The 57,671-nt window shown below is 61.5% G+C and carries 45 protein-coding genes and 2 pseudogenes (1 of these 47 running past the window's edge); 31 read left to right on the plus strand and 16 right to left on the minus strand.

Annotated features, from left to right (window positions below; all coding sequences use genetic code 11):
- Positions 1-447, plus strand: a 447-nt coding sequence (locus BM004_RS35165; protein ID WP_143120475.1) for a DDE-type integrase/transposase/recombinase, incomplete at its 5' end; no start/stop codon positions are given.
- A gap of 164 nt (positions 448-611) precedes the next feature.
- Here the strand turns inward: BM004_RS35165 and BM004_RS41015 are convergent.
- The 3 genes from BM004_RS41015 to BM004_RS35175 all read right to left on the minus strand — a co-directional run bounded on the left by BM004_RS41015 (position 612) and on the right by BM004_RS35175 (position 2,915).
- Positions 612-1,067 carry a hypothetical protein gene (locus BM004_RS41015; RefSeq protein ID WP_143072605.1) on the minus strand — a complete coding sequence of 152 codons (456 nt, stop codon included), beginning with the start codon at positions 1,065-1,067 and terminating at the stop codon, positions 612-614.
- 806 nt (positions 1,068-1,873) lie between these two features.
- The gene (locus tag BM004_RS35170) at positions 1,874-2,146 is read right to left on the minus strand and encodes a DMP19 family protein (protein ID WP_177206710.1); all 273 of its coding nucleotides are present in this window, start codon (positions 2,144-2,146) and stop codon (positions 1,874-1,876) included.
- A 235-nt stretch (positions 2,147-2,381) separates the two neighbouring features.
- On the minus strand, positions 2,382-2,915 hold the full coding sequence (locus tag BM004_RS35175; protein ID WP_093220632.1) for an H-NS family nucleoid-associated regulatory protein: 534 nt from the start codon (positions 2,913-2,915) through the stop codon (positions 2,382-2,384).
- A gap of 294 nt (positions 2,916-3,209) precedes the next feature.
- Here BM004_RS35175 and BM004_RS35180 point away from each other — a divergent pair, with 294 nt between their 5' ends.
- The 6 genes and pseudogenes from BM004_RS35180 to BM004_RS35205 form a co-directional block, all read left to right on the plus strand.
- On the plus strand, positions 3,210-5,627 hold the full coding sequence (locus BM004_RS35180; protein WP_093220635.1) for a tellurite resistance TerB family protein: 2,418 nt from the start codon (positions 3,210-3,212) through the stop codon (positions 5,625-5,627).
- Positions 5,624-6,925, plus strand: coding sequence for an ATP-binding protein (locus BM004_RS35185; RefSeq protein WP_093220637.1), 1,302 nt, complete (start codon positions 5,624-5,626; stop codon positions 6,923-6,925). The genes BM004_RS35180 and BM004_RS35185 overlap by 4 nt, the downstream gene beginning before the upstream one ends.
- 31 nt (positions 6,926-6,956) lie before the next feature.
- Positions 6,957-9,188 (plus strand): DEAD/DEAH box helicase, encoded by a 2,232-nt coding sequence (locus tag BM004_RS35190; RefSeq protein WP_093220640.1) that lies wholly within the window; start codon positions 6,957-6,959, stop codon positions 9,186-9,188.
- Positions 9,189-9,283: 95 nt separating this feature from the next.
- Positions 9,284-10,543, plus strand: coding sequence for a metallophosphoesterase family protein (locus tag BM004_RS35195; RefSeq protein ID WP_093220642.1), 1,260 nt, complete (start codon positions 9,284-9,286; stop codon positions 10,541-10,543).
- Positions 10,543-14,031: an ATP-binding protein gene (locus tag BM004_RS35200; RefSeq protein WP_093220645.1), complete on the plus strand. Its 3,489-nt coding sequence runs from the start codon at positions 10,543-10,545 to the stop codon at positions 14,029-14,031. Before BM004_RS35195 ends, BM004_RS35200 begins: the two co-directional genes overlap by 1 nt.
- 123 nt (positions 14,032-14,154) lie before the next feature.
- Positions 14,155-14,379, plus strand: a pseudogene (locus tag BM004_RS35205) (class I SAM-dependent methyltransferase); the annotation flags it as partial.
- Positions 14,380-14,564: 185 nt separating this feature from the next.
- Here BM004_RS35205 and BM004_RS35210 read toward each other — a convergent pair.
- Entirely contained in the window at positions 14,565-15,083 is a 519-nt protein-coding gene (locus BM004_RS35210) for a gamma-glutamylcyclotransferase family protein (RefSeq protein WP_093220650.1), read from the minus strand.
- Between the two features lie 139 nt (positions 15,084-15,222).
- On the opposite strand from BM004_RS35210, the gene BM004_RS35215 reads away from it, so the two are divergent.
- The 3 genes from BM004_RS35215 to BM004_RS35225 all read left to right on the plus strand — a co-directional run bounded on the left by BM004_RS35215 (position 15,223) and on the right by BM004_RS35225 (position 17,414).
- Complete coding sequence (locus BM004_RS35215) at positions 15,223-15,732, plus strand: hypothetical protein (RefSeq protein WP_143072607.1); 510 nt, start codon at positions 15,223-15,225, stop codon at positions 15,730-15,732.
- 391 nt (positions 15,733-16,123) lie between these two features.
- The gene (locus BM004_RS35220; protein ID WP_177206711.1) at positions 16,124-16,504 is read left to right on the plus strand and encodes an H-NS family nucleoid-associated regulatory protein; all 381 of its coding nucleotides are present in this window, start codon (positions 16,124-16,126) and stop codon (positions 16,502-16,504) included.
- Positions 16,505-16,730: 226 nt separating this feature from the next.
- Positions 16,731-17,414, plus strand: coding sequence for an energy transducer TonB (locus tag BM004_RS35225; RefSeq protein WP_093220657.1), 684 nt, complete (start codon positions 16,731-16,733; stop codon positions 17,412-17,414).
- 98 nt (positions 17,415-17,512) lie between these two features.
- On the opposite strand, the gene BM004_RS35230 is transcribed toward BM004_RS35225, so the two are convergent.
- The gene (locus BM004_RS35230; RefSeq protein WP_093334576.1) at positions 17,513-18,820 is read right to left on the minus strand and encodes a radical SAM/SPASM domain-containing protein; all 1,308 of its coding nucleotides are present in this window, start codon (positions 18,818-18,820) and stop codon (positions 17,513-17,515) included.
- 12 nt (positions 18,821-18,832) lie between these two features.
- On the minus strand, positions 18,833-19,087 hold the full coding sequence (locus tag BM004_RS35235) for a hypothetical protein (RefSeq protein ID WP_093220662.1): 255 nt from the start codon (positions 19,085-19,087) through the stop codon (positions 18,833-18,835).
- Between the two features lie 86 nt (positions 19,088-19,173).
- On the opposite strand from BM004_RS35235, the gene BM004_RS35240 reads away from it, so the two are divergent.
- Positions 19,174-20,493: an alpha/beta hydrolase gene (locus BM004_RS35240; protein ID WP_093220665.1), complete on the plus strand. Its 1,320-nt coding sequence runs from the start codon at positions 19,174-19,176 to the stop codon at positions 20,491-20,493.
- 15 nt (positions 20,494-20,508) lie between these two features.
- A complete protein-coding gene (locus tag BM004_RS35245; RefSeq protein ID WP_143072608.1) occupies positions 20,509-24,069 on the plus strand; it encodes a CHAT domain-containing tetratricopeptide repeat protein in 3,561 nt (1,186 codons plus the stop codon).
- 405 nt (positions 24,070-24,474) lie between these two features.
- On the opposite strand, the gene BM004_RS42190 is transcribed toward BM004_RS35245, so the two are convergent.
- Together BM004_RS42190 and BM004_RS42195 are read right to left on the minus strand one after the other, a co-directional pair.
- Positions 24,475-28,293: an H-NS family nucleoid-associated regulatory protein gene (locus BM004_RS42190; RefSeq protein ID WP_143072609.1), complete on the minus strand. Its 3,819-nt coding sequence runs from the start codon at positions 28,291-28,293 to the stop codon at positions 24,475-24,477.
- Positions 28,294-28,656: 363 nt separating this feature from the next.
- Complete coding sequence (locus BM004_RS42195) at positions 28,657-29,190, minus strand: H-NS family nucleoid-associated regulatory protein (RefSeq protein WP_143072610.1); 534 nt, start codon at positions 29,188-29,190, stop codon at positions 28,657-28,659.
- A gap of 311 nt (positions 29,191-29,501) precedes the next feature.
- Here BM004_RS42195 and BM004_RS35265 point away from each other — a divergent pair, with 311 nt between their 5' ends.
- The 7 genes from BM004_RS35265 (at position 29,502) to BM004_RS41030 (ending at position 37,296) form a co-directional block, all read left to right on the plus strand.
- Positions 29,502-31,382, plus strand: coding sequence for a KAP family P-loop NTPase fold protein (locus BM004_RS35265; RefSeq protein ID WP_093220673.1), 1,881 nt, complete (start codon positions 29,502-29,504; stop codon positions 31,380-31,382).
- A gap of 3 nt (positions 31,383-31,385) precedes the next feature.
- Entirely contained in the window at positions 31,386-32,213 is an 828-nt protein-coding gene (qatB, locus tag BM004_RS42440; protein WP_093220761.1) for a Qat anti-phage system associated protein QatB, read from the plus strand.
- The gene (qatC, locus tag BM004_RS35275) at positions 32,210-33,496 is read left to right on the plus strand and encodes a Qat anti-phage system QueC-like protein QatC (protein WP_093220676.1); all 1,287 of its coding nucleotides are present in this window, start codon (positions 32,210-32,212) and stop codon (positions 33,494-33,496) included. The genes qatB and qatC overlap by 4 nt, the downstream gene beginning before the upstream one ends.
- Positions 33,493-34,227: a Qat anti-phage system TatD family nuclease QatD gene (gene qatD / locus BM004_RS35280; protein ID WP_093220679.1), complete on the plus strand. Its 735-nt coding sequence runs from the start codon at positions 33,493-33,495 to the stop codon at positions 34,225-34,227. The genes qatC and qatD overlap by 4 nt, the downstream gene beginning before the upstream one ends.
- A 309-nt stretch (positions 34,228-34,536) precedes the next feature.
- On the plus strand, positions 34,537-35,184 hold the full coding sequence (locus BM004_RS35285) for a hypothetical protein (protein WP_143072611.1): 648 nt from the start codon (positions 34,537-34,539) through the stop codon (positions 35,182-35,184).
- 83 nt (positions 35,185-35,267) lie between these two features.
- A complete protein-coding gene (locus BM004_RS35290) occupies positions 35,268-36,812 on the plus strand; it encodes a hypothetical protein (protein ID WP_093220685.1) in 1,545 nt (514 codons plus the stop codon).
- 145 nt (positions 36,813-36,957) lie between these two features.
- Positions 36,958-37,296, plus strand: coding sequence for a hypothetical protein (locus BM004_RS41030; RefSeq protein WP_143072612.1), 339 nt, complete (start codon positions 36,958-36,960; stop codon positions 37,294-37,296).
- Between the two features lie 563 nt (positions 37,297-37,859).
- On the opposite strand, the gene BM004_RS41035 is transcribed toward BM004_RS41030, so the two are convergent.
- The 8 genes from BM004_RS41035 to BM004_RS35320 form a co-directional block, all read right to left on the minus strand.
- Entirely contained in the window at positions 37,860-38,279 is a 420-nt protein-coding gene (locus tag BM004_RS41035) for a hypothetical protein (RefSeq protein ID WP_143072613.1), read from the minus strand.
- 150 nt (positions 38,280-38,429) lie between these two features.
- Positions 38,430-38,807: a hypothetical protein gene (locus BM004_RS35295; RefSeq protein ID WP_143072614.1), complete on the minus strand. Its 378-nt coding sequence runs from the start codon at positions 38,805-38,807 to the stop codon at positions 38,430-38,432.
- A gap of 350 nt (positions 38,808-39,157) precedes the next feature.
- Positions 39,158-39,853 (minus strand): Abi-alpha family protein, encoded by a 696-nt coding sequence (locus BM004_RS35300; RefSeq protein WP_093220690.1) that lies wholly within the window; start codon positions 39,851-39,853, stop codon positions 39,158-39,160.
- A 1,423-nt stretch (positions 39,854-41,276) separates the two neighbouring features.
- Complete coding sequence (locus BM004_RS41040) at positions 41,277-41,525, minus strand: hypothetical protein (protein WP_143072615.1); 249 nt, start codon at positions 41,523-41,525, stop codon at positions 41,277-41,279.
- Between the two features lie 1,270 nt (positions 41,526-42,795).
- The gene (locus BM004_RS35305) at positions 42,796-43,383 is read right to left on the minus strand and encodes an RNA 2'-phosphotransferase (protein WP_093220692.1); all 588 of its coding nucleotides are present in this window, start codon (positions 43,381-43,383) and stop codon (positions 42,796-42,798) included.
- The gene (locus tag BM004_RS35310; protein ID WP_093220694.1) at positions 43,373-43,918 is read right to left on the minus strand and encodes an HAD domain-containing protein; all 546 of its coding nucleotides are present in this window, start codon (positions 43,916-43,918) and stop codon (positions 43,373-43,375) included. Before BM004_RS35310 ends, BM004_RS35305 begins: the two co-directional genes overlap by 11 nt.
- Positions 43,915-44,127: a BPSL0761 family protein gene (locus BM004_RS42540; protein WP_093220696.1), complete on the minus strand. Its 213-nt coding sequence runs from the start codon at positions 44,125-44,127 to the stop codon at positions 43,915-43,917. Before BM004_RS42540 ends, BM004_RS35310 begins: the two co-directional genes overlap by 4 nt.
- Positions 44,124-44,738, minus strand: a complete 615-nt coding sequence (locus BM004_RS35320) for an HAD domain-containing protein (protein ID WP_093220699.1) — start codon at positions 44,736-44,738, stop codon at positions 44,124-44,126. The genes BM004_RS42540 and BM004_RS35320 overlap by 4 nt, the downstream gene beginning before the upstream one ends.
- Positions 44,739-45,106: 368 nt before the next feature.
- On the opposite strand from BM004_RS35320, the gene BM004_RS35325 reads away from it, so the two are divergent.
- From BM004_RS35325 to BM004_RS35380, 12 genes and pseudogenes are all read left to right on the plus strand, one after another.
- Entirely contained in the window at positions 45,107-45,358 is a 252-nt protein-coding gene (locus BM004_RS35325) for a helix-turn-helix domain-containing protein (RefSeq protein ID WP_093220701.1), read from the plus strand.
- A gap of 337 nt (positions 45,359-45,695) precedes the next feature.
- Positions 45,696-47,339, plus strand: a pseudogene (locus BM004_RS35330) (DNA internalization-related competence protein ComEC/Rec2); the annotation flags it as partial.
- A 156-nt stretch (positions 47,340-47,495) separates the two neighbouring features.
- Complete coding sequence (locus BM004_RS35335; RefSeq protein ID WP_256220196.1) at positions 47,496-48,386, plus strand: IclR family transcriptional regulator; 891 nt, start codon at positions 47,496-47,498, stop codon at positions 48,384-48,386.
- Positions 48,387-48,388: 2 nt separating this feature from the next.
- Positions 48,389-49,543 carry a thiolase family protein gene (locus BM004_RS35340; RefSeq protein ID WP_093220704.1) on the plus strand — a complete coding sequence of 385 codons (1,155 nt, stop codon included), beginning with the start codon at positions 48,389-48,391 and terminating at the stop codon, positions 49,541-49,543.
- A complete protein-coding gene (locus tag BM004_RS35345) occupies positions 49,540-49,920 on the plus strand; it encodes a Zn-ribbon domain-containing OB-fold protein (RefSeq protein ID WP_093135482.1) in 381 nt (126 codons plus the stop codon). Before BM004_RS35340 ends, BM004_RS35345 begins: the two co-directional genes overlap by 4 nt.
- Before the next feature lie 55 nt (positions 49,921-49,975).
- Positions 49,976-50,983, plus strand: a complete 1,008-nt coding sequence (locus tag BM004_RS35350) for a tripartite tricarboxylate transporter substrate binding protein (protein WP_093220707.1) — start codon at positions 49,976-49,978, stop codon at positions 50,981-50,983.
- A gap of 4 nt (positions 50,984-50,987) precedes the next feature.
- Positions 50,988-51,869 (plus strand): MaoC/PaaZ C-terminal domain-containing protein, encoded by an 882-nt coding sequence (locus BM004_RS35355; protein WP_093220709.1) that lies wholly within the window; start codon positions 50,988-50,990, stop codon positions 51,867-51,869.
- Positions 51,870-51,888: 19 nt separating this feature from the next.
- Positions 51,889-52,908, plus strand: coding sequence for a tripartite tricarboxylate transporter substrate binding protein (locus BM004_RS35360; RefSeq protein ID WP_093220713.1), 1,020 nt, complete (start codon positions 51,889-51,891; stop codon positions 52,906-52,908).
- Positions 52,909-52,910: 2 nt separating this feature from the next.
- Positions 52,911-53,717, plus strand: coding sequence for an oxepin-CoA hydrolase, alternative type (locus BM004_RS35365; protein ID WP_093220715.1), 807 nt, complete (start codon positions 52,911-52,913; stop codon positions 53,715-53,717).
- A gap of 23 nt (positions 53,718-53,740) precedes the next feature.
- A complete protein-coding gene (locus tag BM004_RS35370; protein WP_093220764.1) occupies positions 53,741-55,834 on the plus strand; it encodes an acetate--CoA ligase family protein in 2,094 nt (697 codons plus the stop codon).
- A gap of 236 nt (positions 55,835-56,070) precedes the next feature.
- Positions 56,071-56,952, plus strand: coding sequence for an oxepin-CoA hydrolase, alternative type (locus tag BM004_RS35375; RefSeq protein ID WP_093220718.1), 882 nt, complete (start codon positions 56,071-56,073; stop codon positions 56,950-56,952).
- 124 nt (positions 56,953-57,076) lie between these two features.
- Positions 57,077-57,671: the start of a circularly permuted type 2 ATP-grasp protein gene (locus BM004_RS35380; RefSeq protein ID WP_093135468.1), read on the plus strand. 905 nt of this gene lie beyond the right edge of the window; only the first 595 of its 1,500 coding nucleotides appear in the window; the start codon lies at positions 57,077-57,079; its stop codon lies off the right edge, out of view.

A 57,671-nucleotide genomic window follows, 5' to 3' on the forward strand; every position in this document is an offset into this window, starting at 1 on the left:
GTGTTCGCCCGGCGCATCGTGGGCTGGCGGGTCAGCAGCTCGATGCGCACGGACTTCGTGCTCGATGCTTTGGAGCAAGCGCTGTACGACCGTCAGCCCGAGCGTGACGGCAGCTTGATTTGTCACTCCGATCGCGGCTCGCAATACGTCAGCATCCGGTACACGGAACGACTGGGCGAGGCTGGCATTGAGCCATCAGTGGGCAGTAAAGGCGATTCCTACGACAACGCCCTGGCCGAAACGATCAACGGCCTCTACAAGGCCGAGCTGATCCATCGCCGGGCACCGTGGAAGACCAAGGAGGCGGTGGAGTTCGCCACGCTCGAATGGGTGTCCTGGTTCAACCACCAACGCCTGCTCGAACCCATCGGCTACATCCCGCCTGCAGAAGCTGAGGCAAACTATTACTGGCAACTCGCCAGTCAGACCGCCACGATGGCGGCATGACTTAAACCAACCGGCCTCCATGAAAGCCGGGGCGATTCAACCTTCTTGACGGAAGGTGATTGCCTGGGTCTGCGTAATGCCGGCCGACACCGCTCCACCGACAAGGCCAAAAAACCCCGCAAAAAAGAACAATGAGGTTCGCTTGATAGCTTTCATGGGTAACCCTAAGGTGACTTGAGACTTTTACAATCCGCAAATCTAATGGCTTGGTCTGCCAAGCGGGCCAGTCCCACATCACTCTTCAAAGGAAGAGGCAGGCTGTTCCACGCGCGACAAACTTCTGGTCGCCCTTTGAGCGATGCTTCGCTGTTCAGATAGATACCCAAGAGGTTGGCGTCGTCTGGAGTTAGAAGCCCTTCATCGATATTTTGAGCAGCCGCGTGCAGCGTTAAGAAAAGGCGTGGCGCGAGGTCTGGCTGGGCAACCACCGCTTGAGCGGCGGAAATAACATTTGCGAACGTCCTATCGCGATGGTCAGCCCTATTTACTTTCTGGGTGCCGAGTAGTGCGGCAAGAGCTACTCCGGCCGTACCCAGGGTCAAAAGCGCCGAGACGACCGTTGCGAGGCGTGCCGATTTTTCGTCTCTCAACGAGTTCCACAACGAAGAAAGCCAAGTCATTGAGCTCACCTCAACAATCGCTTGCGAAAGCGCATTGTGGTTCCGAAGTAGGTCTTAAGGCAACCTCTCGTCGTTTGGTGGCGTGTAGTCAGAGATGCCTTGGCCCGTCCGCTCGCACGACTGTGATTCAGTCGTCGGTATGGAGCTGGTTAGAACCGGCGGAGCTCTCACCTGCGACGGCTTGGGCCACGGGCTCTGCGCAAATAGCTCCGCTCAATAGCGCGCATCGAAATTTGCGAACCGCTGGGGGCGCGCTCGGTGGCACCATCGAAGCATGAAACTCCAAAAAGTCATTGGCCTTGCAATCAATGCCTCCGGCCTTGCCGTGCTTGTTGCCGGCGTCATCCAGTAGGCGAGCGCCATTGGCATGTGGTGCTTCCGAACCTGCCGTTCTACCGCTACGCCCAATGCTGTCATGCGCAAAGCCTGATGCTGATGGCCCACGTCAGCTCGTCTGGGCGGGCATCTGCAGCAGTGCGAGATTGAGTCGTTGGATGGGCGTAGCTCAGGTCGCCTCGTTCCTCGGCGGCCGCATAGCGCGTTTTTGCAGAGTTAAATCAATGAGACTAGCGCCAGCCGATGGGCTGGGTGACCGACTCGGGTCTTGCAAATACAAGTTTCGACGGCCCTCATGGAGGACGGACCGCCAGGTTGGGTAGCCCGTAGTACGCGAGGCCCAATGGTGCGAGCCGGTCTGGGTACTCCCAGAAAGCGTTGTCCAATTTTCCGAGCTCGTCGTTTTCCGCCTCTGTGAGCAGCCTCTAGATGTCCTCCATCGACTGCATCCGACGGTCATCCTGCAACCGTTAGACGATGTCACGCTGACGCTGCACGATAGCGAGCGCTTTATGGGCACCGATTTCCCGCAACGCATCCAGCGCAATCTGGCAGGTTGCCTCACCCCAATTCCCGGAGAGTTGGAGAAACCCACCGTTGTTCATGTCAGCTTCTAGCCGCCATAACGCGCATAGGTCTCGCTCGACATGCAAGAGGGCTTCCAGCTTCCAGTCAGATGCTTTGAGGCGCTCCGTCGCCGCGCTGTACGACGCCTCCCAGACCAGGTCGAGGGTGTTTATCATCCCGACCTCGTCGGCCGGCCACAGCGCTGGCCAGCACATACCGCACCCGCTGTCGACAAACACCCATTCCTGCCGCTGCTCGGGCGTCGCTTTCTCCAGCCGGATATGCCCGCGAAAGGGCTAAAGGAGGTAAGCGCCATTGGCGAGCGTCAACTGCAAAGCGTCTTCGTTGAGGTCAACATGCTCGACGCGCAGCGCCGCAACTACCTCGCTCAGTTCGACGGATGGCAAACCCTCACACCTCCGTTGCTGCCAACTCGTCCAAGGTCTTCCCTGCGGCCAACGCCTCTTTCAGCCAACGTGGCTTGGGGCCGAAACCAGACCACGTGTTCCCAGCCTCATCGCGATATGCCGTCGCGGTGCGTTTTTTCGCAGGCGCTGTCTTCGCCTTTTTTGGGGCTTTCTCTGCTTTCGGCGCCTTCGCTGCCTTTGCCAACGCCGACCCGTCTGACGAGGCAAAGTCCTCAAGTGACCTGCCAGCAGCCAGGGCTGCCTTTAACCATTGCGGCCGAGGGCCACGGCCGCCCCATGTGTTGCCAAGGCCGTCGGAGTACGCCGGAGCGCTTTTGCCGCCCGTCTTCAGCGTCTTGGCAGTCGACTTCTGCGACTTACCGCCGTATCCGAGTTGCTCTGCTGTCAGGCCGTAGTGTGCGATTGCTTCCCTGATGCGAGCAACGACGCCATCGACTTCTTGAGCTCGAAGTTCGTCTGCCTGGCGCTGAAGCGCTTCGATTTGCTTCTGGATTTGAGCGTAACTTTTTTGTGCCATTGCAATACCTAGTTTATGTGAGCAAGGCGGACTTTAATCCCATTCGGCGGGTCTCGTGAGTTGACTCTGAACGAATGACGGGCCTCTAATGTTCAGCACCCCCTTTTAGGGCATTTGTGCTGCTCAGGCTTGTTGTGCGCAATGCCTCTGCCTTACGATTGGTTGACAAGGGCCGCCATAGCCGTTCATCCCGGATGTGAGGATATGGACGAGTGCTATCGGGCTTATTGCGTCGCGCATAGTGCCCGGAACAATCAAAGAATGATTCGCCCTGAGGGGCCTGGAGCGGAATGAATGGCAAAGAAAAATAGCGGTAGCACGGCCGCCGCCGTCGGTATTGGGGCGCTCGTGCTCATCGCCGCTGTGCCCAGGGAAGCTTGGATTGTCATCGGCATCATCGTAGTTGTCTGCTTCATCCTCTATGCATTCATGAGGAGCCGCCAGTCAAAAGCCAAAGATGTCCCCGCGTTCAAGCAAGCCTCCTATGGCTCGATACCCGCAGCCGAAGAGCTTGGGCGGCGAAACCGAGTCGTCAAGTCGTTCGAGCGGCCTCCGCGGACCACGGAGCCAAGCGTTGTCGTGGCTCAGCCTGTGGCTAGCAAGGACGAGGAGCCCGTTCGCATCGCGACGGCGCCCGAGAATCGCTCTTTCAGGCTGCCGGACGCCTCCAAGGGCAAAGGTCCCGCGCAGTGGATTCCCGCAGGGCAGGCAGTCACCGTCGACGGGCTGACTATCCCTGGAGGCATGGTCTACGTCGGCGCAACCTTGCGTACCCCGAGCGGCGGAGTTGACCCCAGCCTCATTGACCCCTCCAAACAGGTCGCCAAGTATGGTGATTTCACCCAACGCGCCATGAATGAGATGGGCTACTGGCCGAGCTACTCTGAGATTTCGCCCAACTCGCGGCGCGCATACCTCGAGTGGCTCGCTGGTGGCCGCAGTCACTCGGAGGCCGATATCGGCTTTGTCTTCTTGTTCTTTTATGGCTTGGAGCGGCGCCTTCTTGTCGACGGGAGTAACGATGCAAATCTCTTGGAAGCGGAGCTGCCCGGTATCACGCAAGAGTTGCGCAGGCTGCTTAGCATCTACGGCCGCAAATCCGGCTCGTTCCTGAACTACGCGACGCAACTGCTCGACTGGGCCTCCGTCGTTCGGTACAAGGCAGACCTGTACAACAGCCCCATTCCTGAGTTTTCGAAGGCAATGGAGCTGCCTCTCTATGTGCGGCTCGCACTCGGCCGCGCAGCTCTGGATGGCGTCCCTGTGCCGGCGCACCTCGCGCTCGAATGGGCAAAATTGGACCCCAACAGCAGTCTGCGAACGCCCGCAATTCGCTGCGGCGAGGAGTTCGACAAGCTCTTTGTTCAGAAGTACACGGAATCCTTTGGGGTCGGCTTGGCACTGCCCCGAAATCGAACCAAGCTGCGCTTCGTCTACCGGGCCGCCTCCGCTGGGCTTCGCGGACTAGACCCGACCCTCACTTTTCCCGATGTACCTGATGTCAGTGCGCTGACAGCACCAGTCAAAAAAGTTCAGAAGGTGGTGGAAGATGCCACCAAGGCGCTCGAGTCGTATAGCCGCTATGTCGGCAAGAATCCTGATGCCAAGTCAGCACTGGAGGGGCTCCTGCAGCTGCCGGCGACGCTGTGGCCGCCCGAAGCTCAGCAAGTACTTGCAACACTCAAGGCGCGAATGGGCGAAGGCATGATTGCCCTGTCGTTCCAAGAGCTGCTCACATCGCTTGATGCGAAATCGGCGTTGACGCGCGATAAGACACTTGCACTGGCCCGCGCTCTGGAGTCCCTCAACATCGGAATCGAGCCAGATGTGCTCGGCGGCGCAAAGCTACCCAAGCCGGATGAAAAGGTCGTGTTGTTCTCGGTCCCACCGGGCGAGGAGTTGTCCCGCGCCACGCCCGCGTACCAAGCCGCGGCACTCACGCTTCAACTCGCGTCTGCGGTCGCAACTGCCGACGGGGACTTCAGCGTTGCGGAGATGACGCATCTGCGCACCCAAGTACAGTCCTGGACTCACCTGACGCCCAACCACATCCGTCGCCTCTTAGCGCATCTGCGCCTGCTGATGCTCGCACCGGCTTCGCTCACATCGCTGAAGAAGAAGCTTGAACCCTTGGACGCTGCTGCCAAAGAGGCCGTCGCTGCCTTCATGGCCACCGTCGCCCAGTCGGACGGGGCGGTATCGCCAATGGAGGTCAAGATGCTGGAGAAGGTCTACAAAGCGCTCGGCATCGAACCAAAAAAGGTGTTCTCCGATGTCCATGCTGCGGCGGCAGGGACAAGGCCGGCGCCAGGTGCGGAGAAGGTCGCAACCACTGGATTCAAGCTCGACCCTGCCCGCATCGCCGCGCTCCAGAAGGACACGGAGAAGGTTTCCGCCCTTCTTGCTGGCATCTTCGCGGAGGTGGAAGCTGCGCCTGCTCTGGTTGAAGAGTTGGCCGAAGAGGAGGGAGGAGCGGCTGCGAGCCTGCTCGGCCTCGATGAAGCTCATGCGGCGTTCGCACGTTCTCTCCTGTCTCGCCCCCAATGGACGCGCGCCGAGCTCATGGACCTGGCCGCCGACCTCGAGCTCATGCTGGATGGAGCACTGGAGCGCATCAACGAGGCATCCTTCGATGCCTACGACGCTCCATTTACGGAAGGCGACGACCCCGTCGACATCAACACCGAAGTCTTCGAGAAGATTGCAGCATGACACCTATTCGACCCAAGGACCGCGACGCGGTCATCCAATCCCTGCGCGCGGGTGTCGTCCCGAGGACTGGCCAGCACCTTATCCAGGTGGGCCGTACGCGTGAAAGCGAGACGCTGGTTACCGACATCGACCGCATCGCGGACGGTGGCTCGACCTTCCGGCTAGTCATCGGCGAGTACGGTGCGGGAAAGACGTTTTTTCTGAACCTGGTGCGCGCCGTCGCGATGGAGAAGAAGCTGGTAGTGGCTAGCGCCGACCTGAACCCAGACCGCCGGCTGCACGCGAGTGGCGGCCAGGCTCGCTCCCTCTACGCCGAGCTGATGCGCAACATGGCGACCCGCACCAAGCCGGACGGCGGGGCGCTCGGTGGAATCGTCGAGAAGTTCATCGCTACTGCAAAAACAGAAGCCAAAGCCACCGGCCAGTCGATTGAAGCTGTCATCCGGCAGAAGCTCGACCATCTGACCGAGTTGGTCAACGGGTATGACTTCGCTGACGTCATCGCTGCCTATTGCCGGGGCACCGAAGATGGAAACGAGCAACTCAAGGCTGACGCCATACGATGGTTGCGCGGAGAGTTCTCCACCAAGACCGATGCAAAGCAGGCACTCGGCGTGCGCAGCATTGTTGATGACAGCGCGGTCTACGACCAGTTGAAACTGATGGCTCGGTTCGTCCGGCTGGCAGGGTTCTCGGGCCTCTTCATCTGTCTTGATGAGCTGGTGAACCTCTACAAGCTCGCCAACACGCAGGCGCGCAGCTCGAATTACGAGCAGCTCCTGCGCATGCTGAACGATTCGTTGCAGGGGACAGCCGTCGGGCTCGGCTTCGTGCTTGGAGGAACGCCTGAGTTCCTCCTCGACACTCGGCGGGGGCTCTACAGCTATCCAGCGCTTCAGAGCCGGCTGGCTCAGAACACATTCGCCTCTGGAAATCTTGTGGATTTCAGCGGACCTGTGGTTCGACTGGCGGCCCTTACGCCCGAGGATTTTTATGTCCTGCTCCAGAAGACTCGGCATGTCTACGCCACAGGGGATGAGACCAAGTACCTGTTGCCAGACAACGGCATTGCCAGCTTCATGGAGCACTGCTCCAAACGCATTGGAGACACCTACTTCCGCACGCCGCGCACCACCATCACGTCTTTCGTTAACCTGCTCGCCGTTCTTGAACAGAACCCCGGCACGGCCTGGCAGGACTTGCTGGGGGGAATCGACGTCGCACTGGACATCGGCGGCGCAGGCGACCAGGCCCCGGAAGTCGACAGCGACGATGAGTTCGCCACCTTCAAGCTGTGAAACCAGCGTAGGTAGGCGATAGGCCAATAGCGTGTCATCAGATTCCGCATCATTCAATCTTCTTCACGAAGGCATCCAACGCTTCATCTGGGCCGAGGGCTGGGAATCGCTGCGCGAGGCGCAGGAAGCGGCCATCCCGCTTATCCTAGAGGCGGACCGAGACGTCATCGTTGCTGCGGCGACGGCTTCCGGGAAGACCGAGGCGGCTTTCCTCCCGGCGCTCACTCATATCCTCAAAAGCGACGAGCCTGGGCTCATCGTTTATGTCAGCCCCCTGAAGGCGCTCATCAACGACCAGTTCGGTCGCCTGGACCGCCTCTGTGAGCAGCTGGAAATACCCGTCTGGCCGTGGCACGGAGACATTTCCGCTTCCCTGAAGACGCGGTTCTTAAAAAAGCCTGCGGGTGTGTTGCTTATCACCCCCGAGTCGCTTGAAGCGCTGCTGTGCAATCGGGGCACGTCCGTTGGGGCGGTCTTTCAGCGCGCAGCCTTCTTTGTTGTCGACGAACTCCATGCGTTCATCGGCGAAGAGCGAGGCAAGCAACTCCAGTCGCTGATGCACCGAGTGGACAGGGTGGTTGGCAGAGCCATACCGCGAATCGGGCTGTCCGCCACTCTCGGCGACATGCGGCTGGCAGCCGATTTCCTCCGTCCGGGTAAGGGCGCCGCTGTCGAACTCGTTCAATCTGAGAGTGCAGGAGGAGAGCTCCAAGTGTTGGTGAAGGGCTACGAGGAACCCATGGTTCTACCGCATCCCACCAAAACTGCAGGGGAGGATAGGGGCGAGACTGAGCAGGAATCCAAGGAGCCGACCACACCTGGCCAGATTGCGGCCCACATGTTCAACAGGCTCCGCGGCTCGAACAACCTCGTGTTTCCAAACTCCCGGCGCGAGGTGGAGCGGTACACCCATCTTCTGAATCGGCTATGCGAGCGGCAGAAGGTCCCAAACGAGTTCTGGCCGCACCACGGCAGCCTCTCCAAAGAAATCCGCGCAGAGACTGAGGCCGCGCTCAAGCAGAAGGAGTATCCGGCCACCGCCATCTGTACGAATACGCTCGAACTGGGCATCGACATCGGTGCCGTACAAAGCGTCGCGCAGGTTGGGCCGGCGCCGTCGGTCGCAAGCTTGCGTCAGCGCCTCGGCCGGTCTGGACGTCGCAAAGGTGAGCCCGCCACTCTCTGGGGATATTGCACCGAAGACGAGCTCGGAGGGGCGCAGTCCCTCGAGGCGGACCTCCGGATTGGTACCGTGCAGATGACCGCGATGGTTTCGCTCCTAGCAGAAAATTGGTTCGAACCCCCGAGGACTCAGGGCCGCCACTACTCGACGCTCATTCAGCAGGTGCTCTCAGCCATTGCGCAAACTGGCGGCGCGACCATCGGCCAGTTGTATGCCTTGCTCTGCGCACCTGATGCGCCTTTTTCTGGCATCTCGAAGCAGGAGTTCGCCGGCCTGGTCCGCGAACTGGGCGCACGTGAGCTTCTGATGCAGGACTCATCTGGATTGCTTCTCCATGGTCGGGCCGGAGAGAAGTTCGTCAACCACTACACGTTCTATGCTGCCTTCGCATCAGACGAGGAGTACCGCGTGGTTGCCGGCGGCCGGACGCTTGGGACTATCCCAGTCGACCAGATGCTGGCCATCGGGCAGCGCATTCTCTTCGCAGGAAAGACGTGGCTCGTGCAAGACGTCGACGAGCAGCAGAAGACGATATTCGTGACAAGAGCCGGCGGAGGCGTACCGCCCCTTTTTAGCGGCGGCGGAGGCCGTTGCCATACTGTCGTGCGCCAGCGAATGCGCAAGCTGCTGGAAGGCCAGGAAATGCCCGGGTTTTTGGACCGCCAGGCTAAGCTCTTTCTTGCCGAGGCTCAATCCAACTACGCCAGCCGCAGCTTGGCCGGCGCTTTCATCGTAGACGAAGGTCGTGAGATTCGGCTCTTGACTTGGTTGGGCGACGCAGCAAACGAAGCGCTCGCTTGCATACTGCTTCGACGTGGATTCAAGTCCGCGCCAGCCGGCATTGGGGTTTCTGTCATCAAGGGGCAAGGTACGACCGAAGATGTACTCGACGCGGTTCACGATGCCGCGCTCGATGAGTCTCCACCTCTTGGCGTCCTGCTCGCAGATGTGAAGAACCTGCAGCGTGAGAAGTGGGACTGGGCCCTTCCCGATGACCTACTTCGCCAGGCCTACGCGAGCCTTTATCTAGATATTGATGAGGCCCTTGGGTGGGTGCAAGCGCTGGCCCGGTCGAGGTAAGTGTTGCACGGCTTGACCTCTTGGTACAGCTGGCGCCTTCGGGCAGTAGTATTCGCTTTGCGGGCTGCCCTTAATCGAAAAAGACGGAGGAGAGTATGGGATTTCGATTCATTCACGCAGCGGACATTCATCTAGACAGTCCCCTGCGGGGCCTGAGCTCCTACGAGGCAGCGCCTGTTGAACAGCTGCGAGGCGCGACGCGGGAGGCGCTCAAGCAGCTGGTGACGACGGCGATTGAAGACCAGGTCTCGTTTGTTGTCATTGCTGGCGACCTGTATGACGGGTCATGGAAGGACTACCGCACCGGCATCTTCTTTGCCCAGCAGATGGGGCGGCTCGCCAAAGCCAACATCCGCGCGTACGTCCTCCACGGCAATCACGATGCGGAGAGCGAGATGACGAAATCGCTCAAGATGCCGGACAACGTCCACATCTTCTCTTCGCGCTCGCCTGAGATTCACAAGATTGAGGACCTGAAGGTCGCCCTGCATGGCAGGAGCTTTCCAAACCGTGCCGTCGACGAGAACTTCGCCGCCAGCTACAAGAGCGCAGTCAAGGACTACTACAACATCGGCGTCTTGCACACAGCTTTGGAAGGCTACGCCGAGCACACGACGTACGCACCTTGCACCATAGATGAGCTCCACGCCAAGGGCTACAACTATTGGGCTCTTGGCCACGTCCATGAGTTTCAGCAGTGGGACGGGGCGTCCACCATCGTGTTTCCGGGCAATCTGCAGGGCCGCAACATCCGCGAGACCGGCCGCAAGGGCGCTGTGAGCGTGACGGTCAACGACGCGGGCAAGTCAGTCGTGGAGCGGTTGTATTTGGACGTCCTGCGCTGGGAGGTTCTGAAGGTCGACGTGAGCGACTGCACGACTCTCGACGTTGTGGCGCAGAAAGTCGGGCGAGGGCTGAGCCGATTGCTGGAGCAAAGCAGCGTCTGCCACGCTGTGCGGGTGGTGCTTGAGGGGAGCACACCGCTGCACGGCTTGCTGTTCGGGAACGGTGCTGCGTTGCGAGCCCAGGTCATCGCACAAGCTGCATCTATCGACCCCGAAAGGCTCTGGGTCGAGAAGGTGAAGGTCGCGACGTCAGCGCCTAGCCAGCAACAAGTCGACCCGGAGGCTCGTGAGGCACTGTCCGAGTTGCAGGTCATCCTGACCGAGGCCAAAGCAGACCCTGACTTCCTTGCGCAACTGCAGGAGGAACTCGCACCCTTCTTGAACAAACTCTCTGACGACATCAAACACGACGTACCGCTGCTGTCCCTCGCGCGGGAGCAGCACTTTGGCGACCTGGTCGCCGAGGTCGCGCCCGGCCTGCTTGCTCGCCTGAGCGCGAAGGTGTCTTGATGAGGCTAGCAGAGCTCAATCTACTCGCGTACGGCAAATTCACCGATTGCGCGCGGCAGTTCCCGCGCAGCGAGCACGACTTCCACGTCATCATCGGTCCCAATGAAGCCGGCAAGTCGACGGTGCGCCGCGCCATTCGGGAGCTTCTGTTCGGCATGGAGCGCCAGTCTCCCTTGGGCTTCCTGCATCCACAGAGCGACCTCAAGCTGAAGGCAGTCTTGGAAGCGGGAATCGGTAACCTGGAATTCATTCGCACCAAGCAGCAGAAGTCGCTGCGTTCCTTGGCAGATGAGCCCCTGTCTGATGGCTATCTGGCCGCGGCGTTAGGCAGCCTGACCGAGGAAGCCTTCATCCACCTGCACTCCTTGGACCACACGGCGCTGGTCAAAGGTGGGCGCGGCATCGTTGACCCGAGCACCTCGGTCAGTCAAATGCTATTTCAGGCCGCCTCGGGGCTCGAAAGCTTCGCGGCCGTGCGAGACACCTTGCGCGAGCGCTCCGCGGAGCTCTTCACCGCCCGTGGCAAGAAGAACGAGTACGGTGCGGCCAACGAACGTCTTGCCCTCGCCCAGAAGATGCTCAAAGAGGTTCAGGTGCGGTCAAAGGATTGGGTCCAAGCGAGCGAGGCACTGGATAACGCTCGCAGTGCGCTGAGCACGGAGCGCGCAAGGCGCGCAGAGCTCGAGCAGCTGCGCTCAGCGTGGGAGCGTTCAAGACGCTTGGGGTCGCGCATCGAACAGTACGACGAGCTGCTGCAGGAACTCGCCGGCCTGGGCGAGACGCTTGCTTTCGCCGCAAATGCCAGGGCGACGCTGGAGCAAGGAATCACGGAGCTGACCATGGCGGCGGGCATCACGCAGACGCGTGAAACCGACGTTCATGCTAGGCAAGAAGAGCTCACGGCCCTGGAGCTCGACGAGACGGTGACGGAGTTGGCCGCAGAAGTTATGCAGCTCGCGCAGCTTTGCGGTCAATGCGTCAAGTACCCGACGGACGTCGCCTCTCGCAAGAACGAGGTGCAGTTGTGGCTTCGCGAGGCACTTGCTCATGCCAAGCAGTTCGGGTGGGGGGAGGGCGAAGAGGAGATTCGCTTGCGGGTGCCGCAGGACAAGGTCCTTCGCACGCTGGAGTCTCTGCTCAAGGAACGAGGCGGGCTGATTGAGGCGGAGCGAGGCGCCATTGAAACGCAAAACAGGCAGCAGCAGGCTCTGGACTCAGTCAACCAGAAGCTACAGGACCTGGGTGATTCTTACTACGACCCAGCCGTGGAAGTCGCCCTGGACCACGCGCTTCCATACAAGTCCAGTGCGGCCAAGGAGCGAACGCTGCGAGCGGCAGTGGAGTCTGCCACGACGAAGCTCGGCAACGCGCTTACCGCCTTTGGGCGGGGAACACTGGATATCGAAAAACTGCGTCAGCTGCAGCTGCCATCGCGCGAGCGAATTACCAGCATCAAAGCGGCGCGGCAAGAGATTGCTTCGCATCTGTCACTGCGCAAGTCGCGTGCTGAGGAGTCACAGCTGTCGGCACAGGCGCTTGGGCTGCAAGTCAGCCAGTTTGAGGCAAGCAACAAGGTCGTGACAGCCCCAGAGGTGGGCGTCGCGCGGAGGGAGCGCGACAGCGTTTGGGGTGACATCAAGGCCGGCGCACTCGCAGTTGCAGACGGTGCGCCCCGCCTCGACGCGAACCTGCGACTTGCTGACGAACTAGCGGATGCGCGAACCTTGTCCGAATCCGCCGCTGCTAGTCTGCAGGGGTTGCGGGACCAGCATCAGGCGGCAAAGGAGCAAGCCGAGTCGCACGCAAAACTGGCGGAAGACAAGCGGCGCGAACTCGACGCGTTTGATGCCACGTGGACCGCGCAAACGACCCAGTGGGGTATCGACGACGTCGAGCTTGAGGACACGCACGACTGGCTCGCCAAGCGCGACGCAGTTCTTGCTGCAGCCGACGAGCTGCAAGGTAAGGAGAGCGAGCTTCGGCTGGAGCAGGGTGCTGCAATAGACGCCGGTAAGGCACTTGCCGGTGCGATGGCGAATGCAAGAATCGAGGTCGCGCAAGACACAGTTTTGGCGCAGATGGCCGCGAGAGCAGAGGAGTACGTCGAAGTGGCGAAGGCACAGCGTGTGACCAAGCAAGGACTGCAGCAGCAGCACGCCGATGCCAAGGGGACGCTGGAGCAGGCAAAGCAGGCGATGACCTCCAAAACCGAAGCCGTTACCCAGTGGAACAGGCGATGGTCGGCAGCGCTGGCTGCGGCCAATCTCCAAGTCACTGACACAGCAGAAGTAGAAGCTGCAATTTACGCCGGACGTGAGATTCGCCAGCTCGTGGCGAAGGTCGACGACCACCGTGTCAGCCGCATTGACATGATGGAAGCCGAGCTTGAGTTGCTGGGAAACACTGCCCGTGAACTTGCCCAGGAGCTGGCTCCAGAATTGCTGCAGGGCAAGCCTCAGGAAATCAGCCAGACGCTCACCACACGCCTGCAACGTGCGCGGGCGCAAGCCGACAAGCACGCTTCAGCGACCACCGCGCTGAACGAAGCGCAGCGGCATTTGAAGGAAGCGAAGGCCAGGGCTGAACTCGTGAAGAAGACGATGGGGCCGGTGCTGCAACTGGCTCTAGTTGAGGACCCTTCGCTCGCAATCCCCTTGGTTGAAAAGGCAGACCGCAGGAGGCACCTGCAGCAGGAGGCTCACTCAGCGAAGCTTGCCCTTGAGCGCGACAGCGACGCCTTGAGCCTGGATAAGCTGCGGTTCGAGCTTCAAGAGCATCCGCCGGTTGAAGCGCCCGGAAAAATTCAGGAAATCAAGGACCGGCTTGAAGAGTCCGACCGGGTCATGACGCAACTTGTGCAGGCCGAAGTGACTGCCAAGCAGGCGTTAGAGGGCATTGACGGCAGCGAGAAGGCGGCAGTCGCCGAGGCGCAGCGCCAAGAAGCTATCGCCGACATGAGCACTGCAGGGGAGGAATACGTGCAACTGGCCACGGCAAGCACACTGCTGAAGTGGGCAGTGGACCGCTATCGTGACCGCAAGCAGGGCCCCCTCCTCGAGCGCGCAAGCTCAATCTTTGAGTCCCTGACCATCGGTTCGTTCCGAAAGCTTCGCATCGACTATGACCAGACGCCACCCGCGCTGCTCGCTTATCGGTCCGAGGGTGCGCCGGTCAAGGTAGAAGGCTTAAGCGACGGCACACGAGACCAGCTGTTCCTCGCATTGCGGATTGCTGCGCTGGAGCTTCAATCCGAGCAGGGTGAACCAGTTCCTTTCATTGCAGACGACTTGTTCATCAACTTCGATGACGAGCGCTCCAGAGCGGGCCTAAAAGCGCTTTGGAATCTATCGACGAAGACCCAGGTCATCTTCCTCAGCCATCAGGAACACTTGCTGCCGGTCGTCGAGAGCCTCTTCTCGCAAGTGAATGTCCTGCGGCTCGAAGCAGGTGAGGCGTTTGCCTATGCGCGGTCGACGTTGGCTGGTTGAGAAGGATGGCTGGCGGCAAGGCTCGCCATCAGCTCCTTCGCGATGAAATCGGCTGGCTGGATTTCGTCGCCGGAGCGGGTGCGCTCGTTGTCAACATGCTTCTGGTGCTTCCGGCCTCTTCCGAGGCTGATTAAGCGCTTACCTGACCTGCTGGAGCCCGACGGCGTTGTCCTGCTATGCCTCAATGCCCCAGAACTGGGACCAAAATTCCTGCAGGAGCAAATGAGCGAACTGGCGCCAGAGATGGATTTCGTGGAGAGACTGGCGAATCCAAGCACCTTTCCCGACGTGTCCGACGAGCGGTCGCTGAAGGTGTTGGTGTACCGGGCGCCGCCGGCTTCAGCATGAAGACGGCAACGCAGCGATTGATTGCCAACAGATTCCTCTGAGACCTGTCGAGGCCGCGGTTCGCTTGGCCGTCGAAAGGCTCACGGCACGAGAAGGAACTCTTGGCTTGAGCTGTTGAACAATCCTTCATGCACATGCCCTGAAGGCACTGCTCCTTGATGAGCCTACTTGTATTTTTTTAGCTGCTATAGGTAGACGGCGAATTCCGTATCAGACCTGTTGGCATCAGCGTCTGGCATCGTCTCTTGGCGTTCTATGCGCTCGACGTACTCCGACGGCAGCGCGAATTCCATGGCTCCGGCCAGGACGTGCTGGACGTACCAAGGATAGGGGAGCAGCCCCTCGCGCTTTTGCACCGCGAAGTACGTTCTGGCGCGCTGCGGCCCTCCTGAGGTCATTACCTCTGCCTCTGCGCGTCTGTACCCCGGATTGGACCCAAGAGCCCCCTCGGCGAGGTCAAGCGCTGCGGCATCGGTCTCAGCGATGCTGAACAGCGCCCCGTAGACCTGGTCGTGCGGGTCACCGGTGTGCCTACAGTCGGCCTTACTTGAGCCGTCCTTGCTAACTTTTTCGAACACCAAGCGATACCCGGCAAGCGACGCCGAGCAGATGACAAGTGCAGAAGGCGCCCGATTGGCCGCGCGCAGGCACCGGCTGCTCATGTTGGAGCCATAGGCGAAGTAAAGGAAACGGTCGGCCGTCATGAGGAGATGTGCGATTGCTGGCGTTGAGCAGAGCGAAGAGGAGGACAGTCTACAAGGTGGCTCGAGGCGATGAAAGTCTCGGGACCAAGTCGGGTTTAGGTTGGTAAATGGCTAAAAGTCTTCCCCTAAACGGCTGACCATGAAACACCAAAATCAACCCAGCCCCGCCGCCGCCCCCGCACAAATCCGCGTGACCGTGGAGACGCTTGACGACAACGGCCGCGTTCAACGGAAAGCGTCGCTCATTAACGATTTCCCAGCGTGGGCGCAGGAACATGCTATCGAGCGTTGCTTGCAAGCAACGTCGGTGACCGCCGGAAATCTCCTCATCGGTACGCTGCCCATCATCGCCACGACCACGCCCGCGGGATGTATTGAAAATGACCCGTTGGACTACAGCGCAGTGACTCACGCACGCCTGACGCCGATGGACAAGGTGCAGCGCATCCTCATGAGCCCGTTAGCCCCAGATTTCACCTTGCGTGCAAATGAAGTTGGAGTCACGTCGCTCAATTTTGATGACAGCTCGCCTGAGGAATACCGTCACTTGATTGACGAGCTCTTCAACACGTATAAATGGCTGGTCTGTGCATCTGAGGCGACTCGCCTCGAGGCGAGCAATCGAGCGAACAAACCTCGGCGCAAATAGCAAGCCTACTCCGGGACGCAGAAGGAGCAGCTCGCGCCGGGGGTGCGCGTCACAGAAGGGAGCACCTTCAAGGCTTGTGGCGTGAATAAGCGCTGTGGCGCGGGAGCCTTGCCACCAGCGGCAGTTGCCTGTCCGCTTTCTCCTGGCCAGAACCGCTGCTTTTCCCCGTAACGGCAGACCCGCTTTGAGCTCTTGCTAGCGAGCCAAGTGTTCTCCCCGTGAACGGAAAATTTTCTCATCAAATCGGCTTCGGCTAAACACAAAGTCTAATTTCGGCTGAAATCTGTTTTCGTCTCTTTACGGCATCGATGGAGTTTTTCGGAGGGCCTTTTCGGCGCTAGCGAGTTAAGATAAGAAACTATCAAAATAGGATTCAAGCATGGCAAGTGAGATGGACATTACCAAACTAAGTTACGCCGAGCTGCAAAAGCTGATTCAAGAGGCTGAAGCGGCACGCGACGCCAAGCGCGGTGAAGAACTGAAGGTGATTGTTGATGCGTGTGCGAAAAAGCTTCAGGCTGCGGGTTTCAGTATCAAAGAAGGTCTCGCTGAGCTAGCGAATTACGACACGTCCACGCGAAAGCGGGCTTTGCGCGGCAGCGTGGTAAAGGTTGAGAAGGCTTATCAGGACGGCGTTGTCTACCGCGGGCCTAGCGGCGAAGAATGGACCGGGGGAACCAAAGGCCGGCAGCCAGCTTGGCTGCGCGAGCTTACGGCAGGCTTTGAGGGAGATGCCTTGGCCAACAAGTTTGCAGGTCTGGCAGTCAGGTAACTAATAAGAAAAAGCACTCGTCGGAATCGTGGGTTGTTGCGAGCACCGACCACTCTCCTGCGAGCAATAAGCACACCAAGCGCTCGTCGACGCGACCGCCTTACTGCTTTCGCGAACATTCTTGCATTCGGCCAGACCTAGCCGACTTCGGTTATTCGCAAAGCTCTGGACATCACAGTCGCATGATTGCGAGAATGCGCGCTTCCCTTCGGCGAAAAAAAGAAAGATGTTCGGCAAGCCTGTGCCTAAAGTCTACGTCGAAGCCTCAGCGCTATTCCGGGAGATTTCAGAGGAAATCTCTAAAGAGAAGTACCGTGAGTTTCCATTTATTGCCCGGTTCAACTGTTCACCGAGACAACCTGGTCCCTCCTATTTCAAGCCCGCCAGCTGCAGAAAGTCGTTGGCCAAGATGACGAGCACCAGCAGCGTTGGCGGTGGTGCTGCCCAGCATTCAGTCGCCGTGGGTCAAGCTCTTTTCGCTCAGAAAATACGTCCCACAACACACCGACTGCAGAGCCTCTGGGTGCTCCTTGCCTGCTGCACGTTGTCGGCGTGTAGTGCCATTTCGACGACACCTCCGGAGCTTTCGCCGGTCACTGTTGCCACCGCTCCGCCAGCAGTCAACCTGCGGCCTACAGACCTCCAGGGCTGGGCCGCAAAAGTCGCCGCGGCGGTTCGTTCAAATGTCGTCTTTCCTGACGCCGACATGGTGGTAGGCAACCCCGGCGCGCAGTTCGACGTCCGCACGGGCGCAGACGGCAAGATATACAGCGTCGTTCTCCTGCATGGCAGCGGTTTGCCCGATTGGGACCAAGCAGCACTGCGAGCACTTTTGAGGACGGAGCGCCTCCCTCCCGACAACGATTACATGCCGCCTCGAGTCGTCATCACGCTTCGCCCGAAGCGATGACCATCGCCATGCGTGCTGCTGTCCGGCGGAATCCGGCCAGATGCAGCCATTCACTCGCATGGTTGAAGAGCAGACGTCCTCAGCAACTTTGAGGACGCCTACTGCAGTGAGCCATACTCCAACTGCATCCTTTGATGGAAATTGAACTTCAGGGGCGTACAAACGACTTGCTTGTCCGCTTTGTGCATCCGTTGACTGGGACAACCTCCTAAGCACACGGGCAGAAACTTGCAGGAGCGGCAGCCGTTGTCCTCGGCGAAGTCGTAGTCAGTCCAAGCCTCTTCACGCTCGGGCACTTCAGTCCCTGCCTTCAAATCTGCATGGGCCTTAGCCGCTACGTTGATGTCCAGATAGCACTTGGTGACGGCACCTGTGGGTCCTACAACCTCTGTGCCCTCCAGCATGGCAAGGCACAGTCCGTACGATGCCTTCAGCGGGTCCCCGGTGGAGATGCCATATCGCTTGGCCTGGGCCACAAGCTCCGTCTGTGCAGGGGCGAAGTCCTGTGCGCTCAAAAACTTACGCCGGTCGACCAGGTACTGCGCTAGCTTGCCTTCGGCTTGGTAATTGAACAGCGGCGAGAAGTACAAGCGAGTGATGGCTTCCGGGATGTTCTCTCCCAGGTGGTCAACCAGCTCACGCACGCTTTTCAGATTGTAGGGAGCGACATGAACGCGTACGTTCACGGTCAGGTGCCGGCTGGCTTCAGAGATGTTCTGAACGAGGCGGTCGAAAGTCGCTTCGTGTCCATTGAGGAAGCGAACCTTGTCGTGGAAATTGCGCATCCCCTCGAAAGTCACCTGCGCCTCTGTGACATGAACGGCGGCAAGGCGCTGGGCCATATCGGCTGTCAGCAGGTGGCCATTGGTGATGACCTCGGCCGAGTAATCCTTGCCCGTCGCCGAGGCGAGTTGGTGCAAGCGCCCGGAAAGCTGTTCAATCTGCTCAATCTCCAACAGTGGTTCTCCGCCAAACCATTGCACGTGCAGCAGCTCGTACTCTGGGAGGCTTGCCGCGACACTCTCTAGCAGTCTGGCCTGCACCGAATCGCACATTGCATTTCCGGTACGGCTTTCGAAGCAGTAGTGGCACGACATGTTGCACCGCATGGTCGGCGCGATGACAAGATTCTTCACGCCACGGCTGGCACGTTCCTCGATGTGCATGCGCGCTATGTACTCCAGCTCGTCGAATGCGTCGGGCAGCAAAAATAAATTCTGAGCAAGAGTCGAGATGAACTCGCGGTCGCTCGTGTTTAGACGAGACAACTCCGTAGAGCCACTCAGACTTTCGAGCACTGCCAACCGATGATGGCTTGCCTGAATGACCGCGCGACTCAGGAGATTTGTGAGCAGGAACTGCCCGCCACCTATGTCGGTGACGAGGTTATATACGGATTGCCGCACGGAGAATGTGGGTCAGGCGATTGCCATATTGCCGGAACAACACTTGACGACGACCCGCCCCTTCTCCAAAGCGTTCACGGTAGCGATGGCACTTAGCAGGTCGTCAATGGTGAGACTGTCGGAAGTCGCCACCATGCCTTTAGGCAGCTTGACAGTCAACTCAGTCTCGCTGACGCGCTTGACGCTCCATTTCCCCAGCGCGACCTTTTTACCAGCGGTACTCGACTTCTCCGCCGATGCACCTTGTTTCTTAGCTGTCGTTGCCATCGTGGAACTTTCCTAGCTAGTGGTACTTGATGCTGCGGTAAAACAAGGGCTACAGTCAAGTGATTTTTTGCGGCAAGGAGAGCCACATGGTCAAGAAATTAGGCGCTGCGCTCAGCGCTACCGTACTCATTGCACTTGCCTTGGCGTCATCGAGGACATTGGCGCAAGCCGAGCTTCCCTCGGAATGCGTAAACGTCAAAGCCGCTGACAAGACTCAACTCGAGGAAGAACGGTTCTTCTTGAGCGGCGAGGTCACAAAGGCGTTCTCTGAACCTGACGCTGACCCGCAATCGCCGCAATCGCCGCAACTGCGGCAGCGCCAAGAGCGGCTTCTCGAGGTCATCTTCAAGCTTGATTGCATCAGGCCTGACGTCCAACTCGACCCTCTTCACGATACCCGGTCTGCTACGACAGCCCGCAACGTTTTAGTGCCGGTCTTCTACGCGACCAATCGCTCTAAGGACTCGTCTGCGCCGAACCGCCTCGTCTTCGGCGGCGACGATGCGAAGGATGTGACTTGGGGCAAGGCTGTCGTGAGCGTGCCGACGGACCGCGACCCGGGTGACCTCACACTTCCATCACTATGGAAGTTCGAACTGCAGCCAGACCTTTCGAAGCACTTTGTTCTCACATCGGTCACGTCTCTTGGCACAAAGGACAGTTTCTCTCAAGCGGTTCAGGCTGAACTAAAGAACGCCTCATCCAAGTCTCTCTTGCTTTTCGTTCACGGTTACCGCGTCACGTTTGATGAAGCAGCCATGCGGTCAGCTCAGTTGTCCCACGACCTGAAGTTCCGCGGCGTAACGATGCTCTACAGCTGGCCGTCTAAGGGAGACCTGAAGAGCTATTGGCACGACGAGGAGTCTGTTCAGCTCGCTGAGCAGTGGTACTCCTCTCTGCTCGATGTCATCAAACCTCTTCCCTTTGACTCCATATACGTTCTTGCCCACAGCATGGGCAATCGTCTTGTAGCCACCGTCCACAACGAACGGGCGGCGAAGGGCACCAATCCGAAGGCGTTGAAAGAAATCCTGTTGGCCGCACCGGACATCAATGCAGAACTCTTCGACCAGAAAATCGCCCCTGTGCTGGCTGGTAGCAACCAGCCTCGAACGACGATTTACGCATCAAGCGGCGACGTCGCTTTGATGGCGTCAAAAGCCGTTCATCGCTTTAAGCGGTTGGGGGACGTCTCGCCCCCTGTGTACCGGCGCACTCCTTTTGAGACCATCGACGCATCAAGCGCAGCGCCGATGCTCCGTTCCGCTGGTCACTCGTACGTTTTTGACAGCCCGAAGGTCATTACGGACATCACGCGCTTGCTCATCCAACGGCAGCCAGCGGACAAGCGCCCGACCTTGCAAAAGGTCGATGCTGAAGTCCCGCCTTACTGGACCCTCAAGTAGCTCACAGGAATCGTCGTGAGCGCTGCATTGGCTTCATGGAAAAGAATTGCCGCGGCGACGCTAATTGTTTTTGGAGTCGATTTTCTCCACCTGAGCAGCGCTTTGGCACAGCCGGTGCTAGCAACAGTTCTTTCCCAATCGCCGGCAGCAGTGGAGCTCGTCAAGGGGAACTACCAGGGAGCTTACCGGCTGGCAAGCGAGCATTTACAGGAAGCCCGAAGGGCGGGTCGAGTCGAAGTAGAAGTTCTCCTCGAAGCCGCTTTCGCGAGCTATGCCGCCGGCCAAAGTTTGCAGTCATCCGAACTGCTCGGAGAGGTTTTCGCGCCAGGAAGACAGCTGACAAACACCGTGCGCGCTAGAGCGCTGCACCTGCGCTCGCAGGTGGGACCGGACTCCAAGAAGACTGTAGAGAGAGAAAGCGACCTTGAGGAAGCTCTGAAACTGCATACCGCGGCCGGACCTTCTGAGTTTAATGAAGGGCTGAGGGCCCAGGTCTCACTGGCCATATTGCTCTGCGACCAAGCAGCCAACATGGCAGCACCGCTGGTCACAAGCCTACAACAGCAGCAGAACTCGAACACGAACTTCAGCGCGAGTGATAGTCGCTGGGTTGCTATCGGTTTGGCTCAATGCATGAACACGCAAGGCCGGCACGCGGCTGCGGAGAGAGTGCTTGCTCCCTTGTGGAGTCAACTGGAAACTTCAGTGGGAAAGATGCATCCCGACCGCCTTTATGCGGGCCATCAACTAGGGTTCGCCCTGCGCAGACAAGAAAAAATGCCCGAAGCCTCGGCTGTTCTGACTGAAGTGCTCGAGGGAAGACGCGCCGTGCTCGGTCATGAGCATCTACTTACCCTCATGACGACGACACTCTTGGTGCGCCAGCTGCGAGATGCCAAGAGATTTTCTGAAGCCCTCGAACTTGCCAAGGAATTGGACGCCACAGTTGCGAAACTGGAAGGCTCAGGGAGTGCTAGGCATCTGTCAATCTCTAACACTGTCGCCGAGGTACTGCTGGCCAAGGGCGACCCGGCCGTAGCCTTGACAGTCCAAGAACCAGCTTACCGTCGGCTCACGCAAATTGCGCCTGATGGTCAAGCGGCCGACGACGCGAGGTTTACCCTTGCCCAAATATTGGCACGCCTCGGTCGACACCGCGAAGCGGAAGAGCTGTTCGAGCAGGCCAACGCGCAAGACCAGAAAAAGTACCCTGCAGGGCATCCGCTGCGTTGGGCAGCCCTGAACAACGTCGCGGTCATGCGTGGAGAGCGTCGCGACTATTCGGGGCAGCTTGCCGTGCTCGAGCATCTGGATGCTCAGATGTCGCTGGAGCTCGCCCCCAGCAATTCCTCGCTCGTCAGCGTTCAAAACAACAAGGCCTTCACACTCCTCCGGTTGAAACGCGCCGACGAAGCTGCTGTCATCCTTGAGCGGCTGGTCATCAGCCTATCGACAACTCGCGCTGAGACGGATAGTCAGCTCCTACGAGCTCGTGCGCAACTCGCCTCTGCTTACGCAGATAGGGGGGAGCATGCAAAAGCTATCGCGCTGCACGAGAGCACCCGGGACTTGCGCGCGAAAACTCTGCCCCCCAACTCTCCCGAGCTCGCAAACAGCTGGCACAGCTTGGGTTTCGCTTTTGAGCAAGCTAACCGCAAGCAGGAGGCGCTAGCTGCGTTTGACACCGCGTTCCGGATGCGTAAGGGGCGAGTGGGCTTAGCGCATCCAGACACCATCCGGAGCGCTCGCGCCGTCGCCGGTCTGCTTGCAGAGATGGGGGAGCTTGAGAAATCAGAGGCGGTCTACAGGCAGGGGGTTGAAGGCACCGAGAGCCTTCGAGAGTACAGCTACCACGCAGATTGGCTCAGGCAAGCTGAGTTCGCCGACTCGGTCGGTCAGTACAAGAACTACGCCCGCGTACTGGCTAAGTTGGGGCGATGGCAAGAGGCGTTCGGAATAGTGGACTTGTCGAAAGCTCGGACTCTTCGAGAAATGACGTATCGCCAGGTGAATGTCATCTCGTCGAGCTTGACCCCAGTCGAGCTTGCAGAACTTTCCGGGCTGGAGCGAGATGTTGCCGAGCTGAGTTCGCAGCTGGCGCTCTCAGGCGCAATGACTCCCCAGCAGCAAGCCACGCAGGCCGTCGATTCGGGCAGTGCAACTGCGGCTGGCAAGCTCGGGCAAGAGCGCGACGAAAAGGTTCGTTCTCTAGCAATGCTGCGCTCAACGCTCGAAGCCAAGTACGACTGGCCGAAGGTAGAAAACGAGCTAAAAGCACAAACTCAGGATGCATCGAGGTTTCTTTCCCCTCAGAGCGCTTTCCTTAGCTTCTCAAAGCTTGGCAACAGCCTTCTGGTGACGATGCTGGAGCCCAATGGAGCGGTGTCTGGCGGGGTGACGGACGGGGCAGTTCCAGGGTTTACTTCCAGCTTGCAAGCGCTTCGAACGATTTGGTCCGTACCCTCCGGGCTTACCGGCGTTAACTCCGGAGCTGGACTCTTGCCGCCCATGGCGCTCTGGAGGCTGAAGGACGGAGGCTATGAGCTGCTTGACCTTTCTATGCCGGCGCCTGAAGGAGCCGAGGAGGAGTTGACGGCAGACCAGTTGGTGAAGTTCGTCTCCGACACAGTGCAGAGTCTGGTGCCACCAGCTACTTGGGGATACCGGCGCCTGGTGGTTAGTACGGATGACGAGCTGGCCACGGTTCCTTTTGAGGCGCTCACCCGGCAAGGCCAGCCACTCGTGGCAACGCACGACTTGGTCTACGCACAGTCCTGGTCCATGTTCAAGCTGCTTAAGCAGCGCGAGTCAATCTACGCAAAGTTACCGAGGCGTGACCTCCTCGTTTTTGGCAACCCGGTCTACGGGGTCAGTGACGCCAAGGGCCAAGCACAAACCCGGGGTCATGTGGGGGTTGCTGGCCACCCCGGCGCGTCCCGTGGCGCGGAAGGCCAAGGACTGGAGCACCTGCGCTGGGGCAACCTGCCCGGAGCCGCGAAAGAGGTCGAAGGTGTTGCCAAGTTGTTCGGGCTCGAGTCAGGGCGGAGCCTCATTGTCGGACCCGCAGCGAGCGAGAGTAGACTGAGAGAGCTCCAGAACGCAGGTGAGCTTGTTAGATACAAGATGGTCCTGTTCGCGGCGCACGGTTACTTGGATAGCGGCACGCCCGACAGGAGCAGCATCGTCCTGACGCAGTTCCCAAGGCCCCCACTGCCTTCTAGCCGAAACGACGGATACGTCACAGCGGCGGAGTGGCGAGCCATGTCGGTTCGCTCCGACCTGATATTTCTCTCTGCTTGTGACACTGGCCTCGGACAAATTGTTTCTGGCGAAGGCGTCATCGGATTGCCCCTGAGTATGTTTGCGGCGGGGAACCAGAACACCGTGCTGACACTGTGGCCGATTTATGACGACAGTTCTTCGGCGTTCGTCATTCGGTTCTTCGAGAAGGTGAAGAGTGGAGCAGCCTACTCGGAGGCGCTGGCTCGAACGAAGAGGGAGTTTGCGACGGGCGCTGTAGGAAGTGCCTGGACAGCGCCAGCCTACTGGGCGCCTTTCATACTTTATGGGCATTGAGGCGCGTCACACGCCGCTCAGGTTTTTAGGCGTCGACAGCGGCGCTGTCAACGCAGGTCCATCCCCGGCGTTGGAGAGCAGTCAGCTTAGCGGGTGGAAGAACTTGTTCCACCTGACCAGTGATGTGTCGTCGCCGTACTTGCTCCAACTGGGCCAGTCTTGCGTCGCTTGATTCAAGGGCGAGGAGTGAAGCTGGACGGTGTGACCGTAGAGTCAGCCGAAGCTGCCATCAGCTCAACACATTTCGAGAAGGCTGGCGCCGTACGCCTGTCGGTGGGCCGAAAGCGGCATGTCGTCATTGTTCTTGCTGGGGGCAAGTCTGGCGGCGAGCACGTTCGCAATCAGCAGTAACTAGAGTCGGGTCTCTAATAGCCGATGCCCAACTCAATCAGCCCCGAGAGAGCATCACGCCCCCGTTACTGCCAACTGTTCCAAGGTCTTCCCTGCCTGCAGCGCCTCTTTCAGCCAACGCGGCCGCCGACCAATGCCAGTCCAGCTGTTTCCAGCGTCATCGCGATACGTGGTAGCTACACGATTCCTCGCAGGGATGCCTTTCGACTTCCTCGGGGTCTCAATCTTCTCTGACGGCTCCATCGATGGCCTCGAGACATGGAGGTCCGCCACCAAGAACGCCACCGCGACATCGCGATGGTCTACACGGTAGGTAGCGATGTACCCGCTTGTTTCGCAGTCCGACGGTTCCAGAATCTCGCAACTAAGGTAGGTGAGACCGTGAGGAACCTCGTTTTCAAGCATCTCTCTGACATAGTCGAGAAGAGGTTTGACCGGCTTCGCATACGAGTAAATAACGTGGAAGTAGATGTCGCAGAGACCGTACTTCAAGAGCTTGTCGAAATGCTCCTTAATAGTGGTCCGGTCAAGTCCAGAGCAAACAAGCGCCTCATAAATGGAAAGTTCCTGACCGGAAACTCGGATAACGGCATCCCTTTCGCCGGGATTGCCGTTTTCAGTTGTTCCACCGCGCGACTGGTCCGCCACGTCCCACTTAATTGTCGCCAGCGAAGCTCCCAGCACCTCTCGCACCGCCGTATTGAGGTCGTCTTCAAATCTAGCTTCGTTCTCTGGATTCTTTCGGTCACGCAAAATTGGCGCCATGTGCTGAAGCGCGGCAACGGCCCGTGAAACCTGCCTTACGAGATAGCCTCTCAATCCGCGGCCGGGCGGTCCGAGTAGCTCACCGACCTGTGAAGGTTGAAGTTCGGTTAACAGCTGCAAAGCGGCTCGGATTGACGAAATCGGGTCGACGACTACCGATACCGAAGCAATACTGGAAGTAGCTTCACCAGCTTGCAGGTCATTCTTGAGTGCAAGAAGTTGTTCGTCACTACCAAACTCTTCGATGGCTACGTCTAACATCGCCATCGCCTCATCCCGAAGTCCCATTTCATACTTTGCGAGCACTGCGACGAGCTCGAGTTCTGGACTTCGCCCTTCTTGACGACACGCCGCCACGCTCCTCAACGCATCATCTGGCCTTTGTAAGGCAAGCAAGAGCAGCCCACGGTTAGCGAGCAGGCTGCTGGTAGAAAATTTCTGGTCCGCATCGACTGCGGCATTGATTTCGGTAAGCAGGCTCTCGCCTGTGGCCTTGTCCGCTCCAGTTAACGGATGAAGCGATGGCCCCAAGAGCTGTTGAAGCGCAACGGCAAAGACGTTTTCCTTGTAGGCAGAAGCTGCACCGGGACGCGCTGCGAGACGTTGCAGCACGATACGAGCGTCTGCCAGATTGCCGTTTGGGCGCAGCAGTTGGGAGGTAGCCTTGTAGAAATCTAGTTGGTCGTGTGCTTGGCGCATCGTGGGTGCATCCAATGCCGAAGGGACGACCGCGCCATCGAGCGCAATCCAGTTCCTCTCCTTCAAAAGCAGCTGGAGTCCAAGACCAAAAAGGCCCAGTCGGAACTGTGACGGCGCGCGGTCCAAGTTTTCCTCGGCTTCATCCAGGTGTTCGCGAGCGAGCCCGTATTCGCCGGCAACCAGCAAGGACGCGACGCGCTGCTGCAGCTCGGGCCAGGTCCACAACTCTGAAGCCTCTCCCGGCCTCAGCTCCCGCAACCTCGTTTGGATACTAGGCTTCGCGGCCGCAGGCAGATGCTGGCACACCTCGGCAAGGAGCACGGGGTCGTCGGAATGCGCAAGTGCCTGCAGTAGGATGCTCTGACGACTGGGGTCTAGTCGTCGCCACGCGGCTGTGAGGTCTTGTGCCGGTGAGCCTTCCTCACGTCCAAGATAAAGGCTGGGGCTGTACCTGTCCGTGAGGGCACCGACGCGCCCTTTCTCCGTATGCTCAATGACACTACGCGAAATCAGCCTCAGGAATGCGTCGCAGAGTTCGCTCGGTACGGCTCCATCAGGCCAACCGGCCACTGCGCGTGCGAGCAGCCGCACATGCGCCCTTAGGGTCTTAGCGATAGAAGAGCGCAGCGATGGTCTCTCATCGTCCGGCGCCTCTCGCAGCAGCTTTGCGCTATCGAATGGCACTAGCAGCTCGTTTAGGTCGGATGCAGCTTGTGCGAATGCAGTGGCGACGAGTTGCGCAGCCTGTTTCGCGGACAGGCTGGGCACGTCGGTCCAGTCCAGGTGCAGGTCGCGCGCGAACTTTGAATACAGCGCGATGATTGGAAGAGCATCGAGGCATGGGGTATTCGAAAGGCGACGAAGCCCCTCTAGCACTCCCGCAAAGCGCGCTCGGGGCACGTTGTTTTCATAGTTCGCTTGGTTTACGAGGTGTTGCAGTACGGCAGACTGAAGCTCCTCTGCCTCCTTGGCTACCATCTCGAGAAGCTGTCGCCCAATGGGCTTCCTTGGGTCTGCAACTGCCTTTCTGTTGCCAGCGGCACTGTCATAGCACCAAGTAACCAAAGATGCACATTCTTCGAGGTCGAGAGTGCCTTCATCCAAGTGATGAGCCAGAAGCGATAGTGCGTCTTGGACAGCAAACACTTTGGTCTGGGCTTCTCGGACCACATTACGGTCACTGAATTGCCCCGGCGAAGGCCGCCACTCGATGACCAATTTGGCGCCTAGGCACGCAGCGCGCTGGTGCATCAGCACATCTACCAAAAGTGCGGGCGCGGCATCGACTTTGAACAGGAAGAGCTGCAGCGCCATGGGATGGTCGGCTGCGAACGTTAGGACCGCTGCCGCTGCGGCCTTGACGCCTGGCCCGATGTCCGTCTTCTCGAGCTCAGAGCAAAGCAGGCCAAATGCAAAGCTGACCGTGCTAGCGTCAAGTCTTTCCATCATGAGATGTTCGACCTCAGGCCATTTCAGCCAATCTACCCGAGACACCAGTGTCCGCGGCGGCGCCTTCTTCGGAACTCTGGCATACCTCAGTTGGTCCTGCGGAATTGCAAACGTCTTATCGAGCACATCCGCGTAGCGCGGGGCATCGTTATCCCAGTCACTCCAAAGGACCTGGCGGTCCAAGACTCGATGAGCGGCCTCACGGCAGTAGCGCATCTCCGTTGGCGCCCAGGCCGTGTCCCATCTGCAGGCACCGCCGAGGACGTCGCACCACGCAGACCACTCCAAGAAGGCGCGGTCGACAGCTCCAGCCTCCACCTCCGGCACGGTCGGTGAACCACCGACCTCATTCACTTCAGGAGGCGCCCCCCCCATTTCATTGCCACTGTTGTCCTCTGAGCAAGGTTGCGGCTTTGGGCACAGTCGTTCCCACAGTCGCCCCGCAAGCCAGTCCGAGTCTTTAGTAGGAATGCGCCGGTCGAGCCGGTCCTCAACCGATATCTTGGCTGCAAGCGCTTGGGCGCTTGGAGGCGGCGTGGCGGTCCTCGCGACGAGCCGCGCTTTGCCAAGCCCAGTCAGAAAGGTCTTTGCACTTGGGCTCGGGTAGGTGATGTGCGAGAACGTACCTCGAGGCGTGCTCTGCATCCTCCAGCGGCCGCCATCGAAGAGTATCCAGCCCAAACTCACGAGGTCGTCGAACGTCGGACCGCCGTCTGCAATGCGCTGCGCCGATTCGTCCCAGTTCTTGGCAACGTCTTCTGCGCCGCCCGGATACTCTAATCTGTAGTGCTGACTGAACTCGAGAAGGCTCAGTTCATCGACCATCCCGTCATGCCCGAAAGTGGGACGCAAGTGCGGCGACCGATATAACCAACGCTCGAACATCTGCCTCAGTACGAGGCGAACCTGTGCCGGCGCCCACATGCCCTCGAGCGGACGCACCTCTTCGAATCCTGCCACGACTCCTCCTTTCTAGTATCCCTGCTGTGCATGCTACGCCACGACGCCACCGTATCTCGGCAAGTGACGGGGCTCACCGCCGTGTTGGTCAAGAGTTCAACCCCTTCGCGAAGCTTCTGGGATGCGCCGGACAGGCCATCCAACTGGATGACCCGCTCGTCTTGGTCGTCACCGCCTACCTAGTGAACGTCAGCACGTTCGAGCTAAGCTTGCCGAATTGCTGTGAGGGACTTTCGTCGTGTATGCGCCGGGTCAGTTGCTCGACGCGCTACGGCAATTCGGCAAGCCCTCGCCGCGCCGCAGAGGTCTAAGAAGAGCCGCACGACTGGGCCCATGCCGAATGGCCGGTTCGGATGACCGACCTCACGCCCCCGTTGCTGCCAATTGCTCCAGCGTCTTCCCTGCGGCCAACGCCTCCTTCAGCCAACGAGGCTTAGGGCCGAAACCGGACCACGTGTTTCCAGCCTCATCGCGATACGCCGTAGCAATGCGCTTTTTCGCAGGCACGCCTTTGGCCTTCTTGGGCGTCTTCTCTGCTTTCGGCGCCTTCCCTGCCTTCACCGGCGCGGTCCCGCTTGACGAGGCGAAGTCCTCGAGCGACCTGCCAGCAGCAAGCGCATCACGCAGCCAACGTGGACGCGGACCACGGCCGCCCCATGTGTTGCCAAGGCCGTCGGAGTACGCCGGAGCGCTTTTGCCGCCCGTCTTCAGCGTCTTGGCAGTCGACTTCTGCGACTTACCGCCGTATCCGAGTTGCTCTGCTGTCAGGCCGTAGTGCGCGACTGCTTCCCTGATGCGAGCAACGACGCCATCGACTTCTTGAGCTCGAAGTTCGTCTGCCTGGCGCTGAAGCGCTTCGATTTGCTTCTGGATTTGAGCGTAACTTTTTTGTGCCATTGCAATACCTTCTTTGTGGGAGTGTAGGTCGTGACTTTAATACTGTTCGACGGAGTCTCGTTGTCAGAATCTGATGCTGCCGCGCAGCAACCATTGGTCCAAATCGAGCGCGTGAAGACCCTCGTATGACGAACTGGACACGCTGTTACAGTGACGCTATCAGCAGGCATTCGTCCTATAAGCATTGAGACCCGCGACTGTCGGTGACAGTCACCTTGGTTGTCGTTCGCGTAGGAGGCCGCATTCAAGGCGGGGTCGAGCAATAACTCGGCTCAACTGCAAATAACGATACTTCGGATGAGGAGGATTAAATGTGGCATGACATCGAAGCCGAGGTTGACCTTCTTAACTTCGGCCTGGTCGCGAATGCAGCAGCGAATCTGATACGGGATGCCGGAGACACGCCGGTCACCATTGGTATTTCTGGCGGTTGGGGCGCCGGAAAATCGACTCTGGTAAAGCTTGTGCGAGCTCACTTGGAGGATAGCGCCAAGAAGGACGGGAGGCACTCCTCATACATTCTGATGGAGTTTAACGCTTGGCTCTATCAAGGCTACGAAGACGCACGTCAAGCGTTGCTCCAAGCGGTTTCCGACCGCATTGTCGAGGAAGCGACGAAGCGGAAGAGCTTTCTCGATAAGGCGAAGGACTTTGCTAAACGCGTCAAACTCCTCAAGGTTGGACGAGTTGTCATGCCTGTTGTTACGCACGTGGCCGTCGGAACTGTGGCAGCGGGGCCGCTCGGTGCCCTTTTCGGTGCCGTCAGTGGACTAGTGCAGGGCTTCAGCGATGAGGACAGGCGTGCGGAAGGACTGACGGCGGTCCAGGAGGCGTACGCAGAGCTCTCTCCAGAACTCAAAGATGTCATCGGCGAAAAGAAGGAATCGTCGCTGCCTAAGGAAATCGAAGGTCTGCGCAAAGCCTTCGCTGAGCTACTGGAGGAGCTGGAGGTCCACCTGGTTGTCTTCGTCGACGACCTTGACCGGTGCCTTCCGAATACTGCAATTGGAACACTGGAAGCGATGAGGCTTCTGCTGCACGTCAAGCGGACGGCTTTTCTAATTGCCGCCGACGAAAGCATGATTCGCGGCGCGGTCCGAGCCCACTTCAAGGGTGTAGACATTGAGGAAGGACTTGTCACCAGCTATTTCGACAAGCTTATACAGATTCCGCTCAGAGTCCCGAGGCTGGGAGTCAACGAAGTAAAGGCATATCTGGCGCTGCTTTTGACTGACCTTGCATCTAGGCAAGGCCGTCTTACGCCCGCTGTTCAATCACTGGGGCAGGACGCTGTACTAGAAAGGCTTAAGAAATCTTGGGAAAAGGGCATCTCGCGTGAGTTTCTGGATGAAGCATTTAAGCCAGAGAAGGCGAAAATTGCAAAAGAACTTGATATTGCCGACCAGTTAGCCCCCTTACTTGTGACATCGGCAGAGATTGCAGGCAACCCGCGGCTGATTAAGCGATTCCTCAACAATCTCATGATTCGACAGACCATCGCCAAGGCGATGAGCATGCCGCTGGCTCTCGAAGAACTCATCAAGGTTCAGCTTTTTGAACGGTGCGCATCGAGCGCGGCGTTTGAGTTCCTAACGAAATCGGTCGCGTCAAGTCCAGACGGAAAGGCTGTGTTCCTGCAAGTCCTCGAATCGGCCGCGCAGACGGCTGAAAAGTACGAGCCGCCGCACGCTTCGTGGACGGGCGACTTCTATGAGCAATGGGTCAAGCTGAACCCTCGGTTGGCGGACCAAGATTTGCGGCCAATACTGCACCTGAGTCGTGACCGGAGTTTGGGCCTGGCAGCCTATGACGAGTTGTCAGCCGAAGCGAAGCAGCTCCTAGAGGCGACCATGGAGGCGACCGATGTGTCCAAGCTTTTGGTCAAGAAGCTGACTTCGCTCGGCGAGGGAGACGTCTCGCGAATACTTAATCGCGCAATCCGAAAGGCCCGAGAAGACCGGTGGGAGGTCGAAGACATCATTCGATGCCTCAACTGCACGGATGCACATCCGCAACTGGGTCTTCAACTTGTACCGGCGCTTTCCGAGATTCCAGGTAATAGGCGCGACCTGGCACTCTTGCCTTTGCTCAAGAACCGCCCTTGGGCGCGAGCCTTACTGCAGCAGTGGGAGGATGACCCCGAAACCAGTGCGAAATCGCGCCAGTATCTTCTAAAGCAAAAAGGGAGGTAAGTGATGGGAACTTCTACTTCCAGCGCAGGACCTGGTAGCGGTGTAAGCCTGGACCCGCCTTGGTTGGATGACGTTATCGCGGAGATTGGCACTGGAAACACTGTTCCGCCAGGTGACGGGGAGCCGCCGGCTCCGCCAGCCGGTGCAACGGGAACTGCGCCGCCCGCGAGATACGGTGATGCGCGGCGAGAGCTTGGCAAGTACGCCAGGAATGGAGACACGCAGCATCTAGGAAATGCCATCGGGCACTACTCTCGCCGTGGAAGCGGTGGTGCAAGTGCGGCAGCCAGCCGAATGCGGGCCTCGACTCGTGCTGGGGCTGAGCTTTTCTCGTTTCTCAATTCCGTCAGCCAAGGTACATCTCCAGAGGCTCGTAAATGGATTGATGACTTGCGGGCAAGTAATCCTTCGGCCGAAGACGTGGTGGACGCCATTGTTCGCGAACTGGCACCTCCGGGCGGCAGCGCCGATGAGGAGTCCTTCCGCGATTCGATGGGCCTCGCCTTGTCCGAATTGGTGAAGGATGACCCGACCATCGACTTGTTGGGCATGAGCGTCGACGACACTTGGGAGCTGATGAAGGGCTATCTTGCAGCCGAGGCCGCCAATCGGCTTTGCTTCGACTTGGGTCCCATTTTCGAGAGTTCACAGATTGACCCTAAGACTGCTGTCATACGCGAACGAGAAATGCGACGCTTTATCAAGAACGAGATTGGAACGCATGTCGACATGCTTCGAGGCACCAGCTCAAATCCAACGCGTGGGCAGCTCGACTCCATTCTCCAAGAATCGCTGAAGATGACCTTCGAACTCTTTGAGGCAGACCTATGACAAAGGTTCTCTGCGCACCCAAAGACCTAATTCCAATACTGCGCGAACGTGGAACTAACTATGTTTCGATGTATGCCCATGACGGACTGCCAGACGTCAGCACGGTGGGCACGTCGCTCATTGATGACATCAAGCGTGCGGGCATTGCACCCAGCGCCAGGAGCTGGGATTTCTTATCCTTAGCACTCGCTGTCAATGCTGCTGACCATGCGGTGGAGCGCAATGTGTCTGCCGACGGCTGGACCAGGACCATCGAACTGGAGGTTGCCCTGTATGAGCCTGAACCATTTCAGCAGTTGACAGCCGAAATTCAACAAGCGCTACGCTTCCTGACTGGAGATTTCTGGCAGTTGCGCTTCGTCGAAGGCGGTTACCCCCCACCAAACCCTCGGCAGCGTGTAATTCATGATGCGGACTGCGTATCGCTTCTTTCCGGTGGGTTGGACAGCCTAATTGGCGCGCTCAACCTTGCGGCGCAAGGACGTTCCCCCATCTTCGTCTCGCATATCGCGAAGGGCGATTCGGATACCCAAGTGTTGTATGCACGAACTCTAGGAGGAGGAGAGCGCCATCTGCAGTGGAATCAGAACATCTGGTTAAAGCCGCAGCGTGACGGTGAAGGTTCGACGCGTGGCCGGTCCATTGTCTTCTTCGCGTTCGCAGCGTTAGCTGCAGACAGCCATGCGGACGGCACGGATGTCGAATCGGTCGAGGTCTTCGTGCCGGAGAATGGGCTTATCAGCTTGAACGTTCCACTGAACGCTGGGCGGGTGGGCAGCCTAAGCACAAAGACCACGCACCCGGTGTTCATGCAACGCCTGCAATCCATCTGGACTCAGCTGGGCATTCCCGCAAGCCTGCAGCTGCCCTACGCTGCGCAGACAAAAGGCGAGATGATGGCGACCTGCCTCGACCAAGAAGGCTTGGCGAACTTGGCAGGTAGGTCCACAAGTTGTGGACGGTACGCCGTATTCGGGTTAAGGCATTGTGGTCGTTGTGTGCCCTGCATGGTGAGACGGTCCGCCTTTCTGCGCTCTGGCATCGCGGACACCACAGCGACGTATGTCCACGCCGATTTGAAGGCTGCGCAACCTGACCGCCCTCCCAACGATGTGGCCGCGGTAGCAGCTGCTGTGCTCAAGGTTGAACAGGATGGCGTTCGCGCCTTGACAGCAGGGCAGTTTGCTTTTGCTGCGCCAACTCGTCGAACAGATTTCGAAGGTGTCGTAGAACGCGGACTGAAGGAGCTGGGCGTGCTACTACGACAACACCGTGTCCTGTGATTGACTTCCACTCCCACCTTGACCTGTACCCAAACGGTTTGGAGCTGGCACGCGAAGTCAACATACGCAACGAATTCACCCTCGTCGTCACCACAAGTCCTCGCGCTTACCACGCTACATCACGGGTTTTCGCCGGGCTACAAAACATCAAGGTAGGACTGGGACTGCATCCGGAGGTGGCTGAACCTAAGGCGACCGAAGTTGATGCGCTGGTCGGTGGCGTGACGAGTGTGCGCTTTATCGGAGAGATTGGGCTTGACGGCTCTCCGCGATTCCGTAAGACCATGGACCTGCAAGAGCGAATCTTTCAAGCCGTCCTTGATGAATGCAAACGTCAAGGTGGAAGAATCATCAGCATCCATTCGAGGGGCGCTGCATCGCGCGTTATCGAGTTGATTGCGAGGGCTGGCGCATTGGGATTTCCAGTTCTGCATTGGTTCTCTGGTGGACTGGCCGAGCTCCAAGCGGCGGCACGACTTGGTTGCTGGTTCAGCGTCGGTCCGGCGATGCTTGCTAGCGAAAAGGGGCGCGCGCTGGCGGCGAGGATGCCCTTGAACCGAGTGCTTCCTGAAACCGATGGCCCTTTTGCCATGCATAGGGGAGAAGTCCTTAAACCCTGGGATGCCTGGAGCGTGTGCGGCATTCTGGCCGACCTTTGGGCCGTGCCTATTACTGATGTTGAACAGCAGTTTCGCAGCAACCTTGAGCAGTTGCTATTTAATCGGTCTTGACGCGATGGGACCGGGTATGGGTTGACCGAAGTTCGGTTGTCAGCATTCGGTCAATGGCGTATGGGGGCCCGGCTACCGACGGTGTACGTCGGCTCAGGGTCCGTTCTCGACGGTTGCGCGAACGGCAACGGTCGGCGGCGGATTCAACCGGTCGATGCAACACATTCGCTGAACATTTCAGCAGGTGTATGGAAGCCGAGCGTTTTGTCAGAGGCAGCAAACGCCTTGAGCCAATTAGGCCGAGCCCCCGAGCCAGGACTCGTTGGTCGATATAGGCGCTCCGGAAAATTCGATTTTGAGGTATTCGATATGGACATTCGTTCTGAGCGTTTGGCCTTTTGGTTCTTGCGGCTCAATGGCTTCCTTACCATTCCAAACTTCATCGTCCATCCCGAAGGGCCTCGCTTAGATGGCGCATTTCCGCAGCAGACGGACGTCGATGTACTTGGAGTTCGCTTCCCGTTTCGAGCCGAGAATCGTGCCCGCCCGATGGGCGACTTCGCGCTCTTTTTAGGCGAGCAGCGACGGCCAATGGTCGTGCTGTCGGAGGTCAAGACCGGTCGATGTGGCCTTAATGGGCCTTGGACCGACCCTAAGCGCGAGAACATGGAGAAGGTTCTGCATGCGGGAGGCTTTCGACCGGCGGAACAGGTCGATGACATCGCGCAGTCGCTCTATCGCTCCGGCATCTGGCAGGATGATGAACTCGTCATCCGTATCCTGTGCTTTGGCGCGGAGCATAACGCTGGAATCGGACGAAGCCATCCGGAGGTTCATCAGCTGCTTTGGCAGCAAGACGTGCTGCCATTTGTCTATCAACGCTTTTTCGAGTACAGGCTCGAGAAGCAGATGCACCACCAATGGGACGATGATGTCAAGGAGCTCTTTGCTCACGTGAGGCAGTCTTCGAACGAAGCAGACTTTCTGCGCTCGGTGAGTGTCGCCGAACGAACGTGACCTGCCTGTCTTTGACGGCGTCAAGGGAAAGCGACACTCTGGGAACGCAAGCGCGTGGCGACGGGTGAACCAGCGGGGACGCGATGATGGAAGAGACGGCATGGGAAAAGGCAGCTTCGTCAGACGGAACAACGCCGTCAGAGCGGGCGCTCGCCAGCCTCGCGCGCAAAGCGTTCCTGACCCTATGGAGCTATCCGAACGTCTTTACAGACGAGGGACGGGCCAACGGCAAAGGGGATGGCAAGGAGCTCTGCGACCTGTTGGTGGTCTTCGGCAACGACGTGCTGCTGTTCTCAGACAAGGACTGTGCCTACCAAAGTAACGTAAACGTGACGGTCGCCTGGCCGCGGTGGTACCGAAGCGCAATCGACAAATCGGCGAAGCAACTCGCTGGAGCTGAGAAGTTCATTCAGACATTCCCGAAGCGGGTCTTCTTGGACAAGGCATGTCAGTCACCGCTGCCCATCGAACTCCCCGACGCCAGTGTGGCTCGCTACTACCTCATCGCGGTGACAAGAGGGTCGCACTTCCCCGCGCGGCAGTTCTTCGGTGGCGGAAGCTCAGGCAGCGTCATGCTGCTCAACCACTTGGTGGGCAAGGCTGCTCATGCGCGAATGCCATTCCACGTTGGCTTCCCCCTGGAGAACCGGCGCTTTGTCCACGTCCTTGACGAGATGACGGTTGACCTGCTGCTCGAGGAGTTGGACACGGTGCCCGACTTGGTCGGGTACCTGGAGAAGAAAGAAGAGTTCATGCAGCAGCCGGGGGTCATCGTCTCTGTACCTGGGGAGGAGGACTTACTCGCTCGATACATGTCCACGATGCGCGACGAGGAGCACGCGTTCCCCAAGACACCGAAGGGCGTCAACTTCGTAGCTCTTCCCGAGGGCGACTGGGAGGTGTACCGAGCAAGTCCCCAATGGAAGGCGAAGCAGAGTGCGAATGAAATCAGCTACATGTGGGATGCGCTCATAGAACATCAGAGTGGGTTCATCCGGTCGGGCAAAGCCATCACTGTCCCCTGGCTGCCGGCCTTGGACGGCGCCAATCACGAGCGCATCGTTCGCGCCCTCGCAGGCCAACCTCGCCTCGCCCGGCGCAGCCTGTCTACTGACCTTCACGTCGCGATGCACCGCAGCGACCCGGGCCGCATGTTCGCCCGCATCAAAATGACCGGCCGTCCACCCAACCAAGCCTTTGTTTTCCTCACCATCCCGAGGACCGAAGGAGAGGATTACGACACAATATATCGGCACCGGCGGATGCACGCCCTCATGGTCTACAGCCACGCTGTCAAATACGGAATGCCGACGCTGAAGGAGAGCATCGGGGTGGCCAGTGAGCCGTTCTCAGAGGGACTGGCATCCCAGGATTTCATCCACGTCGACCTGTCTGAAGTGTCGGACGAGGAACTCAAGGGATGGCGCGAACAAGCGGACGAACTCGACATCCTGCGACGCAATACTGAGGTGAAGTTATCTCGGCACACCGAGCCCGAGTTTCCTGCCTCGTTTCGATTCGTCGAGTCTCCACCAACCTACCTTGGCGAGGGCTACATTCCAATGAACAGGGCCGCTAGGCGCAAAGCGGACAAAGAGGCGCGACGAGAACGGAAGAAGCCACGCTAGCCGGGCCTTTGGGGGGGTGCGGCTGGTTGGCTGCGGCGAGCAAGTAGCGCGCGGTACCAGTTCAGTCGCCCCGATACATTTTTTGGCATTCCTAAGTATCCGGGCGCGGACTCCAAGCCAAGACCCGATTCGAGAAGACCATCCTTTGAACCTTGCCCGCGCAAGCACCACTGCAACGTTGGCTGAAGCCATAGAAAAATACCTGTTGAATCCTCTCCAGGCCCTGCATGCTCGAACCAGCAAGCCGAGTCAATACGGGGAGGTGGTGCCTTTCGAATGGCCGGTTACGCCTGAATTTCCGAAGACGCTCACCGCCATTAGTCACGACACTAAGATTGGCTATGTCGAATCAGTGTCCGTCAACAAGGTCCGCGCTACCTGCACGGTCGGCCATGTGGCCACGACCAGGAACGTATGGACCACGCTGAAGCCAGGCGCGCCGCGGGGAAGCCGAGTCATCGAATTTGAACGGCACTGGTTGTGACCTTTTGCCACGAAGTTGCACGGCGATACGGCGTCTCGACCTTCATCTTCGACGAGAGCAAGGTCGATAGCGAATTCGCGGACTATGCAGCTTTTTTTAAGTCGCTCGGCGCGCTGCCCATCGAGTGGAAAAAGACTTCGGGCCAACCGGACCTAACGAAGCCCCGAGTATGGCGACTGGAAGTCTCTAGTCTGCCCCAAGTCTAGCCCGCGGGACCTCGGTGCGGTTTTACCTATCTCAGCTGGGTGAGGAGGGATGCATGGCAGGTCTAATGACCGCTTTCTCGAGTCTCGAACTTCCACAACGGCGACGAAGCCGAAGTCGCTTTCGAATTTCTGCTTTCGCAAACCTTGAAGGACGCATTCGGGCCAAGGCTGTGTGAAAACTCTGCGGAGTCATCTTTTCAAGGGTCTTTGACCCCCCTTGGCACGTCCAAAAAAACGCAGCCTGGGCCCATTTGAGAGGTCGACTTCCGGAGTGATGGCGACCGGATTGAGTTTTCACACAGCCTCGGCCCCAAGCACAAGTAGTCGACCCTCTATACCAGACGCTCAACGCCAGAACTAGGCCTCGTCCGCGGGGATGGAATGCTCGCCCCAGCCGCTAAATCGAATCACTCGTTTAGTGACACGTCGACCCTCACCGCTGGCTCCTAAGGAGATTGCCTCGCCGTCCGCCTTCAGACCGGCGTGACCTTTGCCAGAGCCGTCGTAATACTCCTCGATAACAACTTCATGTGACGCAGCAATGCGCTCTGCGATGGCAAGTTCCTGAGCTACGCGTGCTTGGTGGGCCTGGAACTCCATGACAATTTTCTGCTTCTTGGCTTCTTCTTCAAGGGTTGCCAACCCCTTGGATTCGGCAGCCTTGACTTCATCCTGAGAAGATGAGAGGGCCGAATATGCAGCCTTCATATAGCCGGGAACAAATAAATCTAATGCAACTTTCCCGGCAATAGAAGCAATCATTGCAGTATCCACCAATTGGAGTCTCCTTAATAGGGCTTACGCCTTAGATAAATCGCGCCACGGCATAGCTTGGGCTCGAGTGAAATTCCGTTCGCACGGATTGAGGTTGTAGGTCTGCTAAGGCCGCGTGCTGCTTTGGGTGGGCGGCTCACAGCAACACGCATATCAAACGGGCAGCACGTCTATGCCAATCGCCTTGTACCGCGCCAACGGGTCTTTGCCGTCCCAGTCAGATGGCATGGATTTCCTAAGTCTGAACTCCGTAAGCTTTTGGTCCTCGTCCTTGGTGACCAGTGCCATCGCTGAGTGTTCATACGCAAGCTTCACCAAGACGTCTACATCGGCAATGCGTTCCCGTAGAACTCGCTGAACCAGAAGCGATAGAGGGATGCAGTGGTCAGCAATGACCGGCCCTCCAACTTGCAGGAACGGTCTAGCCTGAACTGACGCATACGAAACGTGGAAGGCATTGCCTCGTATACCTTCAATGTTAATTGTCTTGTGGGCCGCAGCGCGCAACATCTCCCGGACAACATGCGTCATCGCACTGTTCTGCGGAAAGTCCCTCACCATTGCAGCTACGATGGCGCAGCGGTCGTGAGCGCCTTGGACAGCCGATATTCTCATAACTACATCCTGAAAGTATCGCTAAGCTGTGCCGCCTAGGCCGAGGTACGCCTAACTGTAGCTACGTCGGCACTGCTTGCAAGGGCGAGCCAGCGGAAAGGTCGAAAGCAGTGACGCACTTCTGGTATTGGACACATTTTTCCCGGCTCCTCAACACTATGGAGATGGCACGATGCACACACGTCCTTGGGCGAATTCTGAGGCGGGGCCGAACGTCCGAAGTTGGCCGGAACTTGTCTTGCGCGTCTCGGCTGTCGCTAGCATTTTTATTTGTTCGAGGTTGCGGAGACGAGTCGATGGCCGAGGTGCGACAGTCGGAAGTTCGAACTCGGGTTGTTGACCCGAAAGCCAGCGTATCCGGTATCCAGCCCTCGCATAGTGTTCTGCCAAGAATCGAGCACACAACCGTATCGAGCCAGAGTCTGCAGAGAAATTTGGGCGTCCTCGACGCTGGCGTCAACAACGGCCGCAAGTGCCTCCGCGTTGAGCGTGGCGCCGTTGTGAATCCCATAAACCGCATCCAAGTCCGGACGCGAGAGTGCTTGCGGCAATCGAACGTCCAGCGATTGTAGGCCGCGCAGGATTTCAACGTAGACCTTCTTCAACTCGAGAGGTCGCGTCGGGTCGGCAGCATTCGCAAGCAGTCCAGCCCAGAGTTCCTGCACCTCGTCTTCGCCTTCGAGAGATGCTCCCTCGAGCAGTGGAAGGGCAAATTGAGGGGGCAGCGGGGTAGCCTTTCCGGCAGTCCTTCGTTCCGAGGCAATGCGACTGAACTTGTCCATGACCTCAAGAAGGTTCTTGTAGCGGTAGCAGCGAGCCCAGTCGGAAACGATACCTCCAAGCTGCTCCAGAGAATCGCCAAGAAGGTGCCTGAGCGCGCCACCCGCGGAGGCAACCATGTCGATACCTTTGCCGGTAGCTTTCGCGACTTCCTGAACTGCCTTTGCCTCTTCGTCGAGCATCGAATCTCCTCAATGCGTCCTGATTGATGGTCGCAGTGCGCAAGTCTAGCGCTCGTTGACAGCACGGCAGCCACGTCGGAAGCGTCCGCAATCTGAGAACTGGAGGTGAGGGCTGCAGTTCCGCCTGTGGCCGTACTCCGACTTCCCTGCGATTCGTCACTTGCGGCCGGAGTACCGTGCTTTCCGCCAGTCCAAGTAGCCTGGGCTGTACTACTCAACCCTATCAAGATGAACGGAGAAATAAGCGCCATCTGCAACGTCTTGCGCTCCTTGATGAGTCGCGAGCTCCGCCACTTCTCGAAGCGTCCGCGTTGATGCTAGCCTCTCTATGAACCCTCTCGCAACAGAGCACGCGCTTGCTTCGTCCATTCCGAAGTGCTGGGTCAGCTGGCGCGCTGATGAACGCAAGCTCGTCTCAATGACCACTTCAACGTGTGTGTCGGCTTCAGAAAGACGCATCCGTGCCGATAAGCTCTGCAGGGCACGTTGCCACGAGGAGCAGCGCAGCAACTTTTTCGGGCGCCGCGCCCGTCGTTACGAGGGGATAGGGTGAGTTCGGAGAATTTCTCAACAATTCAGACAGCCATGTCGTTCGCCGGGTTTTGCTTGGGGGCGATGGCACTCGTGATTGCGCTCAGGAAGGATGCGCATCACATCCGATTGGAGCTGACTCCAGTTAAATACGGCGGTGTTGTACTCGGAGTTAACAACGACAGCTCATGTGAGGTGGGCATCATCGCTGTTGGTCACTTTGGGGTCAGCGGCCGGGTCGCTTGGGTGGAAATGGCGGCCGACCATGTGACGAACAAATTCGTCCACTATCCGATGCGTGTGGCCCCGCGCTCACTGCGCGCGGTGCTATTGGTTGCGCCACGGGATGTGCCGTACTTCGATACCCCCCACGGGTACTGCATTCAACTCGAGACGGGACGGCTATATGTCCTGCGTCATGGTGCACCGCTGTTCGTTTCGCTGCGTATGCATATGACATCATTAGTTTCGCGACTTACCCGCGGGGCTTGGTGCCCCGGTATCGGAAGGCGTCCGCGCCTGCCGACGCAAACATAGACAGTCGAGGGAACACACCTTCTGTCAAGGTCATGCCTACCCGACCTCGACACCGCCTGCAAATTGCGAGAAGGGCCGGGCCAGGGTGAGCGCTGACCTGCTTAACGGACGTTGAATAGGATTTCGCGTTCGAGGTTTCCGTTCGCGCCGCAGCTTACCGACTCCCGGGAGCAGCATGCGGGTAGGTTGCGGTGGAGTTCGAGTCGAAGTTGACAGACTTGGGTGTCGGTCGCCGTCCGACAATTGACATCGCGAACTGTCACATCCCGCTCAACGTTCGGCCCTGCGGTTCGCGGGCTTGATACAGCGGAGGCGCTCATCTTAGAGGCAGCCAGCGGCTGCTCTGCCATTGATATTACCAGCCGATTGCCAGCCGCGTATGCGAGGCGCACCAGCGTGAGTAGCGCTGCCCCCTCGTCCAACCTCGCAGCTTCAATGCCGTCGATGCCTGTCGTGCTGTCATCTGCCCAACTTGCGCACCGGCGTCCTTCAGTTGCTCGACAAACGCGCCAATTGAGCGCAGCAGCGCATAGTGCTTGACACCGAACTTGACATCAGGGTCGCATAGCAAAGAGCGCTCAAACGAAGCTGTCGATTCGTGCATGGTCGCCCTTAGTTTTGGAATTCACGGGTTCACCATTCCGTAGCTCGAGGGCGTAAAAATTACCTTGGTGGCGGTAGCCTGAGATACTCCCGCGGTACCGTGGCCGTCAGCCAGACGCCGTTCTCAGCCTGCTGGAATCGATAGCTGTCTCTGTTCATCGCGTAGCTGTCAACAATAAGAACCACGGCCGCACCACGACTGCTCCGACGCAGCCGCCACTTTATTCGTTGCGGACAGATGCACCGCATAGTGCGTTATAGGCTGCATCCCCTCTTGGCGAATCGTGGCGGTGTGTTTGCGAACAGTCCCGCGGTACAGCACGGGCGGGGGTCGCCATCCAAGCCTCCAGAACGTCTGCCAACAGCGTTGCCCCTTCCTTGTTCTCTAGCCTGACAAACTCCACGAGTGGGGGGCAGTGGCCAGTGTGGCACCGGAAGGTCAGTGAACGGCTAAAACAAGTCCGCTAAACGGCTGACCATGAAACACCAAAATCAACCCAGCCCCACCGCGGCCCTCGCACAAATCCGCGTCACCGTCGAGACCCTTGACCACAAAGGCAGGGTTCAACGGAGGATTGCCCTGCGCAACGACTTTCCCGCGTGGGCACAAGAGCGGGCCATCGAACTGTGCCTAAAGACAACCTCGACCACGGCTGGAAATCTTCTCTCCCGAGCGCTTCCCGTCCTGCAAGTCGGAAGAGGTGCTGAGGTCGTGGAGCTTGACCCGCTTGACTACAGCGGCATGACCTGCGAGCGGCTTACCCCTCAAGACCAACTCCAACGGATTTTCACGAGCCCTCTTGGCATAGAGCTCTCGCAGCGCGCAACAAAGCTTGGCGTCAAAGCACTTAACGTTGATGACGAGTCCCCGGAGGCGTACCTAGCGCTGATTGCAGAGATGTTTGCGACATGGAAGCGCCTGGTTCGCGCTTCTGACGCAGCCTCGCTACCTGGTCGGCGTTAAGCCCCCCTGCTCGAGCATCTGTGGCCCCATTGGGAGACTGCGGCTGTCCTCTCAGGTTCAGGGAGGCCCAGCGACAGCAATGACTGACACCGCGTGCAAACACGTACTCAGAGAATCGTCGAGCCCTGCGCGTTTGGAGGACATGCTCGCCGAGCTTCGTGAGCACGATTTGTACGTCAGGAATTTCGGACCACCATTAGCAGCAGCGCTGTGACGACGCTGCCGCCAGCGACTATCAGCCTCGGCAACCACTGCATGAGCCATCTACGGTGCGAGGATTCGTCAACGAATCGGACGAGCTTGCACATCATCTGTTCCTCGTCACCGAGAGCGCAGACTTCGAGCCGTGACTGCGAAGAAATGCGATGTAGCGTGGCGGTACCGCTTCGACGAGCCACACCCCATTTGTTGACAGCTGGAACAACACCCCGTCTGCATGCAAGGCGTAGCTGTCAACAATAAGTACCACGGCCGCACCGCGACGTCCCCCGACGGCGACCGCTGCTTCTTTCGTTGCAGACAGATGCACCGCATGGCGCGTCATTGGCCTCAGCCCCTCTCGGCGAATCGAGGCGATGTGCTGGCGAACGGTGCCGTGGTACAGCACAGGGGGAGGCACCATCGTGCGCAGTTCGAGGTCGACAGGGACGGAATGACCTTGAGCCGAGCGAATGCGCAGGCCATCCGTCGAAATCGTGAAACGCTTTTTGTCGTTGGTCTCAACAATCTCGAGCAGCTCGTCGACATTGAGGTCGTGCCCGTGGCCGCCGGCGCCCGCGAGCAGGTCGCTGACTTGGCACCAGCCCTCGCCGTCCAGGCGCACGCCCCAAACTTCGGGTCTGTGCCGCAGGACGCGAGCAATCATCCGTGATTTGGGAACAAGCTCAGGCCGCATTGCTGGCCCCGCCGCTAATCAGCGCAAGCTTTGCCCTCAGCTCAGCGAGCACGCCGGGTTCGCTGATGCCGAATTCCTGGTGCGTCTTGATGAGGCTGTCCCGGCACCACTCCGGCCAATCCGAGTCGTCATCATCTACAGCTACCCAGTTGCGCGGCTGCCGTTGAAGGACATCTGCCCAAACCTGCATCCCCCGTGGCGTCGCCGCAAAAGCACGTCGGTTCATGCCGTGCTCATATGTGGCGCCGATGACCCGCTCTCGTAGTGAGGCCGGCAAAGGTTTCAGAGATGCCTCAAGCCCGTACCTTAGAACCCACGTTGTGGAAAGCACGATGCGGATTGCAGGGTAGGGTTGCAGAACTGCTGCCAGCAGCTCCGCGTGCTGAAACAATGTGAAGCTGCCGGCAGCCTTGATGAACGGTCCTTGTGTCGGGTCCCACCACACGTTCTCGTGATGTAACGCTCCGTCATAGTCCAGGAAAAGCAACAACTCGTCTCGCCCGCGGACTGCGTCTGCTGCCGGACGTGCCGTCATTCTCGGGCCCCTTTCGGCATACACCACCATGCCGGGAATGCCTCAGCCGTCAGGTGCATGTCCGCGGCACTAGGGTAGTGACGCAGCAGCATCCGCCCGTAGTTCTGGAGTGACTCAGGCGACTCGTGGCTCATGAGGCCTGCGGCGAGAGCTACGAGGAATTTCCTGGTCTCAAGCACAGCGCGAGTGCGTTCATCGGGCACGGTCATACGACCCCCGAAATCGCTTCTCTGCGCAGCTCGAACGCGGTGCGTAGCAGGGCATATTCCGCGTCGGTCAGGCCGACTGACTCGGTGCAGAGCACTATGAACGGAAGATTCTCCGGAGGCTGGCCTATGTCAAGTCCGGTGCCAGAGCGGTAGTCGTCTAAAACCACCCAGTTGTTGGCCTCCAGATGGGTGTCCAGCCATGCCTTGATTTCAGTCCAACGGAGCTGTCGCCTCGGGCCCTTCGGTGTGGACATGTCTGGATGAAGGTTTGCGTCGACGAAGTCGAGCGCGCTTAGCTGCAGCATCCTCCGCAGGAGGTGGTCTTCCATAAGCCACCACCAATCTGAGGAAATCACATACAGGGGCTCAAATTCGTCGTGGATTGCCCGCAGCAAGGCGACCGCATCTGGAAGCAGGAGCGTCTGCCAGAGGTCAGGGGGGGCGCCGCGCGAAGCATCCGGCTCTGCCAAGCCCGGTGCTGCAAACGCCTGAGCGACGTCATAGCCCCCATACGGCGCGCTCAGGCACAGGACGTCATCGATGTCCAGGAAAAGGACCGTGCGATGAGGAGCGGCCAGTCTGACGGCAAGGGTGTTTTTGCTCTCGAACATTGCGTCCCCCGAGGCGGCTGCACCGACTAGGCCCGCTCGGTCTGGGAGGGGCCGATGCAGGGCGACAAGCGGGGCACTTTGAGCCCTGGTGCCATGGGCTTGAACGTCAGCCTCATCATCGCGAATCCCCTTTGAAGCAAGGAATGAGTCACCATAGTTGGTCAGGTGATAGATGTCAACAGAGTAGAAGCATGCATCTCTGTCGGGCGGATTTTGTGCTTGGAGAACGTCGGGCGACTCGACCTAACAGTTATATAGAAATCGTCCTTCGTGTAAACGGAAAATCCTCAATCTTGTTTAGAGACGTTTAGACCGCGTGAAGGTTCAACGCTATAGCTTTTGAGATTTCCTTGGGAGATGATGTTTAGATGACTAAGCACCTCAAACAGCCGCACGTCCGTGAGGTCCTTGCTTGGAATGTCCAAAGCATCCGGCTGGAACTCGGACTTTCCCAAGAAAAGCTCGGCGAACTAGCTGGTTTTCACCGGACGTACGTGAGTCAAGTGGAACGGCGTGTGACTAACATCACTGCGGACAATCTTCAGCGCCTTGCAGACGTGCTTTCGGTGCCAGTGGCCCGTCTTTTTCAGCTGCCACCGAGCGACTTGCGGAAGACGTGACGTCAGTGGTTGAGCCCCGGTGGAGGGATTCCTTGACGCTGAACGAGAACGTGGGCGGACAGCTGGCGGCGGCTGGTCGCCGGTAAAGGCACCTCGCTAAGTAAAGAGGGAGCGACGACCTCCGGTTGCCGACGGCGGCTGTAGGCAATCGCACCGGGGCAGCCGAGATTGCCCGCATGGACGGCGAAACCCTGGCGAAACGGCCTGGGAACAAGACTCTTTGTCCTTTTCGGCCGGTTTTGGGCGCCGGCGACCTTGGCGGGAACAAGACTCTTTGTGCCTGATGTCAAAGGTCAAGACTCTTTGTCGCGGGCCAAGACAGCTTTGTAGCTAAGCAGACCGCGCCGGCTGGGACGTGTTCCGCGCCACCGGTGTCGCCCACCTGATGTCGATCTCCGGTCTGCACATCACGATGTTCGCCTGGCTCGCCACCCACGTCGTCGGGTGGCTCTGGCGGCGCAGCACGCGGCTCATGCTGCGCGTGCCCGCGCAACAGGCCGCGCTGGCCGGCGGCGTGCTGCTGGCCGCGCTCTACGCCCTTTTCAGCGGTTGGGGCGTGCCTTCGCAGCGCACGGTATGGATGCTCGCGGCCGTCGCCTTGCTGCGCCTCACCGGCCGGCGCTGGCCCTGGCCGCACGTGTGGCTGCTGACCGCGGCCGTGGTGGTGGCGGCCGACCCGTGGGCGCTGATGCAGGCCGGGTTCTGGCTCAGCTTCGTGGCGGTGGGCGTGCTGTTCGCCACCGATGCCTCCGTGCCGGGCGAGAAGAGGTCGGGCATGTCCGGCGCATCGTGGCGCCTCTGGCAGTTCTTTCGCGAGCAATGGGTCATCACGCTTGCCATCACGCCGTTGAGCCTGCTGCTGTTCCAGCAGGTCTCGCTCGTGGGCCTGCTGGCCAATGCCGTCGCCATTCCGTGGGTCACGCTGGTCATCACGCCGCTGGCCATGCTCGGGATGGCGGTGGCGCCGCTGTGGGACCTGGCCGCGCGCGCCGTGCAGTGGCTCACGGTGCTGCTGCAATGGCTGGCGGCCTGGCCGTACGCCACGCTGTCGATGGCCGCGCCGCCCTGGTGGATGGCGGCTTCCGGCGTGGCGGGTGGCGCGCTGCTCGCCATGCGGCTGCCGTGGTCGGTGCGCGGGCTCGGCGTGCCGCTGCTGTTGCCGGTGCTGCTGTGGCAGCCGCCGCGGCCCGCGGTGGGCGAGTTCGAACTGCTCGGGGCCGACATCGGTCAGGGCAATGCCGTGCTGGTGCGCACCGCCTCGCACAGCCTGCTGTACGACACCGGCCCGCGCTACAACCTCGAGAGCGACGCCGGCCACCGCGTGCTGGTGCCGCTGCTGCGTGCCCTCGGCGAGCGGCTCGACCTGCTGGTGCTGAGCCACCGCGACACCGACCACACCGGCGGTGCGCCCGCCGTGCTCGCGATGCAGCCGCAGGCCGCGCTGCTGAGCTCCATCGAGACCTCGCACCCGCTGCAGGCCGTGCGCCCGGCGCGGCGCTGCGAAGCGGGGCAGCGCTGGAGCTGGGACGGCGTGCACTTCGAGGTGCTCCACCCGTTCGATGCCGACTACCGCAACCTCACCAAGCCCAACGCGGTGTCGTGCGTGCTGCGCATCGGCAACGGCCGCGCGACGGCGCTGCTGGCCGGCGACATCGAGCGGCTGCAGGAGGCCGCGCTGGTCGCGCGCGTGCCCGGCGCGTTGCGCGCCGACCTGCTGCTGGTGCCCCACCACGGCAGCAAGACCTCGTCGGGCGACGCCTTCCTCGATGCGGTCGGCCCGCGCATTGCGCTGGTTCAGGCCGGCTATCGCAACCGCTTCGGTCATCCCACGGCCGAGGTGCTGGCGCGTTATGCGGCGCGCGGCGTGCGGGTGGCCGACAGCCCGCGCTGCGGCGCCGCGCACTGGCGCAGCACCGCACCCGGCGAACTGGGCTGCGAGCGCGAGCGCCAAGCGCGCTACTGGCAGCACCGCGTGCCCTGAAGCGCGCCGCGGTGCCCGGCACCGGGTTTCGGGTTTTCCCTTGAAAAGTTTCGCTGGCGGCAACTTTATTGCGTTTGCTTGACCCGGGCCTGCGCCGGTTCTCCAATGGCTCTGCAATCACGGTTCCGAAGATTGAAACAACGAAGAGACAAGCCGATGACCGCCCGACCTCGTTCCGTTGCCTCCGTGCTGACCCACAGCGCCACCGAGCCGACCTCGTCGGTCGAGCGGGCCTGCCGCATCCTGCGTGCGCTCTCCGACCCCGGCGTCACGCGCCTCACCGACATCGCCCTGGCCACCGGCCTCGACAAGACCACCGTGCTGCGGGTGGTCGAGGTGCTGATGCGCGACGGCTTCGTGGTGCGCGACGCGCAGACCAAGCACTACAGCCTGGGCGCCGAGCTGCTGGTGCTCGGCGCGGCGGCGCTGGCGCGCTTCGACCCGCGGCCGCTGGTGCGCCCCAGCCTGCTGCGCCTCACGGGCACCTTCGAAGACAGCGTGATCCTCTCGATTCCGAGCGGCATCGAGTCGCTGTGCGTCGATGTGGAAGAGGGCCGCTTCCCGATCCGTGCCAACTACCTTTCCGTGGGCAGCCGCCGGCCGCTGGGCGCGGGTGCCGGCAGCCTCGCGTTGCTCGCGTGGATGCCCGACGCCGAGCGGCAGGCCGCATTGGCCGTGATCGCGCCGCAGCTGCAGCAGCGCTACCCGCGCATCACCATCGACTTGCTCGAGACCCGTGCGCGCGAAGCCCGCGAGCGCGGCTACGCGGTGCTGCTCGACGTGGTGGTCGAGCGCATGGGCGGCATTGCCGCGCCCATCCTCGGCGCCGACGGCCGCCCCGTAGCCGCCATCAGCATCGCCGCGCTCAACGACCGCATCACCTCGCGCGAGGCCGAACTGGCCAAGGCGCTCAAGCGCGAGTGCGCCACCTGCGAGGTGCTGTGGAGCGGTGCCGCGCACCAGAGCGCACTGGCCACGCGGACGACACGAACCACGCGGACCACCCGCACGACTGCCGCCGGTGGCCGCCGCAGCCCGGTGCACTGAGCATGAGCCTGCCAACCGCTCACCTCGTCGGCGCCGGCAACACCGCCTTCGGCCGCCATGAAGGCCAGGGCGCGCTCGACCTCATGGCCGGCGCCGCGCAGCAGGCGCTCGACTCGGCCGGCCTGCGCCGCGCCGACATCGACGGCGTGCTGTGCGGCTACGCGACCACGCTGCCGCACCTGATGATCTCCACGCTCTTCTGCGAGCGCTTTTCGCTGCGGCCGGCCTGCGCGCACAGCCTGCAGCTCGGCGGCGCCACCGGCGGCGCCATGCTGATGCTGGCGCGCGACCTGGTGCGCGCCGGGCGTTGCCGCAACGTGCTGGTGGTGGCCGGCGAGAACCGGCTCAGCGGCCAGTCGCGCGACAGCGCCATCCAGACCCTGGCGCAGGTGGGCGACGCCGACTTCGAGGTGCCCAACGGCGCCTCGGTGCCGGCCTACTACGGCCTGCTGGCCTCGCGCTACCTGCACGAGACCGGCACGCGAGAGGCCGACCTGGCCGAGCTTGCCGTGCTGATGCGCGCCAACGCGGCAGGCCACCCCGACGCGCACCTGCGTGCGCCGATCTCGGTGAGCGACGTGCTCGCCTCCAAGCCCATTGCCGCGCCGCTCAAGTTGCTCGACTGCTGCCCCATCTCCGACGGCGCCATGGCGCTGGTGGTGTCGTCGTCTTCGCGCGGGGAGGCCGGCGTGGCGATGGCCGGCGCCGGCCAGGCGCACCGCCACCAGCACCTGAGCGCGATGGCCGACGTCATGCAGTGCGGCGCGGCCGAAGCCGCGCAGCGCGCCTTCGCCGAGGCCGGGCTGGGCGTGGACGACATCGACTGCCTGGGCATCTACGACTCGTTCACCATCACCCTGGCCATGCTGCTCGAGGAGATCGGCTTCGCACCGCGCGGCGGCGCCGCGCAGCGCGTGCGCAACGGCGACTTCCACCCCGACGGCCCGTTGCCGCTCAACACGCACGGCGGCCTGCTGTCCTTCGGCCACTGCGGCGTGGCGGGCGGCATGGCGCACACGGTCGAGGCCTTCCGCCAGATGACGGGGCAGGCCGGCAGCCGGCAGCTGCGGCGTCCGCGCCATGCGTTCGTGCACGCGGACGGCGGCGTGATGTCCTCGCACGTGAGCCTGGTGCTGTCGAATGGAGCTGCCGCATGAACGCGCTCGCAGCCCCCTTCGTCGAAGGCCTCGCGCGGCACGAGTTGCGCTACCAGCGGTGCACCGGTTGCGGCCATGCGCAGACGCTGGCGCGCTACGCCTGCGCCGCCTGCGGCAGCACGCGGCTCGAATGGAAAGCCGCTGCCGGCATGGCCACCGTGCACGCGGTCACCGTGGTGGCACGCGCGCCTTCCGACGAGTTCCGCGCGCTCGCGCCGTACACGCTGGTGCTGGTCACGCTCGACGAGGGCCCGCGCCTCATGGCCCATGCCGCGCCCGGCGTGCGCATCGGCGAGCGCGTGTCGGCGGGCTTCTTCGCGCACGCGGGCCATGTGCTGGTGCGCTTCACGCCAGAGGCCGAGCCGGCGCCGGACTGAGCGGCCACCGCGCGCGCCCGACACGACATCACAACCACAAGCAGGAGACAACCGCATGCATTCGTTCCGATCCTTCGTCCGGCGGCAGTTGCTGGGTGTTCTGGGCGGGCTGGGCGGCCTGGGCGCCGCCCTGTGCCTCGCCGCCGCGCCCCTGGCCCATGCGCAGGGCTACCCGAACAAGCCCGTCAAGCTGGTGGTGCCGTACCCGCCGGGCGGGCCCACCGACATCGTGGCGCGCGTGGTGGCGCAGAAGCTGTCGGAGCAGACCGGCCAGCAGTTCATCGTCGACAACCGCCCCGGCGCGGGCGGCAACACCGGCGCCGAGCTGGTGGCGCGCAGCGCGCCCGACGGCTACACGCTGCTGATCGCCACCACCGCGCATGCGATCAACCCCTCGCTCTTCAAGAACCTGGGCTACAAGCTCACCAAGGACCTGGCGCCGGTGTCGCTGCTCACCAGCGGCCCGCTCGTGATCGTCGCCAACCCCGAGCTGCCCGCGAAGAATGTGGCCGAGCTCATCGCGCTGGCCAAGGCCAGGCCGGGGCAGCTGAACTTCGCCTCGTCGGGCAACGGCCAGTCGACGCACCTCGCGGCCGAGCTGTTCGCCTCGATGGCGGGCGTGAAGATGACGCACATCCCCTACAAGGGCAGCGCGCCGGCGCTCACCGACGTCATGGGCGGGCAGGCGCAGCTGATGTTCGACACCATGCTCTCGGCCATGCCGCACGTGAAGGGCGGCAAGCTCAAGGCGCTGGCCGTCACCAGCGGCAAGCGGTCGCCCGCCGCGCCCGACCTGCCGACCGTGGCCGAGTCGGGCCTGCCGGGCTACGAGGCCATCGCCTGGAACGGCCTGCTCGCGCCCGCCGGCACGCCGCCCGAAGCCATCGCGCGGCTCAGTGCCGAGCTGAAGAAGGCGCTCGCCTTGCCCGAGGTGAAGGACAAGTTCGAGGCACAGGGCTTCGCCGCCGCCTGGAACACGCCCGAGGCCTTCGGCGGCTTCATGAACGCCGAGGTCGAGAAGTGGGCGCAGGTGGTGAAGGTGTCGGGCGCGACGGTGGACTGAGCCGATGATCGATCCCGCACGCCTGAAGGCCTGGGCCTTCGCCGACATCTCCCACAGCTACACGGCCGACGACAGCATGCGCTACGCGCTCGCGCTGGGCCTGGGCCGCGACCCGACCGACGCGGCGCAGCTGAAGTTCGTCGACGACACCGCTACTGGCATGCCGCTGGCCCTGCCGACGCTGGCCGTGGTGCTGGGCTTTCCGGGCTCCTGGATGCAGGACCCGGCCACCGGCATCGACTTTGCGCAGATCGTGCACGGCGAAGAGAAAGTGGTGTGGCACCGCCCGCTGCCGGCGGCGGGCACGGTGGTGGCGCGCCACCGCGTGACGCGCATCGTCGACAAGGGGCCGGGCCGCGGCGCCACCGTCACCTACGACAAGGAGCTGTTCGACGCCGCGAGCGGCCAGGCGCTGGCCACGGTGACGCACACCACCTTCGCGCGCGGCAACGGCGGCTTCGCCACCGAGGCCGCGCCGGGCGACGCCGCGCCCGAGGCGCCGGCGCCCGTGCCGCAGCGTGCGCCCGACATCGTGGTCGACATTCCGACGCTGCCGCAGCAGGCCTTGCTCTACCGCCTGTGCGCCGACCGCAACCCGCTGCATTCCGACCCCGGCACGGCACGCGCCGCGGGCTTCGAGCGGCCGATTCTTCATGGCCTGTGCACCTGGGGCATGGCCGGGCACGCGGTGCTGGCGCATGCCTGCGGCAACGAGCCCGCGCGGCTTCGCAGCCTGTTCGCGCGCTTTTCCGCGCCGGTGTTCCCGGGCGAGACCCTGCGCATCGAGATGCACCGCGAAGGGCCGCACGACCTGCATTTCAGGGCCCGCGTGCCCGCGCGCGACCGCACCGTGCTCGACCACGGCCATGCGCGCATCGACGCCTGATTCAACCGAGGACAAGACCATGAAAAAGCTCGACATCGAAGATCGCGGCACCGGCGTCACGCGCCGCCATTGCCTGCTGGTTGCAGGCGCGGCCGCCGCCGGCCCGCTGGCGTTGCCCGCCTTCGGGCAGCAGCCCTATCCGAACCACCCGGTGCGCTTCGTGGTGCCGTTCCCGGCCGGCGGCCCGGTCGACACCACCGGGCGCGCGGTGGCGCAGAAGCTGTCCGAGCTCTGGGGGCAGCAGGCCATCGTCGACAACCGCGCGGGCGCGGGCGGCATCGTCGGCGCGGAGAACCTCGCGCGCTCGCCGGCCGACGGCTACAACGTGCTGGTGTGCAGCATCCACCACTCGGTGCTGCCGAGCCTGAGGCCCAAGCTCTCCTACGACATCGAGCGCGACTTCGTGCCGCTGAGCTTCGGCGCGATGTTCCCGGTGGTGCTGGTGGCGCACCCGTCGGTGCCCGCGCGCACCGTGGCCGAACTCATTGCGCTCGACAGGAAGTCGCCCGGCAAGCTGAGCTTCGGCTCGGCCGGCAACGGCGGCGGCACCCACCTGGCGGGCGAGCTCTTCAACATGCAGGCCGGCACCAGGCTGCTGCACGTGCCCTACAAGGGCAGCGCGCCCGCCATGAGCGACCTGCTCGGCTGCCAGGTGCAGCTGATGTTCGCCGACGCGCCCACCGCGCTGCCGCAGATCAAGGGCGGCAAGGTGCGCGCCATCGCGGTGGCGAGCGTGCGCCGCTCGGTGCTGCTGCCCGACGTGCCGACGGTGGCCGAGTCGGGCGTGCCGGGGCTGTCGGGCTACGAGGCCTATTCGTGGGCGGCTTTCATGGCGCCGGCCGGCACGCCGAAGGACATCGTGCACAAGCTCAGTGCCGACATCGGCCGCGCGCTGAACGACCCGCAGGTCAAGCAGCGGCTGTTCGAGGTTGGCGCCGAGGCCGCGCCGGGCACGCCCGAGGCCTTTGCGAAGACGCTGCACACCGAGATCGCCAAGTGGACCCAGGTGGTGCGCACCGCCAACATCCAGGTGGACTGAGCATGAGCACAGGCATGCAGGAACCACCCGTCGCCGCGCGCCTGCTGTCGCGGCGCGAAGGCGCCGTGCTGGTGCTGACGCTGAGCAACCCGGCCGCGCGCAACGCGATGCACCCGTCGCTCTACCGCACCGCCACCGCCTTGCTGCGCGAGGCGGCGAACGACAGGACGGTTCGCGCCATCGTGCTGACCGGCGAGGGCGGGCACTTCTGCGGCGGCGGCGACGTCAAGCGGCTGGCCGACCAGCGCCAGCGTCCGCGCGAGGAGCAGCTCGGCCACCTCGATGCGCTGCACGACTGGGTGATGGCCATGCACGACGCGCCGCAGCCGGTGATTGCCGCGGTCGAAGGCGCGGCGGCCGGCGGCGGCTTCTCGGTCTGCCTGGGCTGCGACCTCATCGTGGCGGCCGAGGACGCGAAGTTCGTCATGTCGTATGTGAGGCTGGCGCTGTCGCCCGACGGCGGCGGCAGCGATTCGCTGGCCCGCGCGCTGCCGCCGCAGGCCGCGCTGGAACTGCTGCTCGAAGGCGGCGTGTGCAGTGCGAGCCGGCTGCAAGGCTGGGGCGTGGTGAACCGCGTCGTGCCGCACGGCGAGGCCTTTGCCACTGCGCTGGCCTGGGCGCGGCAACTGGCCGCCGGCCCCTTCGATGCGCAGGCGCGCATCAAGCAGCTGGTGCATGCCGCGCGCGGGCGCTCGCGCCGCGCGCAGCTCGACGCGGAGCGCGATGCCTTCGTGGAGAGCCTCTACAGCGACGAATGCGGCGCGGGGCTGGAGGCCTTCCTGTCCGCGCGCGGCCGCGCCAGAACCTGATGAACCGATCGATGAAAGTGCCCATGTCCGACCTGCTCGAATCCGCCCTCGACCCGCAATCCGTCGCCGTGATCGGCGCGTCCGAGAACATCCACAAGATCGGCGGCCGGCCGATCTACTACATGCAGAAGCACGGCTTCGCCGGGCGCATCTACCCGATCAACCCGGCGCGCGAGGAGGTGCAGGGCCTCAAGAGCTACGCCTCGCTGGCCGCCTTGCCCGAGGCGCCCGACCTGGCGCTGGTGATCGTGGGCGGCGAGAAGGCCGTGGCCGCGGTGGACGACTGCGCGGCGCGCGGCGTGAAGTCGGCGGTGGTCATTGCCTCGGGCTTCGGCGAGGCGGGCGAGGAGGGGCGCGAGGTGCAGAAGGCCATGGCCGAGCGCGCGCGCGCCGCCGGCATGCGCCTGTACGGCCCCAACACGCAAGGCCTTGCCAACTTCGGCAACGGCGCCATCGCGGGCTTCTCGACCATGTTCGTCGAGGTGCCGCCGGCCGATGGCCCCATCGGCGTGGTGAGCCAGAGCGGCGGCATGAGCGCCATGGCCTATGGCCTGCTGCGCGGGCGCGGCCTGGGCGTGCGCCACGTGCACGCCACGGGCAACGAGGCCGACGTGACCGTGTCAGACCTGGCCTGGGCCGTGGCGCACGACCCCGACGTGAAGCTGCTGCTGCTGTACCTGGAGAACATCGCCAACCCCGAGATGCTGGCCCGCACGGCCGCCTATGCACGCGAGCGCGACCTGCCGATCATCGCGGTGAAGGCGGGGCGCTCCGCGAGCGGTCAGAAGGCGGCGTCGTCGCACACCGGCTCGCTGGCCAACGAAGACCGCGCCGTCGACGCCTTCCTGCGCCACCACGGCATCTGGCGGGTGCGCGACCCGCACGCGCAGGCACTGGCGGCCGAGGCCTACCTGAAGGGCTGGCGGCCCGAGGGGCGGCGGCTGGTGGTCATCAGCAACTCGGGCGCGAGCTGCGTGATGGGCGCGGACGCGTCGGAAGAGTTCAAGCTGCCGCTGGCGGAACTCTCGCCCGCCACGCGGCGCGACGTGGCCGCGCGGCTGCCGGGCTTCGCGACGGCGACGAACCCGATCGACATCACCGCCGCGCTGTTGTCCAACAGCGGCCTGTTCGGCGACGTGCTGCCCGCCGTGGCGCAGGATCCGGCGGCCGACCTGTTCTTCATCAACATCCCGGTGGCCGGCGCGGGCTACGACGTCGAGGCCTTCGCGAACGACACCGCGAAGTTCGAGGCCGCGACGGGCAAGCCGGTGGTGGTGGCCGCCTGGCAGGCGAGCGTGGCCGCGCCGTTCAAGGCCCGCGGCATCCCGACCTTCGGCAACGAGACCGAGGCGCTGGGCGTGCTGGCGCAATTGGCGTCGCACACCGCGCTGATGCGCGAGTCGCACGCGGCCTGGCCCGAAGAGGCGGCGCCCGCGCTGCCGCGGGGCAGCGGCCGTTTCCTGAACGAGGCCGAGAGCCTTGCGCTGCTGGCCGCGCGCGGCGTGCCGGTGGTGGCGCACCGGCTGTGCCGCACGGCGGCGCAGGCGCGCGATGCCTGGGGTGCGGTGGCCGAGGCGGGTGCCCCGGCGGTGGTGAAAGCCTGTTCGGCCGACGTGCCGCACAAGTCGGAACACGGCCTGGTGGTGCTGCGGGTCGGCAGCGCCGGCGAGGCGGCGGCGCTGTTCGACGCGCAATGGGCCAAGCTGGCCGAACTGGGCGCGGCGCGCGAGGGCGTGCTGGTGGCGGCCATGCACAAGGGGCGGCACGAGTTCATGGTCGGCGCGCGGCTGGACCCGGTGTTCGGCCCGGTCGTGGTGGTCGGCGACGGCGGCACCAACGTCGAGGCGATGCAGGACGTGGCGGTGCTGCTGCCGCCCTTCGACACAGCCGAGGTGAAGGCCGCGCTGGACACGCTGCGCATCGCGCCGCTGCTCGGCGGCGTGCGCGGCGAGCCGCCGCTGGACGTGCAGGCGCTGTCCGAGGTGGTCGTGGCGGTGGGCCGGCTCATTGCGGCGGCGGGCGGCCGGATCGCCTCGATCGACGTGAACCCGGTCATGGTCGGGGCGGTGGGCGAGGGGGCGATGGTGGTGGACGCGCTGGTCGAACGCGCCGGCTGAACGCGCGCCGGGAGGCGTCGCGGACGGTGAAAGCCGGGCGCCGAACCCTTAAATCTGTGAAGTAGTTGGCAAATTGCGGGCTGAAACCGAAGCCCGGGTCGTACCGCGCTGAATCCGATGCGTTGAGTAGTTTCGTATTCATTTCCGAAAGGAAACACCATGCGCCACTGCTCCACGCCCGATCTCGCCTTGTCTTCGCTGCTTTCGCTGTTCCCGCTGCCCTCGGGGGTGTCGTCATGAACGCCGACGCACTGCCCGCGCGCGACGGGGTCGGGCCGGGCCCCGAAGCGTTCGCCGAGGGCGCCGAGCCCATCGAACCCGCCGGTGCCCACCTGCGCACGCACCGCGAAGGCGCCGTGCTGGTGCTGACGATCAGCAACCCGCGCTCGCGCAACGCGCTCAACCCGTCCATCTACCGCGCCGCCGCCCAGGCCGTGCGGGCGACCGCGGGTTTTCGCACCGTGCGCGCCATCGTGCTGCGCGGCGACGGCGCCCACTTTTCCGGCGGCGGTGACCTCAAGCGGCTGGCGCGGCAGCGCAAGTTTCCGGAGGCGGAGCAGCGCGGCCACATCGACGCGCTGCACGAATGGGTCATGGCCCTGCAGGACGCGCCCCAGCCGGTGATCGCCGCGGTCGAGGGTGCGGCCATGGGCGGTGGTTTCTCGGTGTGCCTGGCGTGCGACCTGATCGTGGCGGCCGAGGACGCGCGCTTTGCGATGTCCTACGTCAACATGGGCCTGTCGCCCGAGGCGGGCGGCACCGATTCGCTGGCGCGGGCCCTGCCGCCGCAGGCCGCGCTCGAGATGCTGCTCGACGGCACGCCGGTGAGCGCCGAGCGCCTGCACGGCTGGGGCGTGGTCAACAAGGTGGTGCCTGCCGGCAGCGCCTACAACGCGGCGCTCGGCTGGGCGCAGGAACTGGCGCGCGGGCCGTTCGAGGCGCAGGCGCGCATCAAGGCGCTGGTGCACGGCGCGCGCGGCCGGGCGCGGCGCGAGCAGCTGGACGCCGAACGTGAATCCTTCCTGACCAGCCTGTACGGCGACGAGGCCGGCGACCGCATCCGCCGGTTCCTGGCGCCGCGCAGGGGCGCGGTGGCCGGCGACGGCACCCTGCAGTGATTCGGCGGCAGCGCACGCCGGGAACACGAAAAAAAAGACCCTCGGCCGTTTCCTTGGGCTTCGCATCAGGGCTTTCACTGGCCTCGAACTTGCTAAGCTATGGCTCAAGGAGATTGGTCGTTCCATGCACAAATTCGACGAGATGTATGAGCAGTTGCCCTACTCGGGGGCTGCGATCCGACAGCACTACAAGCGCTACGACCAATGGCTCGCGAAGCAACCCGGTGAGGTGATGCGTTCGCGGCGCGAAGAGGCGGAAATGATCTTCCGCCGGGTCGGCATCACCTTCGCGGTGTACGGCGCGAAGGACGAGGACGGCTCCGGCACCGAGCGGCTCATCCCGTTCGACCTGCTGCCCCGCATCATTCCCGCCCACGAGTGGGCCAGCATGGAGAAGGGGCTCGTGCAGCGCGTCACGGCGCTCAACCGCTTCCTCTACGACGTCTACCACGACCAGGAAATCATCAAGGCCGGCATCATCCCGGCCGAGCAGATCCTGAACAACGCCCAGTTCCGTCCCGAGATGATGGGCGTGAACGTGCCGCACAACGTGTACTCGAACATCTCGGGCATCGATATCGTGCGCGCCCCCGATGCCGACGGCAACGGCGAGTACTACGTGCTCGAGGACAACCTGCGCGTGCCCAGCGGCGTGAGCTACATGCTGGAGAACCGCAAGATGATGATGCGGCTCTTCCCCGAGCTGTTCAACCAGAACC

The organism is Variovorax sp. OK212 (assembly GCF_900112425.1).
In the GTDB taxonomy this organism is placed as follows: domain Bacteria; phylum Pseudomonadota; class Gammaproteobacteria; order Burkholderiales; family Burkholderiaceae_C; genus Variovorax.

Bases quoted from the DNA above. Each gene is read 5' to 3' on its own strand.
- BM004_RS41015 (WP_143072605.1), bottom strand. From the start codon at position 1,067: ATGACTTGGCTTTCTTCGTTGTGGAACTCGTTGAGAGACGAAAAATCG.
- BM004_RS35170 (WP_177206710.1), bottom strand. From the start codon at position 2,146: ATGATAAACACCCTCGACCTGGTCTGGGAGGCGTCGTACAGCGCGGCG.
- BM004_RS35175 (WP_093220632.1), bottom strand. From the start codon at position 2,915: ATGGCACAAAAAAGTTACGCTCAAATCCAGAAGCAAATCGAAGCGCTT.
- BM004_RS35180 (WP_093220635.1), top strand. From the start codon at position 3,210: ATGGCAAAGAAAAATAGCGGTAGCACGGCCGCCGCCGTCGGTATTGGG.
- BM004_RS35185 (WP_093220637.1), top strand. From the start codon at position 5,624: ATGACACCTATTCGACCCAAGGACCGCGACGCGGTCATCCAATCCCTG.
- BM004_RS35195 (WP_093220642.1), top strand. From the start codon at position 9,284: ATGGGATTTCGATTCATTCACGCAGCGGACATTCATCTAGACAGTCCC.
- BM004_RS35200 (WP_093220645.1), top strand. From the start codon at position 10,543: ATGAGGCTAGCAGAGCTCAATCTACTCGCGTACGGCAAATTCACCGAT.
- BM004_RS35210 (WP_093220650.1), bottom strand. From the start codon at position 15,083: ATGACGGCCGACCGTTTCCTTTACTTCGCCTATGGCTCCAACATGAGC.
- BM004_RS35215 (WP_143072607.1), top strand. From the start codon at position 15,223: ATGAAACACCAAAATCAACCCAGCCCCGCCGCCGCCCCCGCACAAATC.
- BM004_RS35220 (WP_177206711.1), top strand. From the start codon at position 16,124: ATGGACATTACCAAACTAAGTTACGCCGAGCTGCAAAAGCTGATTCAA.
- BM004_RS35225 (WP_093220657.1), top strand. From the start codon at position 16,731: ATGTTCGGCAAGCCTGTGCCTAAAGTCTACGTCGAAGCCTCAGCGCTA.
- BM004_RS35235 (WP_093220662.1), bottom strand. From the start codon at position 19,087: ATGGCAACGACAGCTAAGAAACAAGGTGCATCGGCGGAGAAGTCGAGT.
- BM004_RS35240 (WP_093220665.1), top strand. From the start codon at position 19,174: ATGGTCAAGAAATTAGGCGCTGCGCTCAGCGCTACCGTACTCATTGCA.
- BM004_RS42195 (WP_143072610.1), bottom strand. From the start codon at position 29,190: ATGGCACAAAAAAGTTACGCTCAAATCCAGAAGCAAATCGAAGCGCTT.
- BM004_RS35265 (WP_093220673.1), top strand. From the start codon at position 29,502: ATGTGGCATGACATCGAAGCCGAGGTTGACCTTCTTAACTTCGGCCTG.
- qatB (WP_093220761.1), top strand. From the start codon at position 31,386: ATGGGAACTTCTACTTCCAGCGCAGGACCTGGTAGCGGTGTAAGCCTG.
- qatC (WP_093220676.1), top strand. From the start codon at position 32,210: ATGACAAAGGTTCTCTGCGCACCCAAAGACCTAATTCCAATACTGCGC.
- BM004_RS35285 (WP_143072611.1), top strand. From the start codon at position 34,537: ATGGACATTCGTTCTGAGCGTTTGGCCTTTTGGTTCTTGCGGCTCAAT.
- BM004_RS35290 (WP_093220685.1), top strand. From the start codon at position 35,268: ATGATGGAAGAGACGGCATGGGAAAAGGCAGCTTCGTCAGACGGAACA.
- BM004_RS35295 (WP_143072614.1), bottom strand. From the start codon at position 38,807: ATGACGCATGTTGTCCGGGAGATGTTGCGCGCTGCGGCCCACAAGACA.
- BM004_RS35300 (WP_093220690.1), bottom strand. From the start codon at position 39,853: ATGCTCGACGAAGAGGCAAAGGCAGTTCAGGAAGTCGCGAAAGCTACC.
- BM004_RS41040 (WP_143072615.1), bottom strand. From the start codon at position 41,525: ATGCACGAATCGACAGCTTCGTTTGAGCGCTCTTTGCTATGCGACCCT.
- BM004_RS35305 (WP_093220692.1), bottom strand. From the start codon at position 43,383: ATGCGGCCTGAGCTTGTTCCCAAATCACGGATGATTGCTCGCGTCCTG.
- BM004_RS35310 (WP_093220694.1), bottom strand. From the start codon at position 43,918: ATGACGGCACGTCCGGCAGCAGACGCAGTCCGCGGGCGAGACGAGTTG.
- BM004_RS42540 (WP_093220696.1), bottom strand. From the start codon at position 44,127: ATGACCGTGCCCGATGAACGCACTCGCGCTGTGCTTGAGACCAGGAAA.
- BM004_RS35320 (WP_093220699.1), bottom strand. From the start codon at position 44,738: ATGTTCGAGAGCAAAAACACCCTTGCCGTCAGACTGGCCGCTCCTCAT.
- BM004_RS35325 (WP_093220701.1), top strand. From the start codon at position 45,107: ATGACTAAGCACCTCAAACAGCCGCACGTCCGTGAGGTCCTTGCTTGG.
- BM004_RS35335 (WP_256220196.1), top strand. From the start codon at position 47,496: ATGACCGCCCGACCTCGTTCCGTTGCCTCCGTGCTGACCCACAGCGCC.
- BM004_RS35340 (WP_093220704.1), top strand. From the start codon at position 48,389: ATGAGCCTGCCAACCGCTCACCTCGTCGGCGCCGGCAACACCGCCTTC.
- BM004_RS35345 (WP_093135482.1), top strand. From the start codon at position 49,540: ATGAACGCGCTCGCAGCCCCCTTCGTCGAAGGCCTCGCGCGGCACGAG.
- BM004_RS35350 (WP_093220707.1), top strand. From the start codon at position 49,976: ATGCATTCGTTCCGATCCTTCGTCCGGCGGCAGTTGCTGGGTGTTCTG.
- BM004_RS35355 (WP_093220709.1), top strand. From the start codon at position 50,988: ATGATCGATCCCGCACGCCTGAAGGCCTGGGCCTTCGCCGACATCTCC.
- BM004_RS35360 (WP_093220713.1), top strand. From the start codon at position 51,889: ATGAAAAAGCTCGACATCGAAGATCGCGGCACCGGCGTCACGCGCCGC.
- BM004_RS35365 (WP_093220715.1), top strand. From the start codon at position 52,911: ATGAGCACAGGCATGCAGGAACCACCCGTCGCCGCGCGCCTGCTGTCG.
- BM004_RS35370 (WP_093220764.1), top strand. From the start codon at position 53,741: ATGTCCGACCTGCTCGAATCCGCCCTCGACCCGCAATCCGTCGCCGTG.
- BM004_RS35375 (WP_093220718.1), top strand. From the start codon at position 56,071: ATGAACGCCGACGCACTGCCCGCGCGCGACGGGGTCGGGCCGGGCCCC.